Origin of the sequence: Plantactinospora sp. WMMC1484 (assembly GCF_049315195.1) — a bacterium.
Lineage (GTDB): Bacteria > Actinomycetota > Actinomycetes > Mycobacteriales > Micromonosporaceae > Plantactinospora.
The window spans coordinates 6,694,987-6,750,539 of sequence record NZ_CP186055.1; the positions used below are offsets into that span (position 1 = coordinate 6,694,987).

Sequence of the window (55,553 nt, forward strand, 5' to 3'; positions counted from 1 at the left end):
GAGGAGAGCCTGGAGTTGTGAGCACTCTCGACGGCCGCGAGACGACGCTGCCCCGACGAGTACCCGAGCCCGGGGCGGACCAGGTCACGGAGCTCCCGCCGGAGCAGGCCGGCACGACCGGGCAGCCTTCGGCACCCGACTTCCCACACCGGCCCGAACGGGTTCCGCACATCGCCATCGACGCCGTCCTCTCCGAGCTGCGCCTGCTGATTCCCGGTGTGCTCGGCTGCGTCCTGGGCGGCGTCGACGGCATGCTGATCACCCACAACCTGCCCGACGACGCGGACCCCTGGGATCTGGCAGCGCTCGCCGCGACCACCTTCGGGGTCGGCCGGCAGGTCGGGCTCCGGCTCCGCCAGGGCGCGTTCCGGGAATCGACCGTACGCAACCAGGACGGCTACCTCAGCGTCTACGCCGCCGGCCCGAGCGCCCTGCTCGGGGTCGTCGGCACCGACGCCATCAACGTGGCCCGGCTGCACCTGCACGCGCCGACGGCCGCCGAACGGCTCGCCGCCCTCCTCGCCAGCACCGCCCGGCAGTAGCCGTCCGGCCGGTGACAGGGGCCGATGCCGGCCCGGCCCACATCACGGCGGCAGGGGCTCGTCGGCGGTGAAGGTGCGGGACCGGGTCAGCTGTTCTGGTGTCCGGACCGGCACGATGGGTTGTTGGCCGTCGTGGTGCCAGGCGGCAACCATGTGTCATGGCGCGTGGACCTTGCGATTGGGCAGTCGTCGCGCGTTGACGAAATTCCCGTCGTTCAGGGTCCCGGTGATTTCTACGGTGTCGTCGTGACTGTCGCCGGAGAGCAGGATCAGCAGCGTGAATCGGTTGCCGGGGTCGAGATCTTCCGCGGGAAGGACGACCCGTTGTTCAGTGGCCGTCACGTGCCGCGCGATCGCTTGGGCCAGCTCGGAGGGGTGTCCCTCGGTTACGTTGACTGCTTCGACCCGGCGGCCGGTGAAGCCGATTTCGATGGGGACTTCGTAGTCCTGCCTCTTGACACTCTCGACGCCGAGGTTTCCGATCTGCAGGATGACTATCGACGGTGTCGCTATAGGCGCCTGGTCATGGTCGTGGAATCGGACGCTCGCCCGCTGCCAGGCTGGGTTGGCGCTGATTCGATAGTTGAGCAGCAGATCACAGGAGAGTATTTTCCGACCACGTCGTCGCACTGTTCTCACCCCGCGTTCCCGACCGCGTACGGAGGGGGTGGGGGCGGCGTGGGTATGGCCGCGGTGGGCGGTCGGCCCCGCCATCGCTGGTTGCTCGGCCGGAGGGCTAGGCCCTGTCGGCGGGCTGGAGGAAGTGAGGTCCGGGCAGGAGTTGCCGGATGGGGTCCAGCTGGGCGGGGACCAGGGAGTACCACGCCCAACTGCCCCGCTTGTCGCGGCGGAGCAGCTTGGCGTCGGCGAGGATCTTGAGGTGGTGGCTGATGGCGGGCTGGGTCATGTCGAACGCTTCGGTGAGGTCGCAGACGCATGCCTCGCCGGCGGGGGACGCCTCGATGATCGACAGTATCTGTAGCCGGGTGGGGTCGGAGAGGGCCTTGAGAAGTCGGGCGATCTGCTCGGCGTCCGTGCGCCGCAGTGGCGGCCGGATCGGGCCGGGGGCGCAGGCGGGTGGTGGAGCCGGGTGCGGCGCGAGCATGGTCCGAGTCTAGGAAGCGGCCGGTCGGGCGTGAATGACTGGATGGTGAACAGACTGTGACGGCGATCATCGGTTGGACCGCCGCAGGGGTGGGTCGAGGCGATAACCGATTCCGCGGACGGAGACGATGATCGTGGGGTCTTTCGGGTCATCGCCGAGGCGGGTGCGGAGGCGGCGGATGTGGACGTTGAGGGTGTTGGAGGTTTCGCCGTCGCGGCTCCAGACGAGTTGGTAGATCTGGGTTCGGGTGACGACGCGGCCGGCGTGGAGCATGAGCAGGTGCAGGAGTTGGAATTCCCGCAGCGGTAGTTCGACGCGTTGGCCGTGGAGGCGGACGTCGAAGGCTGCCGGGTCGAGGCGGAGTGCTCCGGCTTCGATGGCGACCCGGAAGTCGGCTTTCGTGTCGGGGGAGATGGAGCGCAGGATGTGCAGGATCTCGGCGACCCGGTACGGGCGGGCGACGCAGGCGGTGGCGCCGCGGGCGAGGGCGAGGCTCGCTTCCGCCCCGTCGTGTTCGCCGACGCCGACGATGGTGGGGATGGATGCGCGTTCGTGCAGGGCACGGGCGATGACGGAGCCGCGTAGTGGTGGTACGTCGGCGGCGGTGAGGACGGCGTCGGGCAGGAGCGCGCCGGCCTGGAGCATGGCGTCGGCGGGGTCGTCGGTGCAGACCACGTCGATCTGGCGGTCCTGCAGCGCGGCGACGAACACGGCGGTGCTGGCGGGATCGGGATCGACGATGAGCAGCAGGAATCGGGCGCGGACAGTGCGTTGGCTGAGCGTGTGGCCGGCCGGCGTGGTGGCGGCGGCGCTGGCGGTGTCGGCGTACATGCGGGCGTCTCCGTCGTCGGTGCCTCTGGTCATCAGCCGAAGCGCCCGCTGATGTAGTCCTCGGTGCGCTTTTCCCGCGGATTGGTGAAGATCTTGTTGGTGTCGTCGTATTCGACGAGGCGGCCGTGGCGGACTCCGGCTTCGTCGACCTCGGCGGTGAAGAACGCGGTGCGGTGCGAGACGCGGGCGGCCTGCTGCATGTTGTGGGTGACGATGACGATGGTGTATTCGAACGAGAGTTCGTACATCAGGTCTTCGATTTTGCCGGTGGCGATCGGGTCGAGGGCCGAGCAGGGTTCGTCCATGAGGATGATGTCGGGTTGGACGGCGATGGTACGGGCGATGCAGAGTCGCTGTTGCTGGCCGCCGGAGAGTGCGAGTGCGGATTGGTTGAGTTTGTCTTTGACCTCGTCCCAGAGTGCGGCGCGCTGTAGTGACTGTTCGACAAGCGCGTCCATGTCGGGTACGCGCATCCGGGTGACCCTGGGTCCGTAGGCGATGTTGTCGTAGATCGACTTGGGGAACGGGTTGGGTTTCTGGAAGACCATCCCGATGCGGCGGCGGACCTCGATCGGGTCGACGTCGGGGGCGTAGAGGTCCTCGTCGTGGTAGGTGATGCGGCCGGCGACGCGGGCGCCGGGGATGAGGTCGTTCATCCGGTTGAGGGAGCGCAGCACGGTCGACTTGCCGCAACCGGAGGGGCCGATCAGGGCGGTGATGCGGTTCTCGCCGATGGTCATGTCGACGCCTCGGACGGCCTGGTAGTCGCCGTAGAAGACGCTGACGTCCGCCAGACGCAGAATGGGCCGCTCGTCGCCGGATCCGTGGTCGGGCCGGCCGGCGCCGGGGGTGGCAAGGGCGACGGTCGGGTGCTCCGGTCGGGGGCGGTGAAACGTATCGGTCACCGTGCTGTCCTTCGTGGCGTGGGATAAGAGGGTGGTCGCGTTACCAGCGCTTGTGAAAGCGGTTGCGGATCAGGATCGCGGCAGAGTTCATCAGCAGCAGGATGCCCAGCAGGAGCACGATCGCCGCGGCGGCCAGTTCCTGGAACTCGGCCTGGGGTTCCTTGATGAGGTTGTAGATCTGGATGGGCAGTGTGGTGTAGCTGGAGAGCAGGCTGTCGGGGTTGAAGCGGATGAAGGTGACCGCGCCGAGCAGGATCAGTGGTGCGGCTTCGCCGAGTGCGCGGGACAGGGCGAGGATGGATCCAGTGGCCATGCCGGGGATCCCGGCGGGCAGCACCTGGCGCCAGGTGGTCTGCCACCGGGTGGCGCCCAGGGCGTAGGAGGCGTGCCGGATGGACTGGGGCACGGCCCGCAGCGCTTCCCGGCTGGCGATGATCACCACGGGGAGCACGAGCAGGGAGAGGACGATCGCCGCGGTGATGACGGTGAAACCGAGGCCGATGATCCGGGCGATGAGGCCGAGGCCGAGGATGCCGAAGACGATCGAGGGTACGCCGGCGAGGTTCTGGATGTTGAGTTCCAGCAACCGGTTGTACCAGCGGTTGTTGTCGGCGTACTCCTCGAGATAGATCGCGGAGGCGATGCCGATGGGCAGGCAGATCGCCGCTGTCAGCCCGATCACCCACAGGGTGCCGGTGATCGCGGACTGCACGCCGGCGCGGGCGACCCGGGACGCGGTGCCGGCGGGCATCTCCTGCCAGAGGCGGGCGTCGAGGCGATTCCAGCCCTTGTAGACGGCGAAGGTGATCAGGGCGACGAGGAACGCGAACGCCACCAGCAGGCAGAACTGCAACGCGAGTTTGAATGCCAGCTCGCCGGGGCGGGCGCGGCGCCGGCTGCGGAGGCTCGGCCGGGTGGTGGCCGGCCGGGCGGGCCGACCGCCGCTCGCGGTGGTGGTCGTCATTCGTACACCTCGCGGAATCGGCGGACCATGCGGATGGAGAGGGCGTTGAGGGCGAAGGTGAAGGCGAACAGGGTGGTGCCGACGGCGAAGATGGTCAGGTAGTCCAGGGAGTCGACCGGCAGGTCGCCCTGGCCGGCTCCGGCGATGTAGCCGGTCATGGTGGCGGCGCCGTCTACCGGTGACCAGGGAATGCCGGCGGTCTTCAGACCGGCGGCGATGGTGACGATCATCGTCTCGCCCAGCGCCCGGGACACCCCAAGGACGATCGCGGCGACGATCCCGGAAAGCGCGGCGGGCACGACGACGCGGGTGGCGACCTGCATCTTCGTCGAGGCGAGGGCGTAGGCGCCTTCGCGCAGGCTGTGCGGGACGGCACTCATCGCGTCCTCGGACAGGCTCGCCACGGTGGGCACGATCATGATGCCCATGGCGATGCCGGCGACCAGGAGGTTCTGGAACTCGGGCTTGTCGCCGGTGGGCCACAGGTCGATCAGGATCGGGTTGAGGAAGGTCAGGGCGAAGAATCCGTAGACCACGGTGGGGATGCCGGCGAGGATCTCCAGAATCGGTTTGAGCAGCTTGCGGGTGCCGGCCCGGGCGTACTCGGAGAGGTAGATCGCGGCCCCGATGCCCAGCGGCACCGCGATGACGATGGCGATCAGGGTGACCCAGAGAGTCGCCACCAGCAGGGGCAGCACGCCATAGTGCTTGTCGGCGAAGAGCGGCGTCCACTGGGTGTCGGTGAGGAAGTCGCCGATGCTGACCTCACGGAAAAACTCCAGGGTCGGGAAGAGCAGCGACGCGATGATGCCGGCGGTAGTCGCGACCGACACCACGGCGGCGATGACCAGGAACGTCTCGATGAGCCGCTCTGCGGTGCGGGGGCGTCCCCGCCGCACGGAGGCGGCGGGGACGCGGGAGGAGGAAACGGCGGGCACGTCTCAGGCCTTCGGCAGCGAGTCGTACTCGGACTTCAGCGTGGTCTTCTGCGCGTCGGTCAGCGGCACGTACTTGGCCTCGGTGACCACCTCGTCGATGTTGGCGATGTAGAAGTCGACGAAGCTCTTCACCTGCGGCTTGGCGACACCCTTGTCGGAGACGTAGATGAACAGCGGCCGCGACAGCGGCTTGTACGAACCGTCCTGGGCGGTGGCCACGCTCGGCTCGACGCAGCCGGAACCGCCGTCCACCTTGACGATCTTCAGCTTGTCGGTGTTCTCCTCGTAGTAGGTGAACCCGAAGTACCCGAGCCCACCCTTGGAGCCGCTGACGCCTTGGACGATGACGTTGTCGTCCTCGGACGGGGTGTAGTCGGTGCGGTGTGCGCCCTCTTCGCCGTTGATCGCGGCGGTCCAGTAGTCGAACGTGCCGGAGTCCGTGCCCGCCCCGAAGAGCTTCAGCGGCTCGTCGGGGAACGCCGGGTCCACCTGGTTCCAGTTGTTGACCTTCGAGCCGGGCTCCCAGATCTTCTTGAGTTGCTCCACCGTGAGGCAGTCGGCCCAGGTGTTCTCCTTGGACACCACCGCCGACAGGGCGTCGTTGGCCACGATCAGCTCGACGTACTTGACGCCGTTCTTCTCACACTCGGCCTTCTCCTCGTCCTTGATGGGACGGGAGGCGTCGGAGATGTCGGTCTCCCCGTTGCAGAACTTCTTGAACCCGCCGCCGGTGCCGGAGATCCCCACCGTCACGTTCACCTTCGGCTGCTCGTCAGCGAACAGCTCGGCGGCGGCCTTGCTCAGCGGCCCGACAGTGCTCGAACCGTCGATCTTCACCTCGCCGGTCAGCTCCGCCGCATCCGCGCCGCTGCCGCCTCCGTCGTTGTCGCCGCCACACGCGGCCAACCCCACAGCCAGGACCAGCGCGGCTGACGCAACGCCCAGTCCACGCACCGTCTTGTTCACAATCCATCCTCTATGGACAGGCCGGCGACATGTTCGCCGGCGCTCTTCGGATGTCGACGCGTTCACCCGTCGACACCGCCCATAAGAATCTGTTTATGTGACCCATCTTCAGCGACAACATGAACTGCAGATGAACATAAACACCTGCTTATTAGACCAGGTCACCGGCAGTCTGGTTCACCTGCAGAAATTCTCGCTTCATTTTTCGTTCATTTTACTCGTACCTTGCGCCAGGGCGGGAACGACCTCGTCGGACATTGATCGCCACTACACGTTCCTCCCGGCTAGGCGGCGTCGGCCGTCCTGTGTGGTCTTTCGGTGACCCGCTCGTCAGCCGGCGACGGGGATGTCGAGTTGGTCGAGGAGGTGACGGACGCGGCGTTCGATGTCGTCGCGGATGGGGCGGATCTGTTCGACGGTGAGGCCGGCCGGGTCCTCGACGGTCCAGTCCTCGTAGCGTTTGCCGGGGAAGATCGGGCAGGCGTCGCCGCAGCCCATGCTGACGACGACATCGGCGGCGCGGACGACCTCGTCGGTCCAGGGTTTGGGGTATTCGGTGGAGATGTCGATGCCCCGCTCGGCCATGGTGGTGACGGCGGCGGGGTTGATCTCGACGCCTGGTTCGGAACCGCCGGACCAGGCGATGGCGTCGTCGCCGGCGAGGTGTTGGAAGAAGCCGAGCGCCATCTGGCTGCGGCCGGCGTTCTGCACGCAGAGGAAGAGCACGACAGGGCGGCCGTCGGTGTGCCGGCCCTCCACTCTGGCCAGGGCGGTCAGTCGTTGCCGGGCGAAGCGTTCGGCGAGCAGCGGCAGGAAGTGCGGCACGGTGCTGGCGCTGGCGAACTGGTCGTAGCTGGTGCGCAGGAACCGTTCGATGGTTTCGGTGCCGTAGACGCCGGCGAACTCGTCGGAGAGCCGGACGGCGGCGGTGTGCAGGGCGAGTTGCTGGTCGATGGGGATCTGCTGCCGTTGCCGGGCGAGGTCGGTCATGGGGTGTCCCTGGGGGTGAGTGCGGGGGCGAGGCGGTCGATCCGGTCGGAGATCTCGGTGAGGGCGGCTTCGAATGCCTCGTCGGTGTCGGCCCGGGCCGGGTCCGGCACCGACCAGTGCAGCCGGGGTCGCGCCTGGTCGGGCAGGTGTTCGTGGGCGTTGTCGCAGACGGCGATGACCAGATCGCCGGTGCGGAGGACGTCGCGGACGTGTGCGGTGTGCGCGGGGTCCAGCCGCAGGCCGTGCCGGCCGGCGACACGTACCGCCCGGGGGTGGACCCGGTCGGCCGGCTCGGTGCCGGCCGAGTCGGCCGGGATGCGGCTGCGCCGCGCCCAGAGCGCGGCGGCCAACTGGGAGCGGGCGGAGTTGTGGGTGCAGACGAAGACCACCCGGTCGGCAGGGGGCAGCGCCGGGAACGCGATGGCGGCCAGGGCATCGGGTACGAGGCGCAGGTAGGTGCGGCGCCGGTCGCCCTCCGATCGGGTACGCACGACCAGTCCGGTCGCCTCCAGCACCTTGACGTGGTGCGCGACCAGGTTGGTGGCCAGGCCCAGCGCCTGGGCGATCTCTCCCGGGGCCGCGTCACCCAGGCGCAGCGTGTCGACGATCGCCAACCGGGCCGGGTCGCCCAGCGCGGCATGCGTCCGGGCGCGCAGCTCAAGAGAATTAGACTCAGTAATCATTGAGTCAATGATTACTGAGCTAATTTCCGATGTCAAGCGTGGGTTCGCCAGCGGTCCGGCGGTCCGTTGCCGCGATGGCGGCGTCGCGGTGCCCGACGAGCGGCACGCCGAGCAGTCGCCGGGTGCGCGTACCGGCGAACAGCAGCCGGGTCATCCCGCCGGCCGCTCCGCGGCCAGTTCGGCCAGTAGCTTCTCGACCCGGGTCCGGATCTCGTCGCGGATCGGTCGGACGGCCTCGACGCCCTTGCCGGCCGGGTCGTCGAGCTGCCAGTCCTCGTACCGCTTGCCGGGGAAGACCGGGCAGGCGTCGCCGCAGCCCATGGTGACGATGACGTCGGAGCTTTCCGCGGTCTCCCACTCCAGCTTCCTGGGAGTCTGGTCGGTGATGTCGATGCCGACCTCGCGCATCGCCTCGACGGCGGCGGGATTGATCTGGTCGGCGGGCGCGGAGCCGGCGGAGCGGACCTCGACGGCACCGCCGGCGAGGTGGCGTAGCCAACCGGCGGCCATCTGCGAGCGGCCGGCGTTGTGTACGCAGACGAACAGGACGGTGGGCGTGTCAGACATGATCGGTTTCTCCACGGTGACGTCGTGCGGCTCGGTTCTGGCGCTGGTCGCGCCGAGCGGTACTGGAACGTGCGATGTACGGCCCGTTGAGGTAGCGACTGATCGGAGCCGGACGAGCGCTCGGCGGGAGACCCGCGCCGACGGCCGGCCCCGCAGCCGTAACGGCGTCGTCGCCGCAACCGGCCCCCGGTGTGTCGGTCACGACCGACCCGCCGGCACCGCGGGGTCGGTCGGGAAGAGACGCCGACGTAGCGCAAGGCTGACGTAGACCAGCGCGACCAGGACAGGGACCTCGATCAGTGGGCCGACGACCCCGGCCAGGGCCTGCCCGCTGGTGACCCCGAAGGTGCCGATCGCCACCGCGATGGCGAGCTCGAAGTTGTTGCCGGCGGCGGTGAACGCCAGGGTGGTGGTGCGCTCGTAGCTGAGCCCGAGCGCCTGCCCGAGGGCGTACGAGCCGGCCCACATGACCGCGAAGTACACCAGCAGCGGTACGGCGATCAGCGCGACGTCCCACGGTCGGCTGGTGATCGCCTCGCCCTGCAGGGCGAACAGGATGACGATGGTGAACAGCAGTCCGTACAGGGCGACGGGGCCGATCTTCGGCAGGAACGTCTGCTCGTACCAGGTGCGTCCCTTCGTCCGCTCGCCGAAGCGGCGGGTGAGGTAGCCGGCGAGCAGCGGGATGCCGAGGAAGATCAGCACGTTGCGTGCGATGTCCCAGCCGGACACCTGCAACGCTTCGCCGGACAGCCCCAGCCAGTCCGGGAGCACGGACAGGTAGAACCAGCCGAGCACGCCGAAGGCGAGGACCTGGAAGATCGAGTTGAGCGCGACGAGGACGGCGGCCGCCTCCCGGTCGCCGCAGGCGAGGTCGTTCCAGATGATCACCATGGCGATGCACCGTGCCAGGCCGACAATGATCAGGCCGGTGCGGTACTCGGCGTGGTCGGCGAGAAAGATCCAGGCCAGCGTGAACATGACCGCCGGGCCGATCAGCCAGTTCAACACCAGGGAGGAGATCAGCAGTCGACGGTCACCGGTGACGGTGTCGAGCCGGTCGTAGCGGACCTTCGCCAGCACCGGATACATCATGACCAGCAGGCCGACGGCGATCGGCAGGGATATTTCGCTGATCTTGACCGCTTCCAGGGCGGTGTCGAGTCCCGGGACGAGTCGGCCGAGCAGCAGGCCGACGACCATCGCCAGGCCGATCCAGAGCGGCAGGAACCGGTCCAGGCGGGACAACCGGCCGACGACCCCGGGGGCCTCGCCAGCGGTGGGGGCGGTGGTGGTCATCAGCACTCCCGGCGGGATTCGGTGTTGGACCGGGCCTGGGCGGCAAGGTCGGTGAGCTTCGCGGCGGCGGCTTCCAGGGCGTCGGGCAGCAGCCGGTAATAGGTGAACCGGCCGCGTGGTTCGGTGACGACCAGGCCGGCGTCGCGCAGTTGTCGCAGGTGCCCGGAGACGTTCGGCTGCTTCGCCCCGGTGTCGGCCACGAGGTGACAGGTGCAGGCCGGCCCCTGGGCCAGCAGGTCGACGATCTGCGCCCGCAGTGGGTCGGCCAGCAACCTGATCACATCAGCCGCTTCTGATATCAGCACACCCTGATGCAACCATTCGCTGTTCTCACCCGTCCGGCCAGCGGGTGAACATCAGATGTACGGCCGGCCGACGTCCTCAACATGTCGGCCGCGCCGGCCGCCGCACCGCACCGGCACGCGGCGCGGCGCGGCGCGGCCGTGGGCCGGATTACGCGCTCACCGGAACCCCGACTTCGAGCAAACCGGCGAGCTGCCGCATGATCCCTGGTCGGGCCCGGTAATAGACCCAGGTGCCTCGACGCTCGGCATCGACGAGGCCCGCTTCACGCAGGGTCTTGAGGTGGTGGGAGATCGTCGGCCCGGACAGGTCGAACGCCGGGGTGAGGTCACAGACGCAGATCTCGCCGGCGGGCGCCGAGGCGATCATCGACATCAACTGCAGCCGCACCGGATCACCGAGCGCCTTGAAGGCCGGAGCGAGCACGGCGGCGGTTTCCGCCGGGATCCGCTGTTCACTTATCGGCGCACAGCACGGCGTCGCGGCATTGAGACCGCTCAGGGCGAGCGCCACCTTCTGCTTCGACATGCTTCTAGGTTGACAGATCTCGAAACAGTGTGCAAACCTCTGATTCGAGAAACGTCGAGACAGTGTCGAGGTGACCGGATCATGTGGGACCGTCTGGAAGATCTGCCCGTCGTCGTGATCGGCGCGGGCCCGGTGGGCCTGTCCGCCGCCGCTCAGCTCCACCAGCGGGGACTGCCGTTCATCGTCCTGGAGGCCGGTGAGGGTCCTGCCGCGGCCGTCGGCCGGTGGGGGCACGTGCGGCTGTTCTCGCCGTGGCGGTACAACGTCGACCAGGCCGCCGCCCGGCTGCTGCGCGACGCCGGCTGGGTCGAGCCCGACCCTGACGTCCTGCCCACCGGTGGCGAACTCGTCGCGGACTACCTGCGACCGCTGGCCGACCTGCCGGCGTTGAAGCCGCACATCCGGTACGGGGCGCGAGTGGTCGCCGTGACCCGCTTCGGACTGGACCGGCTCCGCACCACCGGGCGAGAAACCACCCCGTTCCTGCTACGACTCGCCTCCGGTGCGGACCTGCTGGCCCGAGCGGTCGTCGACGCGTCCGGCACCTGGAACACACCGAACGTCCTCGGCGCCGCCGGCATCCCCGCCCACGGAGAAGCCGCCGCCGCCCGGAACATCGAACACGCGCTACCCGACGTGCTCGGCAGCGACCGGGACCGGTTCGCCGGCAAGCGGGTCCTGGTCGTCGGCGCCGGCCACTCCGCCGCGAACACCCTCCTCGCCCTGGCCGCCCTCGCCGAGCAGGCACCCGGCACGACGGTCGGTTGGGCGATCCGAGCCGCCAACCCGGCCCGCACCTACGGCGGCGAGACCGCCGACGCCCTACCCGCCCGCGGCGCTCTCGGCACCCGGCTGCGGGGACACGTCGACGCCGGCCGCATCGGCCTGGTCACCGGCTTCTCCGTACACCGGATCGCCCCGGCGGCCGACGGCGCGGTGACGGTGTCCGACGGGACCCGGACCCTCACCGCGGACCGGATCGTGTCGGCGACCGGCTTCCGACCCGACCACACCATCGCCACCGAACTCCGTCTCGACCTGGACCCGATCATGGGCTCGACCCGGGCCCTCGCCCCGCTGATCGATCCGAACCAGCACTCCTGCGGTACCGTCCCACCCCACGGTGTCGACGAACTCACCCACCCCGAACCCGGCTACCACGCCATCGGGGTCAAGAGCTACGGCCGTGCCCCGACGTTCTTGATGGCCACCGGCTACGAACAGGCCCGCTCCGTCGTCGCCGCCCTCGCCGGAGACTGGGCCGCGGCCCGCGACGTCCGGCTCGACCTGCCCGAGACCGGGGTCTGCAACAGCAACCCGATCCTCGACGACACCACCATCACCGACAGCGGTGGTGGCTGCTGTGGTGCCCCGGCCGCCGGCACGACCGCGACCAGCGGGGGCGGGCGTGGACTGGCCACCGGCGTCTCCGGCGGTCTCCTCGCCACGCCGCTGCCCCTCGTCGACGTATCCGGCACGGCCGGCCCGGACTCCGCCGGCGGCTGCTGACCGGTGCCGATCGCCGAACCGGTGGCCACCCGACGAGCCGGTGGCCGCCGGCCCCGGTGCCCCGGCTGGCCGATCGTCGCCGCGTTCGCGGTCACCCAGACCGTCGGCTACGGCACCCTCTACTACTCCTTTGCGGTCCTGCTCCCACCGATGACGGCCGACCTGCACGCGTCGGCCACCCGGGTCACCGGCGCGTTCACCGCCGCGATCCTCGCCATCGGCGGCACCTGCGGCATCGCCGCTGTCGGCATCCTCGCCAAGGCCGCAAGCGCCTCGCCGATGACCGGCGGGTGAGGAACGTCGGCGCCAAGGAGTTCAGCTTCCGCCATGGCCACCGCGAAGCCTCAACGGGCCAGCCGTCCGAGGACGTAGCCGGCGTCCCTGCCCACCCCCCGGATCGTCGCGGAGGCGAAGCTGCGCTGATGTTCCAGGCCGACGTACCCCAACCCAGGCACCGTGGTCGACACACCCCGCTCGTGCAGCGGCCGGTCCCGCCCGTCCACCGCCGCCGTGTCCGTCAGGTATGCCACGTCGGGTCGGAACCCGGTCGCCAGGATCAGCACATCCACCCGCTCCCGCCGCCCGTCGGCCCACACCACACCGTCGCCGTCGACGCGGGTGAACACCGGCCGGTGATCCGGTCGGCCGGCCCGCACCGCCGCCCGGTACCGGCCGTCGTCGATCACCGGCACCGTCCCCTTCACCAGTCGCGGCCCCCACCGAGAGGAGTCCAACCCGGTACGGGTCAGCCACCAGTGGAAATCCCCGCCAAGGATGCGTTGCGGCTGCCACCGCAACGGTCCCCGCGTCGTCAGGCTCACCCGTGCCACCCGGGCGAGTTCCACCCCGATCTGCACCGCCGAGTTTCCACCGCCGACCACCACCACCCGGGCCCCGGCGAACGGCGACGGCTCCCGATACTCCGCCGAGTGCAGCACCCGACCCGCGAACGTCTCCAGGCCCGGCAACGACGGCCGGTACGGGCGGCCGAACCCGCCGCTGGCGGCCACCACCAACCGCGCCCGCAGCACACCGCCCCGCACCGTGATCACCTCGAACCCGTCCCGGACCCGGACGACATGATCCACCCGCACACCCCAGCGCACATCCGCGTCCACCCGGCCGGCATAGCCGCTCAGGTAGGCGATCACCTCGTCGCGCACCGGATACCGGCCGGGGTCGCCCGGAAACGGCGCCCCTGGGAGCGACGAGAACCGGGCCGGGGAGAACAGCGTCAAACTGTCGTAGTACCGCGGCCACGACCCACCGGGTCCCGGCGACGCGTCCAACACCACCGGCGACAGGCCACGGCTCACCGCCACCTGGGCGGTCGCCAGACCCGCCTGACCGCCCCCGACCACCAGCACCTCGACAACATCCACCACCTCAAGATATCGTCATATTCCGAAGCTACGAAATGAAGTGGTACCCGACACTGGAACGCGATGAACACACCAGCCGCCCTCGACGGGCCGACGCAGGACTTCCTCAAGGCCCTCGCCAGCGAAACCCGCCAACAGATCATGATGCTGTTCGCCGGCGGACAGCAGCTCACCGTCGGCGAAGTCGCCGACCGCTGCGGCCTCGGCCAATCCACCGCGTCCGAACAGCTCGCCCTGCTCCGCCGCGGCGGACTGCTCTCCTCCAGCCGTCAGGGCAAGCTCGTCCGCTACCGGGCCGACGCCCCCGGCATCACCGCCCGGCTCACAAACCTGCAGAACTACCTCGGACGCTGCTGCCCGGCATCCGAGACGGGCGCGGACGACGAACCGCCGACCGCTCCCAACCGGGGGTCGGCCGTTGCCGGATAATGCGCCTTCCCGAGCAAGCAATCGACTACTTTGAGCAGTCAGGTGGTGCGGCCGTGGTCGGTGTGAAGGATGACCAGACCGGGCGAGCCGGGTCCCGTGTCTCTCGTCGCACCACAACAACTTCCGGCGGGTCGCCACGCTGGCCGCGGCCACGGCCGTCACACACCGTCAGACACCGCCGCATGGCATGGCTCGCCGACCGTCGCGTCGGCGGCCCATTGGTACGGATCTTGCTGACGGGCGCCTGATTCCCGCGAACTGCCGTCCGTCGCCGAGAGCTGTCGTGGTCAGCGACGGTACAGGCCGGTGAGGAGCAGGTTGAGATAGCGCAGGCCGTTGGCGGCTCGTTCGGTCGGGCCGAGGCCGCCGTGAAGGTTCGCGGCGTAGACGATGCCGCACATCAGAGGGGTCATGTCCGCCTCGGTGACGCTGGAATCGATGACCTCCGCCGCGTGCGCGCGGGTCAGGAGCTCGGCGAAGGCGCTGGCGAGCCCGCGTTTGAGGTCGCCGGTGTGCTCCAAGCTGTTGGTGGTGGCGGCGAACACCGGCGGAACGGCCGGGTCAGCCAGCAAGGCTTCGATCGCAGCGGCGAGGAAATCACGCAACGCTGTCCACGGGTCGGCCTCGGTCAACGCCTGCTCGGCTCGCCGGACCAGCTTCTCGATGGCAGGGAGCGCGACGGTCTCCAGCAGCGCTTCCGGCGTGGGAAAGTGCCGGTAGACGGTCGCCACGCCGATGGATGCGGTCCGCGCCACATCGTTGAGCTGCAGGGGCCTGCCGTCATCGACATACCGCCGGGCGATCTCGACGATGCGGTGCCTGTTCTGGGCGGCGTCCCTGCGCAACGGCGGAGTGCTCATGCCCCCACAATAACCAGATGGTGTATCCGGTTGTGCTACGCTGAAACGGATGACCCATCCGCTTATGGCTGGGTCCGGTACGAGGAGACACCGATGCCTTTCACCGCGGACGCCGTCCCGCACCTTCCCGCCGGATTCGGCGACACCTTCACCAGCCGCACCGTTGACGTCAACGGCGTCGAACTGCACGCTGTGGTCGGCGGGACCGGCCCGGCACTGCTGCTGTTGCCGGCGTGGCCGCAGTTCTGGTACGGCTGGCGGCTGGTGATGCCCGCTCTCGCCGAGCACTTCACTGTCGTGGCCGCCGACCTGCGTGGTGTCGGCGCCAGCAGCAAGCCGGCCACCGGGTACGACGCAGTCACCCTGGCCGACGACATGGTCGGGCTGATGACGTCCCTGGGCCACGAAAGGTTTCATGTCGCGGGCTACGACATCGGGATGATGGTCGGCTACGTGCTCGCCGCACGCCACCGCGACCGGGTGACCAAGCTCGCGCTGGCCGAGGCCGTCCTCGCCGGCTTCACTCCGATGCCCCCGCTGCTCATGCCTCCTGAGGTCAACGAGCTGGCCTGGCACTTCGTCTTCAACCGTCTGGCCGAGATCAACGAGCGCATGGTGTCCGGCCGCGAGGACCTCTACTTCGGGCACCAGTTCGCCACCAAAGCCGCCACTCCGGACGCCATCCCACAGGCCGCGGTCGAGGTCTACGTCGACGCCCTGCGCGACCCCGCCGCCCTGCACGCGAGCTTCCAGTTCTACCGCGCGGGAGAGTCCGGTGACCAGGTAGTCGCGCTGGCCGCCGAGGGGCCGCTGGATATTCCGGTTCTGGCCATCGGGGGCGAGCACGGCATGCGCGATGGCGTCGAGCAGGCCGTACGGCAGGTTGCCTCACACACCACCGGCGCAATCGCACCCGGCGCGGCACACTTCCTGCCCGAGGAAGCCCCCGGATGGACGGCCCACACCTTGATCGACTTCTTTGCCTGAACCGAGGAAACAGCATGCCCAGCACCCTCACAGCTACCCGCGGCAGTGTCACCGTCGCCGGGACCACCCGCACCTTCACTCTTGTCGGCACCACGGCGCCGGGCGAGGCCAAGCCACTGGTTCTTGTGTTCCACGGTTCCGGCCAGACCGGCGACAAGCATCGCGCCTTCACCGGCGGCGTCTTCGACGCGCTCGCCGCCCGCGGTGCGCTGGTCGCCTACCTCGACGGCTATCGCGGCAACTGGAACGACGCCCGCCGCGAAAGCCGCTTTCCTGCCCGCCGAGCCGACATCGACGATGTCGGCTTCGCCCGCGCGGTCATCGCCACGTACGCCTCGGATCGGCGCATCGACCCCAGCCGTGTCTATGCGGTCGGTTACTCCAACGGCGGCCAGATGGTCATCCGTCTCGCCCACGAAACCCCCGGCCTGCTGGCGGGAGTGACGGTGATCGCCGCCACCATGCCCGCACCGGAGAACTTCCTCGCCAGTCAGGCACCCCGGGCGCCCTTGCCGGTCTTGTTGATCCACGGCACCAAGGACCCCATCGTCTCCTACCAGGGCGGCACCATGAACTGGGCCCTACGCACCATTTTCAAGGTAGGTGGCTCGAGCTGGCCGGCCACCCGCACGGCCCGGTACTTCGCCGAGCGCAACGGGATCACCACCGAACCCACGACCACACGCCTGCCGAAGAAAACCACGGCCGACCCCACCGAGGTCGAACGCACAACCTATGAGGCAGAAGGTGTCCCCCCGGTCGTCCTCTACACCGTCCACGGCGGCGGCCACACAGTTCCCGGCGCCTCGTCCGCCCCGGCACTCATCGGCAAGACCAGCTACCAGCTCAACACAGCAGACATCATCACCCAGTTCTTCGACCTCTGAAGCTTCGTCCGGGGCTTCGGGCGGCCAAAACCGACCAGCCCGAAGCTTGGGACGAATATGAACCACCTGCGGCGGATTCCGCGAGGAGTCGAAGAACAGCATGAGCAACAGCTGACAAGGCATGGACAGCTACGACAGAGGGCACGCCATGGCTCAACAAACTATCATCATCACCGGCGCCAGCGACGGTATTGGTGCTGCCGCCGCACACCAGCTCGCCGAGAACGGCCATAAAGTCGTTGTCGTCGGCCGTTCACCGCAGAAGACCGCAGCAGTCGCGGAAAACATCGGCGCCCCATTTCATGTCGCCGACTTCACTGACCTGGCCCAGGTGTGGTCTCTCGCCAGAGAGCTAACGGCCGCATATCCCCGCATCGACGTGCTCGCCAACAACGCCGGCGGCATATTCGGCGACCGCGAGGCGACCACCGACGGATACGAGAAGACCTTCCAGATCAATCATCTCGCACCGTTCCTGTTGACCAACCTCCTCATGTCCACCCTGATCAAGTCGAACGCCAAGGTCATCCAGACGTCCAGTATCGGCGCACGAATCTTTGGCAATCTCGACATCGATGACCTGCAGAACGAGAAGAAGTACTCACCGGAGAAGGCGTACGGCGACGCCAAGCTCGGAAACGTTCTGTTCACCAAGGAGCTTCACCGCCGCTACGCCGACCAAGGCATCACTGCGGTCGCCTTCCACCCCGGGAACATAGCCAGCAACTTCGCCAATCAGTCCAAGGGGCTTTTCCGGTTCGTATACAACAACCCTATGACGAGGCTGATGCTCAGCCGCACAGAGAAGGGCGGCGCAGCCCTCACGTGGCTTGCCGAAGGAACCCCCGGCGTTACCTGGCTGCCTGGAGAGTATTACGAGAAAAACAAGATCACGAAGACCAACCCCCAAGCAAGCGACGTCGCACTGGCGCTGCAACTGTGGGACCGCAGCGCGGCTCTCACAGGTCTCCGAACGGCGCGACCACGCGGCCATGAGGCATCACCGTCGTGATAGCTCTGCCGCGACGATGCGTCGTCGAGCGAACTTGGACCACTCAGCTCCCAGCGATCCGGCACCGCAGGAACTCGGTGAGGTGCTCTGGTACCGGGGCGGCGAGGGCCGCGCCGCAACGCCAAGCACACGGACGGCCGACGGGCGGTGAGCGACACGCCGGAGATCGGGGTGGTACACCGGCTGGATGGCTTCGCCCGTAAGGATGAGCGGTCGGGCCGGCTGGTCCGCTGGGCCGAGAGAAGGCACGACGACAGGCAAGGAGCGACCGGTGCCCCTCACACAGCTTCGCCGGGTCCGCTGGGCCGTACGCGCCACCCTGACCCTCGGGGTCGCCGCCTCGGTGGTGGCCAACATCCTGCACGCCCGGGACAACCCGATCAGCCAGGCCATCGCCGCCTGGCCCCCGCTGGCGTTGCTGCTCACCGTCGAGCTGATCTCGCGGGTGCCGGTGCACCGCCGCTCGTTGGCGTTCGCCCGGCTGGCGGCCACCGCCATCATCGCCGGGATCGCCGCCTGGGTGTCGTACTGGCACATGGTCGGGGTGGCCGCCCGGTACGGCGAGACGGGCGCCTCGCCGTACCTGCTTCCGCTGTCGGTCGACGGCCTGATAGTCGTAGCCAGCATCTGCCTGGTCGAGCTGGGCGGACGGATCTCCGCCACCCAGGCCGCGGCCAGCTCTGCCCAGGACACGACCGCTGCGGGCCAGGACACGCCGGCCTCCGAGACAGCCCCGGCCCGCGACAGGGCCACATCTGCCGTCCCCGCAGGCGTGCTCTCCGTGGCGGCACGGCCCACACCGGCAGTGCCGCGTCCGCCGGTGCCACAGGCCGTCCAACCGGCGCACCCCGCCCTGGCCGGTGTGGTCGAGCCGATCGGGCCGATCGGGCCGGTCAGCCGGATCGGCGAGCAGGTCGTCGCCGTCGCGTCCCCAGCGGTGAAACCGGTCGCGGCGGCGAAGCCCCGGAGGACGTCGGGAGCCTCCCGGAAGCCGGCCTCACCCGGCCGCGCCGGGAAGGCCGGCACGTCGGGTCGGCCCCGGCGCCCGATCGCCGAGACCGCCGCGCTGGCCGCCGCGATCCAGGCGGAGCGGCCGGAGGCCACCGACGCCGACGTGGCACAGGAACTCGGCATCACCACCGCCCGGCTGCGGGCGATCCGCCGCGAGGTACGCGACCTCGATCTGGCCGCCTGAGGGTCGGGTTACCGCCCGGGGCCCGTCATCGGCCGGTCACGGGGATACGCCGGCCGGCGGCCCCGTCCGGCGTTGCCGTCGGCGTTACGTGCACGCCCCGGTCGGCCATCGGTCAGTCGCGCGCCGCGTCGCCGCCGGGCCCGGACTCCGGCAGGTCCCGGCGGATCCCTCCCGGCGTCTCCGGCTGCGCCCCCGGCACGGGTGCACCGGCCGGAGCGGCCCGGGCGGCCGTCGACCCGAGCGGCACCGTGCTGGCGTTACTGCTCGGCGCGGACACGCCCGCCGGACCGCTCGGCGCGGACACGCCCGCCGGACCGCTCGGCGCGGACACGCCCGCCGGACCGGCCGGCAGTGTCACGCCCGCCGGACCGGCCGGCGACGGGGCCGGGTTCGCGGTCGAGGGCCGGACCGGCGCCGCGCCCGGAACCCCGCCGACCACGGCCGACGCGGCCACCACCGGGGTGGTGTCGGCGGCCGGAAGCGTCACGGTCACCTCCAGCCCGCCGCCGGGCTGGGCGACCGCGCTGACCGTGCCGCCGTGCGCGTCGCAGACCGCCCGGACGATCGAGAGCCCCAACCCGGAACCCCGGGCCCCGGTCCGCTCCCGGCCGCCCCGCCGGAACGCCTCGAAGAGCCCCGGTACGTCCGCCTGCTCCACCTCGAAGCCGGTGTTGCCGACCACCAGCCACGCCTGCTCGGGATCCGACCCGGTCCGCACCCACATCCGGCCGTGCAGGTGGTTGTAGCGGACCGCGTTCTCGATCAGGTTGCCGGCCAGCCGTTCCAGCAGGCCGGGGTCGCCGACCACCGGTGCCGGGGCCAGTGCCGTGGAGACCTGGAGCTTGAGGCGGCCGGTCTCGGCCCGGACGGCCGAGAGAGCCGCGCTGGCGCCGGTGGCGAGATCGGTCGGCGCCTTCCGGGCCAGCCGGCGGCCCGCCTGCGCCTCGCTGCGCGCCAGCACCAACAGCGCGTCGACCAGGTTGTTGGCCCGCTCGGAGGCGTCCCGGACCACTGTCGCCATCCGCCGGTACTCGGCCACGTCCGCCTCGTCGTCGGCGAGCGTCACGTCGATCTCGGTACGCATCACCGCCAGCGGCGTACGCAGTTCGTGCGAGGCGTTGGCGACGAAACGCTTCTGCGCCTCGAACGCCTCCCCGATCCGGTCCAGCATCGCGTCGAAGGTGCCGGCCAGCTCGGCCACCTCGTCGTCCGCGCCGGAGTAGCGGATCCGCTGGTCGAGCGTTGCCTCGCCGAGCCGGCGGGCGGTCGAGGTGACCTGGTGCAGCGGGCGCAGCGCCCGGCCCGCCACCGCGTACGCCCCGGCGACCCCGACGACACTGATCGCCAGCAGCGCCACCAGACCCTTGACCAGCAGCTCCCGGGACGCGCTCTGCGCCATCTCCCGCTGCCACTCGCTCGCCTGGACCAGCCTGCCGTCGGAGAGTTCGAGCATCGGATCCGATGTGAGCTGGGTGGCCGGGGTCAGCGCGTCGCCGACCAGCAGCCAGGCGAGCAGCACGAGGATCGCACCGGCCCCGATCAGCAGGATGCCGTTGAGCAGGGTCAGCCGGAGCCGCAGGGTGGGCCGCAACCGTGGCCGGCGCCGGGTCAGATAGACCGTCATGCGCTCACCTGCCCCGGCACGTACGGATCCGGCACCCGGTAGCCGGCGCCGACGACCGTCTCGATCAACGGTGGGTCGCCGAGCTTCTTCCGCAGCGTCATCACGGTCACCCGGACGGTCGTCGTGAACGGGTCGGTGTTGGCGTCCCAGACCCGTTCCAGGAGTTCCTCGCTGGACACCACCGCCCCGCGCGCCTTCAGCAACTCCTCCAGCACGCCGAACTCCTTGCGGGTCAGGTCCACCGCCGCCCCGCCCCGGGTCGCCACCCGCCGGGCCGGATCGACCACCAGGTCGGCCACGGTCAGCACCGGCGGGGTGACCGGGGTGGCCCGGCGGCCCAGCGCCTGCACCCGGGCCACCAGCTCGTCGAAGGCGAACGGCTTCGGCAGGTAGTCGTCGGCGCCGAGCTGGAGCCCCTCCACGCGGTCGGCGACGGTGCCGCTCGCGGTCAGCATCAGCACCCGGGTGAGCGCCTCCGAGCTGACCAGGTCGGCACAGATCTGGTCACCGTGCACGCCCGGCAGGTCCCGGTCGAGCACCACCACGTCGTACCGGGTGACGAACGCCATCTCGTGTCCGACCGAGCCGTCGTAGGCGACGTCCACCGCCATGCCCTTGCGGCGCAGTCCCCGGACGATCGCGTCGGCCAGGTTGCGCTCGTCCTCCACCACCAGTACCCGCACCAGGACCTCCCGGATTAGCTGTCGGGGACAACCTATCCGTGCCGGACAAGCAACGGCCCGCGGCCGAACCTACCGGGGCAGCCGCCACACCCCGACCGACGCGTCCAGGCGGCGGCAGTGCAGCACCGTGGCGGTCAACCCGCAGTCGCCGGAGACCTCCGGCAGCAGCGCCAGCACGTGGCGTCGCCAGGTCGCCGGATCGAACTCCGCCACCAGGGCCCGCCGGTCCGTGCCGTAGCGGACGCCGACGAGGCGCCCGTCGTGCGGCGTGAACACCGCCCAGGGACCGAGCTCGGCGAGGACCCGCCCGGTGGCCGGGTCGACGACGGCAAGCTCCTCGGTCTCGCCGGTCCCCACCCGCGCGGCGATCAGCACGTCACCGACCGGACGCAGGCCGGCCCAGCGGTCGTCGGTCCAGCGGGTGTCCCCCGTCGCCGCGTCCCAGACCCGCGCCCCGCCCCCGTGGCGGAGGCTGCAGAGGTAGCCGGTCCCGCAGGCGTACGGCCCCTGCTCGGCCGCCTGGTCGTCCGGGACCGACCAGCGACGGTCCAGCCCGGGCAGCCCGTACGCGGTCACCACCCGCTCCTCGTGCACCAGGAACTGGTCACCCACCACCTCCCCCCACCAGCGCAGCTGCCCCCCGGAGCGCGGCGGTGCCAGGAGACCGGCCCGGAGCAGGGCCCCGGTGCCGAGGTCGCGCACCTCGACCCGTCCCGAGGGCAGGGGAAGGACCAGCATCGTCGCCCGGACGGGTCCCGCCGGCTCGGGCGCAGAGGTGTCGAACGAGGGTCGCGCGCCTACCGGTACCGGTAGCGACCAGCGCACGGCGCCGGAGGCCGGATCCACCACCTCCAGCGTCGCCGGCCGGTTCTCCGGAGTTTCCGCCTCCGGCGGCTGGCTCTCCGGTGTTTCCGCCTCCGGCGGCCGGTCCGGGGACGGCACCCAGAGCACGGCGTCGCCGGTGTCGGCGACCACCAGCAGGCTGGCCGGGCGGCTCCAGGAGACGGTGCCGGCCGGGACGTCCACGGCGGTCAGCCGACCCGCCCCGCCCAGCCGTTCCGAATAGGTGGCGAGCAGCAGCGTGTCGCCGAGCAGCCATGGACTCCCGAGGTCGCTGGTCGGCAGGGTCGCCCGCCAGCGCGGCCCACCACCGGGCAGCCGGTACGCGGTCAGTTCCGCTCCGCCCCCGCCCGTCGGCGCCGGTGCGGCGACGAACATCCAGTCCCGCTCGGCGAAGACGGTGGAGCCGAGCCGGGCCGGCACGGTGGTCTCCGGCCACGGTCGCGGCACCGGCTCCCCGGCCGCCACCGGGCCGAGCAGCCCGACCAGCACCGCCGCGAGCCAGACCGGCCGTACGGTCCGGTGCCGGCGCGGCGGTGCGGTCGCGGCCGGAGCCGGGCGGGACGCACCCGTGCGGGCTTCACCGCCCAACTCGCCCAACTCGATGGTGGGCATGTCCCTCCTTCCCCGGCCATCCGGGCCGGCCGGACCTTTCGTGCAGGCCGGGCAGACTCGGGATATCCAAGACGGGTACCCCGCATTTCGGACGCGAGGTCACCTGTACGATGGCGCCTCGTGGCACTTCCGGTGGTGGACAATTCTTCGGATGCCGAAGCCGGCTCGACCGAGGCCCGGCAGTCCCGACGGTGGCGGCCCTTCCGGGCACCCACGCGGGCCGACCTGCTGGCCATCGGAGCGTACGTCCTGCTCGGCGTCTTCGTCTGCGCCAACTACTGGGTGGACGTCAACCACCGGGTCTCGTCGCACCTGCCCACCGACCACAGTTGGTTCGAGTGGCTGTTCGCGCATGGCGCGTACTCGGTCCGGCACCTGGAGAACCCGCTCTTCTCCGCCCGGCAGAACGCCCCGGACGGCGTCAACCTGATGGCCAACACGTCGCTGCTGGGCGTCACCCTGCCGCTGGCGCCGCTCACCTGGGCGTTCGGCCCGCAGGTGACGTACGCGCTCTATCTCGGCGGCGCGCTCGCCGCGACGGCCGCGACCTCCTACTGGATGCTCTCCCGGCACCTGGTCTCCTCCCGGGGCGCGGCCTTCGTCGGCGGCGCGTTCCTCGGCTTCGCGCCCGGCATCATCCACCACGCCAACGGGCAGCCGAACTTCGTCTCCAACTTCCTCCTCCCACTCATCGTCGTCCGGGTGCTCCGGCTCGGCGAGCCGGGGCGCTGGCTGCGCAACGGGGTGGTGCTGGGCCTGCTGGTGGCGTACCAGATCTTCATAAACGAGGAGATGCTGCTGCTCACCGCGCTGGCCTGCGCGGTCGTCGTGCCGCTGCACGTGGCGTTCCGCTGGTCGCTGATGCGGGCACGGCTCTGGACCTACCTCCGCGCCCTCGGCGTCGGCGGCCTGCTGGCGCTGCTGCTGGCCGGCTACCCCATCTGGTACCAGTTCAACGGCCCGCAGTCCTACCGGGGCCTGCAGGGCGGCGTCTTCCACAACTGGGGCGAGGACCTGCGGGCCTTCGTCACCTACTCCCGGGACACCATCGCCGGCTCGCCGGAGGTGGAGAAGACCATCGGGATCACCGAGCAGAACACCTGGCTCGGCTGGCCGCTCGTCGGGCTGGCCGTGCTGCTCGCGGTGCTGCTCTGGCGGAGCTCGGTCGCCGCCCGGATCGCCGGGCTGCTGGGTGCCGGGTTCGCGCTCGCCTCGCTCGGCCGGCAGGTTCGCGTCGACGGCGAACTGACCGACCACGAGGGGCCGTGGCACCTGCTGCCGGAGGACCTGCCGCTGGTCGAGATGATGATGCCGACCCGGCTGAGCCTGGTCACGGTGGCCGCCGTCGGCGTCCTGGTCGCGCTCGGCTGGAACGAGGTCGCGAAGAGCCGGGGCGGGGCGCCGGCCCGGGTGCGGATCCTGGGGTACGCCGCGATCGCGCTCGCGCTGCTGCCGATCGTCCCGCGCCCGCTGCCGGCCATGCACGTCGACCCGCCGCCGCACTTCATCACCTCCGGAGCCTGGCGCCCCTACGTGCCGGCGGGCCGGACCCTGGTGCCGGTGCCCATCCCCAGCAACGTGCACGGCCTCAGCACGCTGCGCTGGAGCGCCGTGACCCAGCACGCCTTCCCGATCCCGGCCGGCTACTTCATCGGGCCGGACGCGGAGGGCAACGGGGTCTTCGGCGCGCCGTCCCGGCCGACCAGCCTGCTGATCTACGGCACCATGGACCGGGGCGCCGCGCCGGTGGTCACCGAGGAGAACCGGCGCCAGGCGGTCGAGGACCTGCGGTTCTGGAACGCCTCGGTGGTGGTGCTCGGCGACCACCCGTCCGCGCCCGCCCTGCACGTCCTGCTCGCCGGGCTGCTCGGTCCCGGGCAGCGGGTGGACGACGTCTGGCTCTGGGACGTCCGCCCCCTCGTCGGCTGACCACGACCCCCGCTCGCCGGTCGGTCAGCCGACCCGGTCGCGTACGTCCCACACCCAGGCGCCGGAGATGTCCCGCCCCGGCCCGAGCAGTTGGTCGATGGTCTCCTTGACCGGGACGCCCCGGTGCAGGCCGCCCTGCACCACGATCGCGGCCCGCCAGTGCCGGAGGTCCTCGATCGCCTGCCGCCGTTCGGTTTCGCCGATCGGCGGCACCTCGCCGGTGGCGGCCACCCGGTCCAGCAGCACCGCCGTCGGCCGGTCCGGCGCACCCCAGCGCCCCTGTGGGTCGTCCGGACCGGTGGGCCCGATGAAGTACCCGCCGGGTGCGGTGAAGGCCAGCCCGGTCCGGGCCGACCAGTACATCCCGGCGATCGCCTCGGTGCCCCTGGTCGGCGGCACCGGCACGAGGGTGCGCCCCGGCGGCACGTACGCCCGCCACTCGCCGCTGGCGACGAACTCCGGCACCGGCCAGACCGGCCTGGTGTGCAGCGGGGTCGGCGCCACCGGCAGCAGGACGGCGGCGACCGCGCCGGTCCAGAGCAGCCGGACCGGCACCCGTCCGCCGGCCGTTCCCGTCGCGGTCATCGTCCCGGTTCCCGGCGCCGGATTCCCCGCCGCACGGCGGGGAATCCGGTCGAAGGAGATCGCCAGCAGGATGGCCAGGGCCGGTACGCAGATCAGCGGGAACCTCGCCGGCACCGCCAGGTCGACAAGTGGCAGCCAGGAGACCAGCCGGTAGGGGCCGGGCAGCTCCAGCACCTCCCCGCCGACCCGCAGCTGTCCGCCGAGCGAGAGCGCGGCGAAGACCACCGCGCAGAGGACGAGCGCCCTGACCAGCGGCCGCCGCCACTGCCAGAGCGCGATGACCGCGCAGAGCACGATCAGCGGCAGGCCGAAGAAGGAGTTCTCCTCGGTGAGGTTGGGCGAGAGCTTTCCGGGCACCGACTCGTGACCGGCGATCGACTGCCGGGAGGCGGCGGTGAACGACTCCAGGTCCAGCGGGTACGCCGCCGGGTCGAACGGCAGCCCGCGGTAGTGCCCCGGCCCGAGGAACTGGAACCAGAGCGGGTACGCCAGCAGCACCACCGCGACCAGCGCGCCGACGCCGAGCCGGCCGACGAACGGCGGCGCCAGCCGGCGGGCGGTGCGGGGGGCCGCCACGACGAGGCCGACGGTGAAGACCCCGCAGGCCAGCACCAGGAAGACGAGCACCTCCTCGCCGAGGAAGACCTGGTAGCAGACGAGCAGTCCGAGCAGGACGCCCCGCCGGAGCACCCGGTCGGTGCGCGGGTCGAAGACCACCGCGAGGATCGCCGGCACCAGGAACTGCGCGATCATGTGCAGGTGACCGGTGGCCTGGGAGATCATCCCCGGGGCGAAACCGCAGAAGAGGCCGGCGACGGCGGCGCCGAGGCGGGAGCCGACGAGCCGACGGGAGAGGAAGAGGTACCAGGCGGTGGCCGTACCGGCCAGGGAGAGCACGACCGCGGTCAGGTAGGTCGTCTGCGAGCCGAAGAGCAGGGTCACCGGCGTCAGCGGGACACCCAGGCCGAGCACCGAGGTGTTCGCCATCAGGTTGATCCCGTCCGGCGCGTTCAGTGCGGTGCTGTACAGCGGGTTCTCCAGGTGGGTCACCGCCCGGGCGGCGCGGGCCAGCATCCACTCGAAGAGCATCATGTCGTTGCTGGCGTAGGTCATCCGGTCGCGGTGCCACCAGAGCCCGGAGGTGACGTAGCCGGCCACGGCCAGGTAGCAGAGCACGACGGCCGTGTCGACCAACGGGCCGCGACGCCGGGCCGACCAGGCACGCAGCGCGGTGAGCCGGTCGGCGGCGGCGCGCCGCAGCGCCGCCCGGCGCCCGGGTGCGGTCCCGTCGGCCGCCGACGGCACGGCCGACGGGACCGCGACGTCAGGCGCGGTCTGCGGTCGACTCGGGCCGCTCACCCCGCCGAGCGGTTGGTCAGGGCGCGGACGTCCCACACCCACACGTCGGCGGTACGTTGGGCCGGCCCGGCGAGCTGGTCGACGGTGGTACGCAGCGCCTCGGCGTGTTCCTGCCGCACCGGCAGGACCAGGATCGCCGCCCGCCAGTGCCGGAGTTCGTCCAGGGCCCGCCGGCGCTGCCGGTCGTTCAGGGTCGCCGGCTGCCCGTTCGTGGCCACCTGGTCGAGCACGGCGCTCAGCCCGCTGGGCCGGCCGCCGAAGCGTCCCGCGTCGCCGGTGTTGCCGTTGCGGGGGGCCAGGAAATAGCCGCCCGGGATCTTGAAGTCGAGGTTGGTGGCGGCGGCCCAGCGCATCCCGTTGGTGTGCCCCATCGCCGGAATCGGCACCGGCACCAGCGTCTGGTCGGGGCCGACGAACGGCCGCCACTGGCCGGAGGTGACGAAGTGCGGCACGGGCGGCCGACTGACCTCGCGCAGCGGCAGCGGCAGGATCGGCACGAGCGCGATCGCCAGCGCCGTCACCACGACCGCGCGCAGCGCCCGCGGTTCGGCGAACCGCATCGTCCAGGCCCGGTCGGTGGCGAGGGCGAGGATCAGCCCGATCACCACGGTGGTGATCAGGCCGAACCGGGTCGGCACCACCGCGTCCAGCAGCGGCGCCCTGACCAGGATGTCCCACGGCCCCCACAACGCGCCCCGGTTCCACCAGGAGATCCGCTCGCCGAGCGAGAGGATCGCGAAGAGCAGGGCGGTCGCGGCGAGTGCCCGGATCACCACCTCGCGGCGGAGCCAGACCACGATCGCCACGGTCAGCAGTGCGAGACTCCAGCCGAAGAAGGCGTTCTCCTCCGAATAGTTCGGAGCCAGGTCGGCATTGGCCTCCTGGTTGCCGCCGAGCGTGGTGGAGCCGGGCACGAAGAACGCGGCCAGGTCGTTGCCGTAGTCCCGTACCGCGTCGCTGAGCCCGTGGTACGCCTGCCGCCCGGCGAACTGCACGATCAGCGGGTACGCCAGCAGCGCCCCGGCGAGCAGGGCGCAGACCGCCAACCCGGCGCCGAGCGGGCGCCACGTCGCCCGCCACCGGCCCGGCTGCTGCACCAGCACGGCGAGGAGGAAGACCCCGCACGCCATCGCGGTGAAGAGCAGGATCTCCTCGTTGATGAACGCCTGGTAGGTGACGAGCAGCGCGAGGATCACCCCGTCCCGGACCGGCCGGGTGGAGCGGGTCAGCACGAGGACCCGCCAGACGATGAACGGGAGCAGGAACTGCGAGATGATGTTGGGGTGCCAGTTGGCGTGTGACAGCAGCGCCGGGGAGAAGCCGCAGAACCAGCCGCCGGCGATGGCCGCGATCGGGGCGCTGACCAGGTGCCGGGAGAGCACGTAGTACCAGGCGGAGGCGGTGCCGGCCAGGCCGAGGGTCACCAGCACCACGAAGGAGACCGCCGGTCCGAAGAGCAGCGTCACCGGCACCATCGGGATGCCGAGCCCCAGGATCGCCGTGTTGGCCATCAGGTTGACACCGTCCGGATAGTTCAACCGGTCGGTGAAGAACGGGTACTCGCCGTGCAGCACCACGCGTACGGAGTGGGCGAGGAAGTACTGCACCTGCGCCGGGTCACTGCTGTAGAGGGCGGCGACCCGGCCGGCCGGGTCGAGCCAGATCTGGCTGGTCACCCAGAAGCCGGCGACCAGGAAGAAGGCGTAGACGGCGAGGTCGCGCCGCCAGGTCGGCCAGCGGCCCGGCCGGGTGTTCGGGGCACCGGTGGGCCGGTCCGGGGTGCCGGGGTCCTCCTGCGGGCCGCCGGACCGTGGGCCCGGCTCGCGCTCGGTGTGCCCGCCCGCCGACCCGTTCTGCGAGCCCTTCTCGGCACCACTGCCCGGACCGGCCGGTCCGGGCACGCCGCCATCGACCCCGGTCGCCGTTCGGCTACCTGACTCGGGGCCCTCCTGGTCGGGCGTGTTGTGCAGACGTGGCTCGGCAAGCGTCACAGTCGGCGGAGTCTACAGGAGTACCCCATTGGTCCCAGTTGCCTGGGCCGCGGGTTACCGCAGGGCGAGCGGTCCCACCCGGCCGGCCGTCCCCGATCGGTCGGGCTTTCCCGGGTCCCGCCCGGGGGGCGTCCGAGATCTCGTAGGATGTGGCTTCCGTCAACGACTGAGGCGAATCGGGAGCACAGCGGTGGGTCCACTCGCTCGTACCGGGATCGTCGGCGCGGCCCTCACGCTGGCCCTCCTCGCGAGTGGATGCGGCAGCATCCCGAAGGAACCCCCGGCGGCGCTGCGGGTCGGCTACGACACGCTGGACGGCACGCTCCAGGTCTGGCCGTCCCGGGGCTCGCTCTCCGGCGACGAACAGGCCACGGCGGCGGTGGCCCGGGCCGTCGACGAGTGGCGCTCGCCGGTCGAGGACCGGGTCCATTTCCCGACCTCCGGCATCCTCTGGCTCGGCGAGGTCGACGGCGTCCGGCTGGCGCTCGTCGCCGCCGACGTGCCGGGCGAGGCGGCGTCCTGGCTGCTGCAGTTGACCGGCGACGGCCCGGACTTCACCGTCGACCGGGCGGTCGAATACACCGACCCGGGCTACCTGGTCTATTCCGACGTCCTGCCCGTGCAGTTGCCCACCGGCCGGCGCTACCTCGTCTCGGCCCGGGTGGAACGCCTCCTCGGACCGGACCGCCGGCCACTGACCATCACGGGCGGCCTGACCGGGCCGGTCGCGCTGCCGGCCTGCGCGGCGAGCACCGTCACCGCCCGGCTGCGCCCCAGCGAGTCGCTGCCGACCGGCAAGTCCGCCGAGCGGACGATCGATCTCGGCACCGGCATCGAGGCGCCGCGCTATCCGCTGGTCGGTGACGACACCGGCAGCGGCGCCCGGGTCCTGGACGGCCTGGACACCTGCGTGCTCGCCGCCGAGACCGGGCCGTTCGGCAGCATCCCGCACCGGGTGCACGGCGAGGCCCAGCCCGACTCGGTGCCGGTCTCCTGGCCGATCGACCAACTCTCCACCAAGTCGCTGGCCGACGATGTCGAGCTGGACGGCAGCGGGGAGCCGAGGAAGCTGGAACAGCTCAACTGGCGGACCGACGAGGGGATGATGTCGGCCGTCCTGTTCCGGCCCGCCGCCGGGCCGCCGGTGGTGTCGGCCGCCGACCGGCTCGAGCCACTCCAGACGTACGTCCTGCCGCTGGCCCGCCCCGTCGCGGTGCTGGTCTGGCAGCCGGGCCGGGACGCCAGTCTCGCGGTGCCGCCCGACACCACCCGCCTGGTCGACCGTCCGGGGCTGATGGTGGTGGCGAAACCCGCGACCCGGCAGACCTTCAGCCTGATCACCCCGGGGAAGACCACCGACCGCTCGGTCGGCGGCGACGACGACTGAAACGGCGGGGCGGGCGACAAGCACCGCCCCGCCGCCCCGCCGCGGGCATCAGCCCCGGGCGTTACGTCCCTTCGCCGACCGGTCGCCGTTGGCGGCGGTCACCCGTACCCGGGCGATCGGCTCGTCGTCGAGCTGCGAGACCCAGCCGGTGACGTCCCGGGCCACGTCCTGTGCGGTCAGCCCCAGATCGGCGAGGATCTGTGCCCGGGTGCCGTGCGGCTGCCAGACCGCTGGTACGCCGAGGTCGCGCACCGGGATCCGGAGGTCGGCGTCGCGCAGCGCCTTGGCCAGCGCGTCACCGACCCCGCCGGCCCGTACGCCGTCCTCCACGGTGACCACCAGCCGGTGGCTGCCGGCCAGCGTGACCAGCTCCGGCGGGATCGGCCGGACCCAGCGCGGGTCGACCACCGTGACGCCGTAGCCCTGCTCGGCGACCCGGGCGGCCACCTCCACGCCGAGCTGGCCGAAGGCGCCGACCGCGACCAGCAGCACGTCGGTCCGGGCGGACTCGGCGAGCACGTCGACCCCGCCGGAGACCGAGCCGGTGGCGGTGACCCGGCGCAGTGCCGGCAGGTCGGCGGCGACGGTGCCGGTCGGGAAGCGCAGGATGGTCGGCCCGTCCTCGACGGCGACCGCCTCGCGCAGCTCCGCCCGCAGGGTCGCGGCGTCCCGGGGCGCGGCGATCCGCAGGCCGGGCACCACCCCGAAGACGGACATGTCCCAGATGCCGTAGTGGCTCGGCCCGTCCGGGCCGGTGATCCCGGCCCGGTCCAGCACGAACGTCACCGGCAGTTTGTGCATCGCCACGTCGAGCAGCACCTGGTCGAAAGCGCGGTTGAGGAAGGTCGCGTAGACGGCCACCACCGGATGCAGGCCGCCCAGGGCGAGGCCGGCGGCGGAGGTGGCCGCGTGCTGCTCGGCGATGCCGACGTCGTAGACCCGCTCCGGATACTTCCGGGCCAGCGCGGCGATGCCGGTCGGCTCGGCCATCGCGGCGGTGATGCCGACCACGTCCGGCCGCTCGTCGGCGATCGCGACCAGCTCGTCGGCGAAGACGTGCGTCCACTTCACCGAGGGTGCGGCCAGCGACTTGCCATTCTCGACGTCGAAGGCGCTCGGACTGTGCAGGCAGTCGGCGTCGTCCTCCTCCGCCGGGCGGTAGCCGAGGCCCTTGCGGGTGACCGCGTGCACGATGACCGGCCCGCCGAAGCCCTTGGCGCGACGCAGCGCCGACTCCATCGCGGCGATGTCGTGCCCGTCGACCGGGCCGAAGTATTTGATGCCGAGGTCCTCGAACATCGCCTGGGGCGCGACGGCGTCCTTGATGCCCTTCTTGACCGCGTGCAGCACCTCGTACATCGGCTTGCCGACCATCGGGGTGGAACCGAGCGCCTCCTTGACGGCGTCCAGCACCTTCTCGTAGCCGGGGTTGAGCCGCAGCGTGGCCAGGTGGTCGGCGAGGCCGCCGATCGTCGGCGCGTACGACCGGCCGTTGTCGTTGACCACGATGACCAGCGGGTTGCGGGCGGCGGCGATATTGTTCAGCGCCTCCCAGCACATACCGCCGGTCAGCGCGCCGTCGCCGACCACCGCGACGACGCTGCGCGACTCGCCACGCAGCGCGTACGCCTTGGCGAGCCCGTCGGCGTAGGAGAGCGCGGTCGAGGCGTGCGAGTTCTCGATCAGGTCGTGCTCGCTCTCGGCCTGGCTCGGATAGCCCGAGAGGCCACCGCGCTGGCGGAGCTGGTCGAAGCCCTCCTGCCGCCCGGTGAGCATCTTGTGCACATATGCCTGGTGGCCGGTGTCGAAGAGGAAGCGGTCCCGGGGCGAGTCGAAGACCCGGTGCATGGCGACGGTCAGCTCGACCACGCCGAGGTTCGGGCCGAGATGCCCGCCGGTGCGGGAGACCTTGGCGACCAGGAAGTCCCGGATCTCGGCGGCGAGCAGCGCGAGATCCTCGGCGGGCATCCGCTTGACGTCCTGCGGCCCGCGGATCGCGCCCAACAGCCGCCCGACGGGAGTTTCCGACTCCTCCACGCTCATTCCGTCACCTCGCCGCGCTCGGCAGCGGTATCGGGCCGCACGGCGCCGGGCTGGCTGATTCGCTCCCTAGACAGGCTCATAGCCGCAGAGTCTATCGGGGCCGGGCCGCGCCGCAGCCCGGCCGGCGAAGCCGGTGGGCCGACCGGTACCGCCGGGGCGGCCGGCGATCGGTAGAGTCCCGTTGACCGGACGGGCGACGGTCGCGGACAGTCGACGACCCCGCACCGCGAGTGGCGGGGAGCAGTTCCGCCGAACGAACGAAAAATCGGGCAGATCCCGCAAACGGCCGTAGCATGGCCGGTAACCCGACCCTTCCCTAAAGGTCTCGACATGCCGCCTGCTGACTCCCGCCCCGGCCGGAATTCCGACCACGTCCGCAGCACGCCGACCTCCGGCCGGTACGCCGCCGGTCAGGTCCTCGCGGTCGGCATCGTGCTGCTGATCGCGCTGCCGCTGCTTCCGTTGATTCTGCTGATCGTCGCCTGGATCCGGCTCCGCGACCGGGCCGCCGCCCGGTCCGCCCGCCGGGATACGGAGGCGGTCCCCCAGCCCACCCTGCACGCCATTGTCTGAACCGATCCAGAACGTCGCCACACCACCTGCTACGGCGCCCGCCTCAGCGCCCCGCGGCAGTTGCCGGCCGTGCGGCGTGAGGCGAACGGGCTGCCGGCCCGGTGAGGCTGCTCAGGTTCGCCGCCGGGTAGTGCGTCCCGGGCAAACGGGTCGCGTGGTGGACGCCCTAGAAGCACAACAGCCCCGGACCCTACCGCCAGGTAGGGCCGGGGCTTTTCGTCGTTGTGGCCCGCAGCGCGGACCCGCGTCAGCCGTGGCGCCTCGCCAGGGTGACGAACGCTCGCCAGCTCGCCGGGTCGAACGCGAGGGTTCCGCCGTCCCGGTCCTTGCTGTCCCGGACCAGAACCCGGCCGGGAAGGTTGTCGGCAACCTCAACGCACCCGGAGCTGTCACTGTGCGTCGACTTGTGCCACCGAGGGATGCCGCCTACGTCCATTCTTCCGCCGCCCTCACGATCAGGTCGAGGCTCTGCTGTACGGGCAGAGCGTACCCCCGGGTACTTTCCCAGATCCCCTCAAGGTCCGATGTAGCGTCCGGGTTCTCGATCACTCGTCCCTTGAGGTGGCCTTCAAGGTAGCCGATTGGGCGACCATCGACGCTCGCCAACGTGAACGGTCCGTCAAGTCCCGGGTACGCTCCGACATCGGCCGGGACCACTTGCACCGCAACGGTTGGACTGTCACAGGCCGTAACGATCGCCTTCAACTGATCGCGCATCAGATCAGGTGACCCGATCCGGCGGCGCAACACCGATTCGTCGAGCACCGCGACGAACTGACAGGGGTCGGGCTCGCGCTGCAAGATGTCCTGCCGATGAAGTCGAGTGAGCAGGGCGGCCTCCATGCTCTCCCCACGGTGCCCATGCCCGAGCAGTACCGCACGCGCGTACGCCTCCGTCTGGAGTAGCCCGGGAATGACGATCGTTTGGAAGGTTCGGACCAGGCTGGCGCGTGCCTCGTACTCGATGAACGGCCTCAGCCAGACCGGCGCGGCCTCGCCGACGATGAACTCTCGATAGAAGTCAAGGAAGGCCGTGCCGAACGCCCGATCTACGGACTCCAGGTAGCGCGGGTGCGCGGCCCGCGTTCCGCGCTCGATCGAGCTGACGTGCTGTGCGGAGAACTTGATCCGCTGTCCCCACGCCTCTTGAGTGAGGCCGAAGGCTTCGCGGACGCGCCGCAATTCCTTGATCAGGTATTCACTTCCGGCCACAAAGTCCTCACATTCTCCATGTCTCTCCAGACGGGGCGGTCATTTTTCCGGCTTAGCCTTCCCCCGCCATGACTTCCGTACATCTTCCGTTACCGCGCTGTCACGGTCCAGGGTGGATCGCAAGACGGAAGCGTTCAAAGCGGCTCCTGCCAATCGCCGGGGAGTGGCCGCAAAGATTCGCCCCGATGGCGGATCCATCTTCCGTCGGACGGGGGCGGTGTGTGGGGTAAGTCAGAGGGACCTCCGGCGGCACCGCCCCCGTCCCCAATTTGCCGACGGGAGGCAACACATGAGACAGACCCGCAACCCCCGCCATCGTCGCGCGTGGTGGCACCTCTGGCTGTACTGCCGGTGCGGCCACCGCTGGACCTGTCCCGGCTCGATCGAGCGGGTACCGGTGCCGCATGGACCAAGGGTGCGCCCTATCGGCCGGCACGCCTTCCGGGCAGCGGTACGGGCCGCCACGGTTGACGCCAGGATCGCCAGGGAGGCGCGGGCCGCTGGCGCAGCCGCGTCCCCACCACCCCCACCCTCGCCACCGCCGAGCACTCGGCACGACGGATGGAACGGCGTCACCTGGGCCTATCCGGAGGTGCGTACCGGGAGCGCGGGCAACCTGACGCCGGCTCAGCGCCACCGGGCCAGGCACGCCGAGCGGGTGTAGACCGGTGATCGGGCCGTGGGTGCGATGGGAGCGGCACGCCGCACGGCGACGGCTGGCGGCGGTCCGCTCGGGGCAGCACCTCCCCGGGGACCGGTACGCCTGCCTGGTGTGCGAGCACGACTGGCCCTGTCAGGACGCCCGCCTGGCCCTGCTGGCCAGCTTCAAGGGCAACCGGATCGGGCTGGTGATGTACCTCGCCGCGCATCTCACCCGCGCCCTGCAAGCGCTACCCGACCAGCACCCCGGCATGGTCGTCGGCCAGATCCTCTACTGGATTCCCCGACGCCGCTGACGCCGGTTCGGCACCCCCAAGAACGTCGGCACCGGCCTTCGGCCCCTTCCCCCGCATCACCCAGGGCCGGAGCCGACAAGGGAAGCGCCCCGGGGTCGTTCGTTCTCCCCTTCGGATCGGCCCCGGGGTGCGACCCGAGTCCATCCCTCCCCCCGTACGGATTGGAGTTCACCCGTGATCAATCCGACCGCACCCGCGAACAGAGCCGGAGTAGCCGTCCGAAGGGCGGCGGCTGCCGTCGCCCTGGTGCTGCACATCAACACTCAATATTGAGGGGACAGGCAGAAGATGAAGCGATCACGGATTACCCGGCTTGCGATAGGGGCTGTATGCGCCGCGCTGCTCGCGATTACCACAACCGCATGTGCGGGACAGTCGGACCCGCAGACTACGCCGGCCGGAGCCGTCACGTCGGCTCGTGTCGGAGACAGCCTGGATGCACATCGCGCTGACGTCGTTGCCGCTCTCAAGTTCTTCGCGTTGGGCCCGGCAGCGATCCCTGCCGAGTACTACGATAGTCTTTCCGATGGCGTGAAAGGGGCGGGGGCCGTCGTGGTGGCGGAGGTTGCCGACGTCAAGGTGACCCGCACATTTCGGGGTGAACATCCGGAGGACGTCTTCCAGATGATCGGCGTGACACTCAACGTCCGCGATGTCGTACGTGGTCAACTTCCGGCAGAATTCGCCGACCGGCTGACCGTCGAGTTCATGGGCCGCGCCACCGACGAGCAAATCGAATCGCTCAAGTCGAAGCTGTCGGAATCAGAGGCTTTGTGGCTGGTTCGGCGGAAGGGCGACCCCCGACCGGGGAGCGAGCCGATCCCGGTCTCTGCCGAGGAGCGGCAATACTTCCTCACCATCTCCCCGCAGGGTCTCTTCGTCCAGGGCGCAGACCACGTTGAGACGCCGCTCGCGGAGACCGTAACCGGTGACATGGCGGCAGAGGGCAGACGCTACGCCCGGATGAGCGAACTCGTCTCCGCCGTGCGCAACGTCGCATAGGGCGAACGCGGAAGCGCTTCGGCCGGCAGCCAAGGGTCTGTCAGTGTCGCCTCAGCGGTCCGGCCGGGGCCGGTCGGCGGGTAGCAGCAGCGCCACCAGCTCCACGTGCCGGGTCATCGGGAAGAGGTCGTAACCACGCAACGCGGCGAGCCGCCAGCCCGCCTCCCGGAACGTGCGCGCGTCCCGGGCGAAGGCGGCCGGGTCGCAGGCCACGTAGGCCACAGCGCGGCCGGTGGCGGCGGCGACCGCCCGGACGACCTCGGCACCGGCGCCGGAGCGCGGCGGATCCAGCACCACCAGGTCGACGGGCCCGACGATCCGGCGCCGGCGCAGCGCCGGACCGACCGACGCCCGGACCACCTCGACGCCGGGCAGGTCTCGCAGGTTGTCCCGGGCGGCCTCGACCGCCGGCTGGGCCGCCTCCACCAGGGTGATCCGGCCGGCCGGACCGACCCGCTCGGCCAGGGCCGCCGCGAAGAGTCCGGCGCCGCCGTACAGGTCCCAGGCGGACTCGCCGACCTCCGGCGCCAGCAGGTCGAGCACGGCCGCCGCCAGCGTGTCCGCGGCGGCCGGGTGCACCTGCCAGAACGCCTCCGGCGGCAGGTGCCACGTCCGGCCCACCGCCAGCTCCCGGACCCGTTCCTCCGCCGTCTCCCGTTCCTCCGCCGTCTCCCGTTCCTCCGCCGTCTCCCGGAGCCCGCCGTCCCTGGCTGCCGCGCCGCCGCCATCGCCCTCCCTGGCTGCCGCGCCGCCGACGTCGCCCTCCCCGGCTGCCGCGCCGCCGACGTCGCCGTCTCCGGTTACCGCGCCGCCGACAGCCGTTCCGGTGGCCCGACGGCCGCGTACCGTGACGTCGCCGCCGGAGGAGGCGACCACCTCCACCACGTCGGCGTCGGGCCAGCGCCGGCCGCCGGGCGCCAGCAGCGGCAGCTCCTGGATCGCCGGGCGGGCGATCCGGCAGCGGTCGATCGGGACGACCTCGTGTGAACGGTGCTTGAGCAGGCCGGCCCGGCCGGCGGCGTCGACGGCGTACCGGACCCGGGACCGCCAGCCCAGCGGGCCGCCGGGCAGCTCCTCGACGCGTACGTCCAGCGCCGCGATCTCCTCCGGCGCCAGCCCGGCCAGCCGGCGTAGCTGCTCGACGACCACCTCGGTTTTCCAGTGCCGCTGCGCGGCGGGCGCCACGTGCTGGAGGTCGCAGCCGCCGCACCGGTCCGGCCCCGCCCACGGGCAGGGCGGCACGACCCGGTCCGGCGAGGCGTCGAGTACGGTCACCGCGTCCGCCCGGAGGAAGTCGCGGCGTACCTCGGTGATCTCGGCGACCACCCGCTCCCCCGGCAGCGCGTGCCGGACGAAGACCACCTGCCCGTCCAGCCGGGCCACGCAGTGCCCGCCGTGCGCCACCGCGCCGACGGTCAGCTCGACCCGCTCCGCCTCACCCGGACCGGTCGGGGTTTCCCGGACCCGCTCGCCGGCGCTCATCGGGGACCGGCGGCGTCCCGCCCCGGGCCGGGCGGGGGCTCTTCGAGGTCGGTGCCGGCCAGCGGCGGCGCGGGTGGCGGCGCGGCGGCGGTGTTCGACGGCGGGGGTGGCCCGAGCATGCCGCCGACGGTGCCGCCGCGCGGCCCCCGGGCCGGTCCACGGCTCAGCGTCGCGTCGAACCGGTCGAGGTTCTTCCGGGCGGTGGAGGCGAGCTGCCACGGCACGCTGGTCACCATCACCCCGGGCTCGAAGAGCAGCCGACCCTTGATCCGCAGCGCGCTCTGGTTGTGCAGCAGGTTCTCCCACCAGTGCCCGACGACGTACTCCGGGATGAAGACCGTGACCACGTCGCGCGGCGACTCCCGGCGGGCCGAGGCGACGAAGTCCAGGATGGGCCGGGTGATCTCCCGGTACGGCGAGTCGATCACGGTCAGCGGCACCGGCACGTCGTGCCGTTCCCACTCGGCCTGCACCGCCCGGGTGTCCGCCTCGTCCACGTTGACCGTCAGCGCGGTCAGGGTGTCCGGCCGGGTCGCCTGGGCGTACGCGATCGCCCGCAGCGTCGGCTGGTGCACCTTGCTGACCAGCACGATGGCGTGGTTACGGGCCGGCAGCACCGGGCGCCCCTCGGCCGGGGTCAGTTCGGCGGAGACCCGGTCGTAGTGCCGACGGATGCCGAGCATCGTCGCGTAGATGACCGCCATCGCGGCGATCGCGATCCACGCCCCGAGCAGGAACTTCGTGACCAGTACGACCACCAGAACCGCCCCGGTCAGCCCCATCCCGAAGGCGTTGATCCGCCGGGACCGGACCATCCGGCGCCGCACCAGCGGATCCCGCTCGGTGCGCAGCATCCGGTTCCAGTGCCGGATCATCCCGGCCTGGGAGAGGGTGAACGAGACGAAGACACCGACGATGTAGAGCTGGATCAGCCGGGTGACCTCGGCCTCGAAGGCGACGATCAGCAGGATGGCGGTGACGGCGAGGAAGACGATGCCGTTGCTGAACGCCAGCCGGTCGCCCCGGGTGTGCAGTTGCCGGGGCAGGTAACGGTCCTGCGCCAGGATCGAGCCGAGCACCGGGAAGCCGTTGAACGCGGTGTTGGCGGCCAGGAACAGGATCAGCGCGGTCGCGCCGGCCACCACGAAGAGCAGGATCCCGCCGCCGAAGATGGCCTCGCCGAGCTGGACCGTCACGGTCTGCTGCACGTAGCCGGCGGGACCGCCTTCGAGCTGGATCGCCGGATTCTCCATGAACTGGAGGCCGGTCAGCCGGGAGAGCCAGATGATCCCGAGAATCATCGTGATCGCCACCAGGCCGAGCATCAGCAGCGTGGTGGCAGCGTTGCGGCTCTTCGGCGGCTTGAACGCCGGTACGCCGTTGGAGATCGCCTCCACCCCGGTGAGCGCGGCGCAGCCGGAGGAGAAGGAGCGCAGCAGCAGGAACGCCATGGCGAAGGCGGTCATGTCGGCGTGCTCGGCGCTGACCACCAGGTCGGCGCTGGGTGCCCGGAGGTCGTGGCCGAGGACGAAGATCCGGACCAGGCCGGTGAGGATCATTCCGAGGATCACGATCATGAAGCCGTAGGTCGGGATCGCGAAGGCGGTGCCGGACTCCCGCAGCCCGCGCAGGTTGATCGCGGTCAGCACGGCGACCGCGGTGACCGCGATCCCCACCCGGTGCTCGGCGACGAACGGCAGCACCGAGCCGAGGTTGGCCACTCCCGAGGAGACCGAGACGGCGACGGTCAGCACGTAGTCGACCAGCAGCGCGCTCGCCACCCCGACGCCGAACTTCGGGCCGAGGTTGACCGTCGCCACCTCGTAGTCGCCGCCGCCGGACGGGTAGGCGTGCACGTTCTGTCGGTAGCTGGCCACCACGGTGAGCATCACCACCACGACGGCCAGGGCGACCCACGGCGAGAAGAGGTACGCCGAGGTGCCGGCGATCGAGAGGGTCAGCAGGATCTCGTCCGGGGCGTACGCCACGCTGGAGAGGGCGTCGGAGGCGAACACCGGCAGCGCGATGCGCTTCGGCAGCAGCGTGTGCTGCAACCTGTCGGACCGGAACGGTCGGCCCAGCAGCAGCCGCTTCAGCAACGAGGTGGGTCTGGCCACAACCGCTAAGGGTACGGCCGCCGGATTCGCCCGGACGGCCGGTGCGGCCGATCTTCGCCAGGGCGACGGTCAGCAGCTCACGGCGGGTGCGGTCAGCAGGTCACGGCGGGTGCGGTCAGCAGATCACGGCGGGTGCGGACAACGGCTCAGGAAGGGGTTTCGAGCGGGTGGATGCCGGGGAGGTCGGGCGGCACCGGCACAGGGCCGGATGACTACGCTCATGGTGACACCACCCACCGCACGGGGTCGGGCCCGCGGTGACCCGGGAGGACTACCTTGCACGTCGTGATCATGGGCTGCGGCCGGGTCGGGTCGACCCTCGCGCACAACCTGGAGTCGCGCGGCCATTCGGTGGCCGTCATCGACCAGGACGCCGACGCGTTCCGCCGGCTCGGCCCGGACTTCGGCGGGATCACCGTCACCGGCGCCGGCTTCGACGGCGACGTGCTCCGCCAGGCCGGCGTCGAGCGGGCCGACGGCTTCGCCGCCGTCTCCAGCGGCGACAACTCCAACATCATCTCGGCCCGGTTGGCCCGCGAGACGTACGGCGTCTCCCGGGTGGTGGCCCGGATCTACGACTCCAAGCGGGCCCAGGTCTACGAGCGGCTCGGCATCCCGACCGTGGCCACGGTGCGGTGGACCGCCGACCGGATCGTCCGGCACCTGGTGCCCGAGGGGCACGTGGAGATCTTCCGCGACCCGACCAGCACCGTGTCGATCATCGAGGTGCCGGTGCACGACGCCTGGATCGGCCGGCCGATCCGCGCCCTGGAGGAGGCGACCGGTGCCCGGGTCGGCTACCTGACCCGGTTCGGCATCGCCGCCCTGCCCACCTCCTCCAGCGTGCTCCAGGAGGGCGACCAGGTCTCCATGCTGGTCACCGACGACATCGCCGACCAGGTGACGACGGTGGCGGGTTCGCCGCCGGAAGGAGGGCGCTGACATGCGGGTCGCCATCGCCGGAGCCGGCAACGTGGGCCGCTCGATCGCCCAGGAGCTGATCGAGAACGGGCACCAGGTGATGCTGATCGAGCGGAAGCCGAAGATGCTCCGGCCGGAACGCGTACCGGCCGCCGAGTGGGTGCTGGCCGACGCCTGCGAGCTGGCCAGCCTGGAGGAGGCCGACCTCGCGAGCTGCGACGTGGTGGTCGCCGCCACCGGCGACGACAAGGTCAACCTGGTGCTCTCGCTGCTGGCCAAGACGGAGTTCGCGGTGCCCCGGGTGGTCGCCCGGATCAACCGGGCCGAGAACGAGTGGCTCTTCACCGACCAGTGGGGCGTCGACGTGGCGGTCAGCAAGCCACGGGTGATGGCGGCACTGGTCGAGGAGGCGGTCACCGTCGGCGACCTGGTCCGGCTGATGACGTTCCGGCAGGGCGAGGCGAACCTGGTCGAGATCACCCTGCCACCGACCGCGCCGTACGTCGGTCACCCGATCCACGCCGTGCCGCTCCCCCGTGACTCGGCACTGGTCGCCATCCTGCGCGGCAAGCGGGTGCTGGTGCCCAGCCCGGACGACCCGCTGGAGGCCGGCGACGAGTTGATCTTCGTCTGCACGGCCGAGGTCGAGGACCAGGTCCGCAAGGTGATCCTCGGCCCGGACAGCGTCGAACGGACCCGCGGCACCACCGCCTGAACGGGCCCGCCGGGCGTCGGGGCGGCCCGGCCGGCCGGTGCTCAGTTGCCGACCGCTGCCGCCGGTACGCCCGGCACCCGGTTCGCCCTGCGGACCGCCCAGATGGTGATCACCAGCAGCAGCGCGTAGGGCGGATAGCCCAGCAGCAGCCGGGCGATGCCCAGCGCGGTGTCCATGTCGGCCAGGTAGAGCCCGGCCTGCACGCCCACCTTGGCCAGCCAGACGACGCCCCAGAGCACGGTGAGTCGGGTAAAGGTGCGGACCAGCCGGGGATCCTGCCGCCACTCCGAGCGCCCGCCGGCCGCGATGATCGACCAGATCCAGCCGACCAGCGGCTGCCGGATCAGCGCCGAGCCGAGCAGCACCAGCCCGTAGACGATGCCGTAGAGGATGCCGGGCAGATAGAAGTCGCGCTCGTCACCGGTGCGCCAGGCGATCATCGCGCCGATGCCGATGCCGACCAGGCCGTTGACCGCGTGCCGGACCGGCCGCCGCTGGGCCAGCCGGACGGCCGCGATCAGCACCGCGACCGCCACCGAGGCGATCACCGCGGGGCGCAGCTCGGTGATGATGTTGACCACGACGAAGACGACCACCGGGATGCTGGACTCGACCATCCCCCGCCAGCCGCCGAGCTGCTCGGCCATCTGCTCGGTCAGGCTCGGCAGTTGTTCGTCCTCCCCGGCCCGACCGCCCGTCGGGTCGCCGCCCGTCGGGTCGCCGCCCGTCGGGTCGCTGCCCATGCTGTCGGTGCGAGGTTGTCCAGCGGTCATCTGTGCCGTCTTCCGGTCGCGGCCGTCGCCGCCGGTGCCCATGCTCACCTCGGCGGCTCCAGCTCGTAGTACGGGTTGTAGATGACTTTACGGTCATCCCGTACCGCCATGCGACCGCGCGCGGTCAATTGCCGTCCCGGCTCGATCCCGGCGATGTGCCGGCGCCCCAACCAGACCAGGGTCACGACGTCGCTGCCGTCGTAGAGATCCGCCTCCAGGGTCGGCAGGTTCGTCCGGGGGGTGTAGACCACGGTGCGGAGCCGGCCAGAGACGGAGACCACCTGGCCCCGCATGCACTGCCCGGCCGGGGTGCTGCCGCACTCGGCGCTCTCCCGGCGCAACTCCTCCGCCTCGATCTCGGCCTCGCTCGCCGTCAGCCGTTGCAGGAAGCCCCGCCACGAGACTCGGCCCTGGTCGGTCGCCATGACCCGGTGTCACCCTCCTCGACGCGCCGCGCCCGGCGCGTCCTCGACACGACCCCGGCAGCCGCGCGCCGGACCGGCAGCCGCCGTGCCAGGGCTGCCCTCAAGAGTACGCCCGATCAGGAACCCTCCCGGCGGCGCGGCGACGGTTCGGAGCGGTGCGGCGTCTGGTGACCCGAGACCACCCCGTTGACCGGTGCACCGGTCTGTCCGTCGCCCCGCGCCCCGTCCGGTCCCGGCGTCCCGTCCGATGCCTGGTCGGCGCCGGCCGCCGCATCCCGGGGCAGCCGCAGCGGCAGCGGCTCGCGGACCGGCTTGGCCTCCTGACCGCGGTCGACCACGAGCCCGTTCAGGCACTCCGCGAGCGGTCCCGCCACGGCCGGATCGGTCGCGGCCCGCCCCTGGAATACGCCCTGGATCATCCAGCGCGGCCCGTCCACGCCAACGAAGCGCAGGTCGGCGACGCCGCCGTCCGGGGTACGGACCCGGGCCCGCAGCTCGGTGCCGTGCTCACCCGTCACCTCATCGGCCACCACCCCGTCGGACGCCAGCGAGGTGCGGATCTCCTCCCGCCACTCCGCCCAGATCCCCTCGGTGCGCGGGGCCGCGAACACCCCGAGCTGGAGGGCGCTCTCGCCGTGCACCAGGACGACCTGCTGGATCACCCCGTCCGGATTGGCCTGGACGCGCACCTCCACACCGGCGATGGCGGGGATGTGCAGGCTGCCCAGGTCGATCCGCTGCACGCCGGCCGGTGCCTCGTTGATGTCGTACGGCCCGCGGGTGGGCACGTCGGGCTCGGCCGCGGCGGCGAGATCCTGGGTGTCGGCGGGCTGCCGACCGGAGCGCTCGTCGCGGGAGTGCCGCCCACCGCGTCCTCGGGAGAAGATCATCGTGCTTACCTGCTACCTTCCGTTTCCAGCTGCCGGGTGGCGGATCTGACTCGCACCCTCGGTCACGTCGTCGGCTCCGAATCGCGTCGTCGGGCCGGCTCGCATTGTCCGGCACGGCGCGCGGCTCGCATTGTCCGGCACGGCGCGCCGCGGCGACCGCCCCGGGGCGGTCCCGGCCACGTCACCGGGGGCCCACCTCCTCGATGGCGGAGAGGTTGGCATGCCCGCCGGTCGAGCCGTGCCCGCCCACGCCGCGCGCGGAGTCGGGCAGCTCCCCGACGGGCAGGAACTCTGCCCGCTCCACCCGCTGCACCAGAAGCTGTGCGATCCGGTCGCCCCGGGAGATCTTCGCCGGAGATACCCGGTCGTGGTTTATCAGATTGACCAGGATCTCGCCCCGGTAACCGGCGTCGACCGTACCGGGAGCGTTGAGCACCGTCACGCCGAGCCGGGCCGCCAGCCCGGACCGCGGGTGGACCAGCCCGACGTAGCCGGCCGGAAGGGCCAGCGCGATGCCCGTGCGGACCAGCCGCCACTGGCCGGGCGGGATCTCGACCTCCTCGGCGGCGACCAGGTCGGCTCCGGCGTCGCCGGGATGGGCGTACGCCGGCAGCGGCAGGTCGGGATCAAGTCGCCGGACGGGTACGGGCAGCAGGTGCGTCACGCTCTCTCACTCTCCTGGCAGTTCGCGGCTCCACCGGTGCTGCCCCCATCCTGCCGGGTCGACCGGCCGCACCGGGTCGTACCCTTCCAGCGTGGCCCCGACGAGTTCCGATCCCGCCGCCGTTGCGGCCCGCCCGGGGTACGCCGAGCGGCTGACCCTGCCCTGGTGGCTCTGGCTCGCCGGGCTGGCCGCCGCCGGACTGCTCGCCACCGAGCTCTGGCTCGGCTCCACCGGGCTGCGGGCCTGGCTGCCGTACGCGGTCCTGCTGCCGCTGACCGCCATCGGTCTCGGCTGGCTCGGCCGGATCCGCATCGCCGTACGCGACCGCGAGCTGCTGGTCGACGACGCTTGCCTGCCGATCCGGTACGTCGCCGACGCGATCCCGCTCGACGCCGAGGGGCGGCGGGAGGTGCTCGGGGTCGGCGCCGACCCGCTGGCCTTCGTGGTGCAGCGCCCGTGGGTCTCCGGAGCGGTGCAGGTGGTCCTCGACGACCCGGCCGATCCGACGCCCTACTGGGTGGTCAGCTCCCGCCATCCGGTACGGCTCGCCGAGGCGATCCTGGCGGCCCGCGACGGCGCCTGACCACCGTCGCTCGCTCGGCGGGCCGGCTCGGGCTTCCTGCTCAGCTTCCGAGCGCCGGTGGGCCGTTGCGAAGGTCCTCCCGGATGCGCTCGCCGAGCCCTTTCGTCGCCCGGCCGTTCAGGAACCCGGCCACCGCCGCGCCGGTCAGGAACGGTCCGAGAGTGGTCAGGTTGCGGCCGAACCGGCGCAGTAGCCGCTCCCGCAACTCCTTGCGGGCCGCCGTGCCCAACACCGCCCCCACACCGACGCCCGGCAGCAGCGGGTTGATCCCGCGTTGGGCCGCCCAGGACCGGACCAGGGTGACCGCGCGCTGGCTGGTGCTGCCCGGTAGCCGCACGCCGTACGCCTCGTGCAGCTCGCCGATCAGCTTCAGCTCGATGGCGACGACGGCGACGGTCTCCGCGGCGAGCAGCACCGGCGCCGAGAGCAGGGTCGGGGTGACCACCCACTCCACCGCCGCCACTCCACCACCGGCCGCACCCACCCCGGCCGTTGCCCGTACGGCATTACGGATCAGCCGGTCGGCCAGTGCGTCACCGTCGAGACCGTCGAAGTGCCGGAGCAGGGTCTCCCGGTCGCGCACCGGGACGTGCGGCGAGATCTCGGCCACGGTGTCGGTCAGCCAGCGGATCGCCGTCCTCGGCTTGAACAGGTTGCCGGGCCTCCTGCCCCGCACCTGGTCGACCAGCCGGCCCAGCAGCCGCCGCCGACGCGACTGGTCGAGTTCGTCTGCGGTCAAAGCGGCGACGGTCGAACCCAGGTCGTCGCGGACCACGACGTCGCTCCCCGCGGGGGTGGTCGGCCCGCCCTGCCGCCCGGCCTCCACCCGCCCGGTCTCCACGTGGTCGGTCCCCACCCGCCCGGTCTCCACCTGGTCGGTCTGGTCCGTCGGTACCTGGTCGGTCTCTACGTGGTCGGTCGGCGCCGGCGCGGTCGGCGCCGGCGCGGTCGGCGCCTGGTCGGGCGATGCCGGCCCGGGCGATGCCGGCCCGGTCGATGCCGGCCCGGTCGATGCCGGTGCGGAAGGCTCGGACGTCCGGTCGGAACGGCTCATCATGACCTCCAGCGCGCGTAGTCGTCGGGGCGCGGTCACGCGCATCGAGTCAAGCAGTTACCCGCCGGCTTCCGTGCCGAATCACGCGCGGCGACCTCCACCGGTGGAGGTCGCCGCTTCCCCGGCGGGCTCATCCCTGCACGGCGGGCCGGCTCCGCCGCGCCGGAGGAACCGCCCGGCCGCGGAGGGTCAGGCGCACTCGCGGCAGATCAGCTCACCGTTGCGCTCCACCGCGAGCTGGCTGCGGTGGTGCACCAGGAAGCAGCGCGCGCAGCGGAACTCGTCCGACTGCATCGGCAGCACCTTGACGGTGAGCTCCTCGTCGGCCAGATCGGCACCGGGCAGCTCGAAGCTCTCGGCGACCTCGGCCTCGTCGACGTCCACTGCGGCCGACTGTGAGTCGACCCGCCGAGCCTTGAGCTCTTCCAGGCTGTCCTCGCCGAGGTCGACCTCGTCGCGACGCGGGGCGTCGTAGTCGGTGGCCATCGGTTCACTCTCCCATATCGATATAGTCGCTTCCGGTTGTAACGCCGGAGGACGCTGTTTCGGTTCCCGCTGGCCGGCCATCATTTTCCGGTCGCCCCGACCCGGCGCGCGTTCCGGGTCGCGGCCGCCGGGCGGAACTCCCCCGGCGAGCGGGGTACCTTACCCCCCTTCGGGCGAGGCATGTATACCGTCCCTGCGGCATGCATGTACGTCCGAGCGCGCGGAGTTGTTCCCAATGTGACTCAGGCGACACGAAGATAGGGGTAGTGGTCGGCCGATCGTCGTCGGCGCGCCGACAAATCCGGCGGATTCAACACCCGGTCGGACAACGGCTGGCGGCACCGGCATACTCGATAGCCACGGCGGCCCATGCGGTCGACCGGCCGGCGGCCGTCCCACACCACCTTCGCAGGAGCCAACCAGATGAGTTTCGCGCGCGTCCGAGCCCTCCTCGTCGTCGGCGTGCTCGCGGTGATCGCCGTGGTGTTCGTCGCCGTCACCCTGGTGCGCGACACGCAGGCGGGCAAGCAGGCCGCCAGCGACTGCAACGAGGGCGACAAGCTGGCCGACACGCGGTTGCGGCTCCCGAAGGACATCAAAATCAACGTCTACAACGGGACCGACAGCGTCGGCCTGGCCAACACGGTGAAGACCGATTTCCAGAACCGGCAGTTCAAGGTTCTCAAGGCCGGCGACGAGCCTAACCGCAAGGGCATCGACGACGCCGTGGCGGTGCTGCGGTACGGGCCGAGGGGCGTCGGCTCGTACCACGTCCTCAAGGCGTACTTCCTGAACGAGGCGGAGCCGGAGTTCCAGCTCGACCGCGAGGACGACGTGGTCGACGTGGTCATCGGCGGGGAGTTCAAGCAGTTGGCGACCATCACCGAGGTCCACCAGGCACTCGCCCAGGGCAGCGGCGGCCCGCAGTTGCCGCCGCAGACGTGCGTGGACCCCGACCTGACCTGAGAGCGCCGGGCCGGCCGACCGGCGCCGCACGCGCCGACCCCTGACCGAATCTCACCCGCCGCCCCCTGACCGGGCCACGGGCCGGCCCGGATTCAGGGACCGCCGGCCGCGTCGAGCCGGGCCAGGTGGTCGTGCAGCGGGCCGAAGAGGGCCGGCGGTGCCGCGATCACCAGCTCCGGCCCCGGGCCGGCCCCGTTCAGCCCGCCGACCCGGAGCCCCGCCTCGGCGGCGACCAGCCCGCCGGCCGCGTGGTCCCAGAGGTTCAGGCCCTTCTCGTAGTAGCCGTCGACCATCCCCTCGGCGGCCAGGCACAGGTCGATCGAGGCGACCCCGAACCGGCGGATGTCCCGGACGTGGGGCAGGAGCTGGTGCAGCACGCCGGCCTGGTGCGCCCGACGCGCCGGGTCGTAACCGAACCCGGTGGCCACCAGCGCCTGGCCGAGGTCGGTCTCGACCGAGCCACCCAGCCGCCGGCCCGCCCGGTAGGCTCCCCCGCCCCGGACGGCGGTCCACTCGTCGCCGGTGGCCGCGTTCCGGACCACCCCGGCGACCACCTCGCCGTCGACCTCGGCGGCGAGCGAGACGGCGTAGTGCGGCAGCCCGTAGAGGTAGTTCACCGTCCCGTCGATCGGATCGAGGATCCACCGTACGCCGCTGCCGCCGCCCGGCCCGGGACCGTCGGCGTCGCCGTACTCCTCGCCGAGGACGGCGTCGGTGGGGCGGGCCGCCCGCAGCGCCGCGACCGCCTGCCGCTCGACCGCCCGGTCCGCCGCGGTCACCACGTCGGTCACCGTGCTCTTGGTGGCGACCGCGGAGACTCCCTCGGCCCGCATCCGGTACGCGATCCCCGCCGCCTCCCGGGCAACCTCGACCGCAATCTTGAGCAGCTCCTCCGGAGCCGGTTCCGTGCCCTGCATGACGTCCCCTTCCCGCACGCCTGTGACGTGCCGCCCCAGGCGCGAGTATCATCCTTACAAAGTCAAAACGCCCATCGAGTCGGTGGCCCCGGACCACCTCTCCGGCGTGCGGCGCGGGATGATCGCCGCAGACGGCGTTACAATTCACGCCTGCCCACGCGCCACGGACCGCCGAGCAACGGACGGCCCGGACACGGGGGTCCCTCAACCACATCGGCCCGACACAACGCATAGCGGTGCGCCGGCCGATCCCGGCCGTGCTCGCTCATCGCCTCCGGAAGGTCATTCGTGACAGAACCCCGCCACATCGGCGCCGACGTACGCTCGCTCACCGACACCCTGATCGCCCACGCGCAGAACGCCGGCGGCCAGCTCACGTCGGCCGAGCTGGCGCGCACGGTCGAGTCTGCTGAGGTGACTCCGGCCCAGGCCAAGAAGATCCTGCGTGCGCTCTCCGACGCGGGGGTGACCGTCGTGGTGGACGGCTCGGCGAGTACCCGCCGCCGCGTCGCCGCCGCGCGCTCCGCCACCCCCGCGTCGCGGGCCACCACCGCCAAGGCGACCAAGAAGTCGGCTCCGCCGGCGCAGAAGCAGGCGCCCGCCGGCGACGAGACGGCCGGCGCGACGCGCAAGGCGGCGTCCCGCAAGCCGGCGCTCTCGGCCGAGGGCCCGGCGCCGGCCGGTGCCGCCGGCAAGCCGGCCGCGAAGGCGGCCGCGCCCGCCAAGGCTCCGGCGAAGGCCGGCCGCGGTGCCGCCAAGGCGGCGCCCGGCGCCGGCCCGGCCAAGGCCGCCAAGGCTGGCTCCCCGACCAAGGGTGCCGATCCGGAGGGTCCCGGCGAGGAGATCGATCCGGAGGAGCTTGCCGCCGAGATCGAGGACGTGGTGGTCGAGGAGCCGGCCGAGCTGGCCAAGGCCGCCGCGGCTGACGCCGCCGACGCCGCGACCGACAACGACTTCGAGTGGGACGACGAGGAGTCCGAGGCGCTCAAGCAGGCGCGCCGGGACGCCGAGCTGACCGCCTCGGCGGACTCGGTCCGGGCCTACCTCAAGCAGATCGGCAAGGTCCCGCTGCTCAACGCCGAGCAGGAGGTCGAGCTGGCCAAGCGGATCGAGGCCGGCCTCTACGCCGCCGAGCGGCTGCGCGCCGCCGACGAGGGCGAGGAGAAGCTGGTCCGCGAGATGCAGCGCGACCTGATGTGGATCTCCCGGGACGGCGAGCGGGCCAAGAACCACCTGCTGGAGGCGAACCTGCGGCTGGTGGTCTCGCTGGCCAAGCGGTACACCGGGCGCGGCATGGCCTTCCTCGACCTGATCCAGGAGGGCAACCTCGGCCTGATCCGCGCCGTCGAGAAGTTCGACTACACCAAGGGCTACAAGTTCTCCACCTACGCCACCTGGTGGATCCGGCAGGCCATCACCCGGGCCATGGCCGACCAGGCCCGCACCATCCGCATCCCGGTGCACATGGTCGAGGTGATCAACAAGCTGGGCCGGATCCAGCGCGAGCTGCTCCAGGACCTGGGCCGCGAGCCCACCCCGGAGGAGCTGGCGAAGGAGATGGACATCACACCGGAAAAGGTGCTGGAGATCCAGCAGTACGCCCGGGAGCCGATCTCGCTCGACCAGACCATCGGCGACGAGGGCGACAGCCAGCTCGGCGACTTCATCGAGGACTCCGAGGCGGTCGTCGCGGTCGACGCGGTCTCCTTCTCGCTCCTGCAGGACCAGCTGCAGCAGGTGTTGCAGACCCTCTCCGAGCGGGAGGCCGGCGTGGTGCGGCTGCGCTTCGGGCTGACCGACGGACAGCCGCGTACCCTGGACGAGATCGGCCAGGTTTACGGCGTGACCCGCGAGCGGATCCGGCAGATCGAGTCGAAGACGATGTCGAAGCTGCGCCATCCGTCCCGTTCGCAGGTGCTTCGCGATTATCTTGACTGACCCCAAAAGTCAACCAGTCGTGTCCATCTGATCACCACACGTACAACGGGCGTACGGTGATCGGGTGTTCCCCACTTGTGATCGTTGACGTGGCACCCTGGTGGCACGGCACACTGTCTCTACCACGTGTGACATCGGTCCCCCGGGGGCACACTGGGAAGGCCACACCCCACAAGGGTGTTGCACGATAGGTGAGCAATGACCGACGAGAGTGTTCATCGGTGACGACCGCAGGAGGAAGGCGATGACCCCAACCCTCACGCCGCCGCCCGAGACGGTGGCTCCCCCAGCCGCCGATGAACGGTGCGACCGCTGTAACGCCGCCGGCAAGCTCCGGATCACCCTCGCGGGTGGGAGCGAGCTGGTGTTCTGTGGGCATCACGCGAACAAGTACGCCGAGGATCTGGTCAAGATCACGGTGCGGTACGCGGTTGACCCCGAGTTCAGCTGGCGAGGCGCCGAATTAATGGCAAACTGACCCAACAACGACATAGCTGACCGGAGGTGCCCGTCGGGCGCCTCCGGTCGTCTATGTCCCGCTCGGTGTGGTGTGTCCGGCGCTCAGAGCGTCTGGACGGTGGCGATGCGCTCCTCCAGTTGCTCGATGGTGGCCTGCGCGCTGGGCGGACCGCCGCAGCGACGGCGCAGTTCGGCATGGATCTTGCCGTGCGGCAGCCCGGTCCTGTGGTGGTGCGCCGCGACCAGCGCGTTGAGCTGGCGACGCAGGCCGACCCGGCGCTCCGCCGCGCTCAGCGGCCGGCTCTCCGGCCTGGGCGCCGGCACCGGCTCGGCCTCGCCGGCCTTCCGGCGGCGCTGCGCCGCCAACTGCTCGGCCTGGCGCTTGTTCAGCAGCACCGCGACCTGGTCGGCGGTGAGCAACCCCGGCAGGCCGAGATATTCCTCCTCCTCCGGCGTACCGGCGTGGGCGCCGGTGCCGAAGGAGGCGCCATCGAAGATCACCTGATCCAGCTCGGCCGTGGCCGAGAGCGCCTCGAACCGCTTTTCCAGCTCGCCGCCGGCCTGCTCGGTGCGCTGCGCCCGCTCCAGCAGGTCGTCGTCCAGCCCGTCGCGCTGCTTCGGCTCGCCGAGCACGTGGTCCCGCTGTGTCTCCATCTCACTGGCCAACCCCAGCAGGTGCGGCACGCTGGGCAGGAAGACCGACGCGGTCTCCCCGGGACGGCGAGCCCGGACGAACCGGCCGATCGCCTGGGCGAAGAAGAGCGGCGTCGAGGCGCTGGTGGCGTAGACGCCGACGGCGAGCCGGGGGATGTCGACGCCCTCGGAGACCATCCGGACCGCCACCATCCAGCGCTGCTCGGAGGCGGTGAACGCCGCGATCCGCTCGGAGGCGCCCTGGTCGTCGGAGAGCACCACCACCGCCCGCTCGCCGGTGAGCCGCTCGATCAGCCGGGCGTACGAGCGGGCGGACTGCTGGTCGCTGGCGATCACCAGCCCGGCGGCGTCGGAGAGGCCACCGGCCCGGAGCACCTGTAGCCGGGCGTCAGCGGCCCGGAGCACCTGCGGCATCCAGTCGCCGGCCGGATCCAACGCGGTACGCCAGGCCTGGGCGACCAGGTCCTGGGTCATCGGCTCGCCCAGCCGGGCGGCCAACTCGTCACCGGCGCTGGTCCGCCATCGCGTCTCCCCCGAGTACGCCAGGAAAATCACCGGACGGACCACGCCGTCGGCGAGCGCGTCGGCATAGCCGTAGACGGAGTCGGCCCGGGAGCGCTGGAGGCCGTCAGCGCCCCGCTCGTAGCTGACGAAGGGGATCGGGTTGTCGTCCGAGCGGAACGGCGTACCGGTGAGCATCAGCCGGCGTACGGCGGGCTCGAAGGCAGCCTTGACCCCGTCGCCCCAGGAGCGGGAGTCGCCGGCGTGGTGGATCTCGTCGAGGACCACCAGGGTGCGCCGGGTCATGGTGCGGCGGCGGTGCACCTGCGGGGCGATGCCGACCTGGGCGTAGGTGACGACCGCACCGTGGAAGTCCGCCGACGAGTGCAGGTCGGCGTTGCGGAACGCGGCGTCGAGCTGGATGCCGACCCGGGCGGCGGCCACGGCCCACTGGGTCTTCAGGTGCTCGGTCGGGGCGACCACGGTGACCGCCTCGACGGTGCCGTCGGCGAGCAGTTCGGCGGCGATGCGCAGGGCGAAGGTGGTCTTGCCGGCCCCGGGCGTGGCGACGGCGAGGAAGTCGTCGGAGCGGCGTCGCAGGTACTCCACCAGCGCCTTGCGCTGCCACGCCCGCAGCGGCGGGAACGACTCGATGACCGGCAGTCGGGCTCCCACGCAGCACACTCCCCTCCGACGGCCAGAAACCGACCACGACGGTCAGAAATCGACCACACGAAAACGCCCCCGCGGCCGGACCGAGCGCGAAGGCCGTACCAGCATAACCAGCTCGCCCCACCAGCACCTCCGACACCGTGGGCCACAGCCGACACAAGTCATCCGGCTGAGTTCGGCCAGCTGAGCTCAGCCGGCCGACCGGTCGCCGACCTTCGGATCGGTCGGGACCGGGGCCGACCAGTGCCGGAGCAGGGCGATCAGCCTGACCACGAAGACGAAGAGCGCTGCCGCCATCAACGCCCCCGGCCCGGCCAGGCCGGCCCGGTCCAGTCCGACCACCGCGACCGCGCCGGCCAGCGCCGCGACCGCGTAGATCTCCCGGCGCAGTACCACCGGAATCTCCCCGGTGAGCAGGTCCCGCCCCAACCCGCCGCCGATGCCGGTGAGCATGCCGATCATGCAGGCGCCGACCGGCGGCAGCCCGGCAGCGAGCGCGGTGAGGGTGCCGGTCACGGTGAAGAGGCCGAGCCCGGCCGCGTCGAGCACCAGCACGGCGGTACGCAGCCGGGCGAGCTGGGGGTGCAGCCAGAAGACGGCGGCGGCGGTGGCCGCCGCGGTGACCGCGTACCGCCAGTCGGTGAAGGCGAGCGGCGATCCCTCGTCGATCACCAGGTCGCGGACAATGCCGCCGCCGAGTGCGGCGACGACGCCGACGAAGACCACCCCGAAGAGGTCGAGCCGCTTGACCACCGCGGCCGACGCACCGGAGGCGGCGAAGATCGCCACACCGGTCAGGTCGGCGAGGAGCAGGGCGGCAGCGGCGGTCACCGCCGGATGTTACGCCGGGGCGGGCGGCATCGGCAGCGGCTCAGTCCCGCATCGAGTCGTAGATCTCCTTGCACCGGGGGCAGACCGGCGACCCCGGCTTGGCGGCCTTGGTGACCGGAAACGTCTCGCCGCAGAGCGCGATCACGAAGGTCCCCATGACCGCACTCTCGGCGATCTTGTCTTTCCGGACGTAGTGGAACATCTCCGGCCCGGTATCCGCGTCCTTCAGCTCCGGACGCTCGAGAACCTCAGTGCTCACGGCAGTGATTCCTCCCTCAGTGACCCCGCCAACGGTCAAGTCTGGCAGGTCACTGCCGACCGGTCCACCGGAAGACCGGCCGGATCCGGCCCGTACGGTGGTCAGCCGTGAGCGATTTCCAGATCCGGTACGGCGCCGAGGTGGCCGAGGCCCTGCGCGCCGGACGCCCCGTCGTCGCCTGCGAGAGCACCATCGTGTCGCATGGTCTCCCCCGCCCCGACAACCTCCGGGTGGCCCGCGAGATCGAGGCGGCCGTACGGGCGGGCGGGGCGGTGCCGGCCACCATCGGCATGGTCGGCGGCGCCCTCGTGGTCGGCCTCGACGACGCCCAGCTCGCCCGGCTGGCCACCTCGGACGGGGTGGCCAAGCTCTCCGTACGCGACCTGGCGGTGGCCGCCGCGACCGGCGCGGACGGCGCGACCACGGTGGCCGCGACCAGTGCGGTGGCGGCGGCGGCCGGGATCCGGGTCTTCGCCACCGGTGGGCTGGGCGGGGTGCACCGGGAGGCGGCGCAGACCTTCGACGAGTCGGCCGACCTGACCGCGCTCTCCCGCACCCCGATCGCGGTGGTCTGCGCCGGAGTGAAGTCCATCCTCGACGTCGGCGCGACACTCGAGCGGCTGGAGACGCTGGGCGTCGCGGTGGTCGGCTACCGCAGCCGGCGCTTTCCCGGCTTCTTCGTCACCGACGGCGGCTTCGACCTGGACTGGTCGGTCGACTCGCCGGAGCAGGCGGCGGCGGTGCTGGCGGCCCGGGCGGCGCATGGGGTCCAGCCCGGTGCGCTGATCGTGGCGAACCCGCTCCCCGCCGACGAGCAGCTCGACCCCGACCTGCACGATCGCACCCTCGCCGAGGGACTGGCCCGGCTGGCCGCCGAGCGGGTGACCGGCAAGGCGGTCACCCCGTTCCTGCTGGCCCACTTCCACTCCGCCACCGAGGGCGCCAGCCTGGCGGTCAACGTCAGGATCATCCTGCGCAACGCGGCCCTCGCCGCCCGGATCGCCGTGGCCGCCGCCACCGCCGGGTGACGAGCGGACCCGACCCGGTCCGGGCAGACGCGGACGAAGCACCGCCGCTCCGGGCAGACGCGGACGAAGCACCGCCGCTCCGGGCAGACGCAGACGAAGCACCGCCGCTCCGGGCAGACGCAGACGGAGCACCGCCGGTGCGGGCCGGCGTGGATGGACCGTCGCCGGGTCCGTCGGGTGCGGACGGAGGGTCGTCACCGGCCCGGATCGTCGTGGTCGGCGACATCGTCACCGACGTACTCGCCGTGCTGGCCGGGCCGGTGGCGCCCGGCTCGGACACCTCGGCCGAGATCCGGGTCACCGGTGGAGGGCAGGCCGCCAACACCGCCGCCTGGCTGGCCTGGCGAGGCTGCCCGGTGACCCTGATCGGCGCGGTCGGCGCCGACGACGCCGGCCGGTCCCGGGTCGCCGAGCTGACCGCGCTGGGTGTGCGGTGCGCGGTGCGCCGCCATCCGGGTACGCCGACCGGCACGGTGATCGTGCTGGCCGGGCAGGGGGAGCGGACGATGCTCACCCAACGCGGCGCGAACCTGCGGCTCACCCCGGCGGAGGTGACGGCCACGCTGGGTGGGACTCCGGACGCGGCCCACCTGCACCTGTCGGCGTACACCCTGTTGGACGCCGGGTCGCGGGAGGCCGGCCGGCGGGCGCTGGTCGCCGCGCGCGGACGCGGCCTCACCACCAGCGTCGACGCGGCCTCCGCGGAGCCGCTGCGCCGGGTCGGCCCGGCGGCCTTCCTGGAGTGGGTACGCGATGCCGACCTACTGCTCGCCAACGCGGACGAGGCGGCAGTGCTGGCCGGACCGGGTACCCCGGCCGAGCAGGCGCATGCCCTGGCCACGGTGACCCGGCACGCGGTCGTGAAGGCCGGCGCGGCCGGTGCCGTCTGGGCGGCTCCGGGCGGGGCGGTAATCTCCACGCCGGCCCGACGGGTGCGGGTGCGGGACGTGACCGGGGCGGGGGACGCCTTCGCGGCCGGTCTGCTGGCCGCCTGGGTCGCCGGGGCGGGGCCCACCGAGGCGCTGGACCGGGCGGCCGAGCTTGGCACGGAGGCGGTCGGGGTGGTCGGCGCCCGGCCGCCGGCCGATGAACCCCGCTGACCCGTCAGCCCCGACCGGTACGGCTGACAGCCCGACGCCTGGGCCCACAGCCCGACGCCTGCGGCTCACAGCCCGACGCCTGCGGCCCTCGATCCGACGCCTGCGGCTCACAGCTCGGCGTCGATCACCCGGTGCGGTCGATCCTCGGCGGAGAGCGCCCGGGGCGGAGTCTCGTCGAGGTGCGAGCGCCGCAGCCGGGCACCGATCCGGTGCGCCTCCTTCGGCGGGCGGTCGTTGGCGAGCAGCACCGCGAGCCACGGGATCAGCACCATGCCCACCACACAGAGCGGCAGCCAGAGCCAGAGCAGGGGCGCGTTGGCGCCGACCAGGATCGCACCGGCGACGACACAGAGCGCCCGGATGGACATCATCACGATGTAGCGGCGCTGGCGGGTGCGGAGCTGGTCGTCCTGGCTGCGCGAGGCGTCGGTGATCAG

The 55,553-nt window shown here is 71.5% G+C and carries 59 protein-coding genes and 1 pseudogene (2 of these 60 only partly in view); 23 read left to right on the forward strand and 37 right to left on the reverse strand.

Annotated elements, in window-relative coordinates:
* On the forward strand, positions 1–21 hold the 3' end of the coding sequence (locus tag ACN28C_RS28700) for a hypothetical protein (RefSeq protein WP_422770631.1). The gene continues 351 nt to the left of window position 1, outside the view; only the last 21 of its 372 coding nucleotides appear in the window; its start codon lies off the left edge, out of view; it ends in the stop codon at positions 19–21.
* Complete coding sequence (locus ACN28C_RS28705) at positions 18–542, forward strand: roadblock/LC7 domain-containing protein (RefSeq protein ID WP_422770632.1); 525 nt, start codon at positions 18–20, stop codon at positions 540–542. Before ACN28C_RS28700 ends, ACN28C_RS28705 begins: the two co-directional genes overlap by 4 nt.
* Positions 543–698: 156 nt before the next feature.
* On the opposite strand, the gene ACN28C_RS28710 is transcribed toward ACN28C_RS28705, so the two are convergent.
* The 14 genes from ACN28C_RS28710 to ACN28C_RS28775 all read right to left on the reverse strand — a co-directional run bounded on the left by ACN28C_RS28710 (position 699) and on the right by ACN28C_RS28775 (position 10,621).
* Positions 699–1,172 carry a hypothetical protein gene (locus ACN28C_RS28710; protein WP_422770633.1) on the reverse strand — a complete coding sequence of 158 codons (474 nt, stop codon included), beginning with the start codon at positions 1,170–1,172 and terminating at the stop codon, positions 699–701.
* 106 nt (positions 1,173–1,278) lie between these two features.
* Complete coding sequence (locus ACN28C_RS28715; protein WP_422770634.1) at positions 1,279–1,647, reverse strand: ArsR/SmtB family transcription factor; 369 nt, start codon at positions 1,645–1,647, stop codon at positions 1,279–1,281.
* Positions 1,648–1,713: 66 nt separating this feature from the next.
* Positions 1,714–2,511 (reverse strand): winged helix-turn-helix transcriptional regulator, encoded by a 798-nt coding sequence (locus ACN28C_RS28720; protein WP_422770635.1) that lies wholly within the window; start codon positions 2,509–2,511, stop codon positions 1,714–1,716.
* Positions 2,511–3,383 (reverse strand): phosphate ABC transporter ATP-binding protein PstB, encoded by an 873-nt coding sequence (pstB, locus tag ACN28C_RS28725; RefSeq protein WP_422770636.1) that lies wholly within the window; start codon positions 3,381–3,383, stop codon positions 2,511–2,513. The genes ACN28C_RS28720 and pstB overlap by 1 nt, the downstream gene beginning before the upstream one ends.
* A 40-nt stretch (positions 3,384–3,423) precedes the next feature.
* Positions 3,424–4,347: a phosphate ABC transporter permease PstA gene (gene pstA, locus ACN28C_RS28730; RefSeq protein WP_422770637.1), complete on the reverse strand. Its 924-nt coding sequence runs from the start codon at positions 4,345–4,347 to the stop codon at positions 3,424–3,426.
* Positions 4,344–5,285, reverse strand: a complete 942-nt coding sequence (pstC, locus tag ACN28C_RS28735) for a phosphate ABC transporter permease subunit PstC (RefSeq protein ID WP_422770638.1) — start codon at positions 5,283–5,285, stop codon at positions 4,344–4,346. The genes pstA and pstC overlap by 4 nt, the downstream gene beginning before the upstream one ends.
* 3 nt (positions 5,286–5,288) lie before the next feature.
* Positions 5,289–6,251, reverse strand: a complete 963-nt coding sequence (locus tag ACN28C_RS28740; RefSeq protein WP_422770639.1) for a PstS family phosphate ABC transporter substrate-binding protein — start codon at positions 6,249–6,251, stop codon at positions 5,289–5,291.
* Positions 6,252–6,581: 330 nt separating this feature from the next.
* Positions 6,582–7,241 (reverse strand): arsenate reductase ArsC, encoded by a 660-nt coding sequence (locus tag ACN28C_RS28745; protein ID WP_422770640.1) that lies wholly within the window; start codon positions 7,239–7,241, stop codon positions 6,582–6,584.
* Positions 7,238–7,924 carry a MarR family transcriptional regulator gene (locus ACN28C_RS28750; protein WP_422770641.1) on the reverse strand — a complete coding sequence of 229 codons (687 nt, stop codon included), beginning with the start codon at positions 7,922–7,924 and terminating at the stop codon, positions 7,238–7,240. Before ACN28C_RS28750 ends, ACN28C_RS28745 begins: the two co-directional genes overlap by 4 nt.
* Before the next feature lie 19 nt (positions 7,925–7,943).
* Entirely contained in the window at positions 7,944–8,078 is a 135-nt protein-coding gene (locus tag ACN28C_RS28755) for a hypothetical protein (protein WP_422770642.1), read from the reverse strand.
* The gene (locus ACN28C_RS28760) at positions 8,075–8,491 is read right to left on the reverse strand and encodes an arsenate reductase ArsC (protein WP_422770643.1); all 417 of its coding nucleotides are present in this window, start codon (positions 8,489–8,491) and stop codon (positions 8,075–8,077) included. The genes ACN28C_RS28755 and ACN28C_RS28760 overlap by 4 nt, the downstream gene beginning before the upstream one ends.
* A gap of 198 nt (positions 8,492–8,689) precedes the next feature.
* Positions 8,690–9,790 carry an ACR3 family arsenite efflux transporter gene (gene arsB, locus ACN28C_RS28765; RefSeq protein ID WP_422770644.1) on the reverse strand — a complete coding sequence of 367 codons (1,101 nt, stop codon included), beginning with the start codon at positions 9,788–9,790 and terminating at the stop codon, positions 8,690–8,692.
* Complete coding sequence (locus ACN28C_RS28770; RefSeq protein ID WP_422770645.1) at positions 9,790–10,095, reverse strand: ArsR/SmtB family transcription factor; 306 nt, start codon at positions 10,093–10,095, stop codon at positions 9,790–9,792. Before ACN28C_RS28770 ends, arsB begins: the two co-directional genes overlap by 1 nt.
* A gap of 148 nt (positions 10,096–10,243) precedes the next feature.
* Positions 10,244–10,621, reverse strand: a complete 378-nt coding sequence (locus ACN28C_RS28775; protein ID WP_422770646.1) for an ArsR/SmtB family transcription factor — start codon at positions 10,619–10,621, stop codon at positions 10,244–10,246.
* An 81-nt stretch (positions 10,622–10,702) separates the two neighbouring features.
* Here ACN28C_RS28775 and ACN28C_RS28780 point away from each other — a divergent pair, with 81 nt between their 5' ends.
* Both ACN28C_RS28780 and ACN28C_RS28785 read left to right on the forward strand, forming a co-directional pair.
* Complete coding sequence (locus ACN28C_RS28780; RefSeq protein WP_422770647.1) at positions 10,703–12,130, forward strand: FAD-dependent oxidoreductase; 1,428 nt, start codon at positions 10,703–10,705, stop codon at positions 12,128–12,130.
* Between the two features lie 21 nt (positions 12,131–12,151).
* Positions 12,152–12,424 (forward strand): hypothetical protein, encoded by a 273-nt coding sequence (locus ACN28C_RS28785; RefSeq protein WP_422770648.1) that lies wholly within the window; start codon positions 12,152–12,154, stop codon positions 12,422–12,424.
* Positions 12,425–12,474: 50 nt separating this feature from the next.
* Here ACN28C_RS28785 and ACN28C_RS28790 read toward each other — a convergent pair whose 3' ends face one another.
* Positions 12,475–13,512 (reverse strand): flavin-containing monooxygenase, encoded by a 1,038-nt coding sequence (locus tag ACN28C_RS28790; protein WP_422770649.1) that lies wholly within the window; start codon positions 13,510–13,512, stop codon positions 12,475–12,477.
* Between the two features lie 63 nt (positions 13,513–13,575).
* On the opposite strand from ACN28C_RS28790, the gene ACN28C_RS28795 reads away from it, so the two are divergent.
* Positions 13,576–13,941 (forward strand): ArsR/SmtB family transcription factor, encoded by a 366-nt coding sequence (locus tag ACN28C_RS28795; protein WP_422770650.1) that lies wholly within the window; start codon positions 13,576–13,578, stop codon positions 13,939–13,941.
* A gap of 287 nt (positions 13,942–14,228) precedes the next feature.
* On the opposite strand, the gene ACN28C_RS28800 is transcribed toward ACN28C_RS28795, so the two are convergent.
* A complete protein-coding gene (locus ACN28C_RS28800) occupies positions 14,229–14,801 on the reverse strand; it encodes a TetR/AcrR family transcriptional regulator (protein ID WP_422770651.1) in 573 nt (190 codons plus the stop codon).
* 93 nt (positions 14,802–14,894) lie between these two features.
* Here ACN28C_RS28800 and ACN28C_RS28805 point away from each other — a divergent pair, with 93 nt between their 5' ends.
* From ACN28C_RS28805 to ACN28C_RS28820, 4 genes are all read left to right on the forward strand, one after another.
* On the forward strand, positions 14,895–15,788 hold the full coding sequence (locus ACN28C_RS28805; RefSeq protein ID WP_422770652.1) for an alpha/beta fold hydrolase: 894 nt from the start codon (positions 14,895–14,897) through the stop codon (positions 15,786–15,788).
* 14 nt (positions 15,789–15,802) lie between these two features.
* Positions 15,803–16,675 carry an alpha/beta hydrolase family esterase gene (locus ACN28C_RS28810; protein ID WP_422770653.1) on the forward strand — a complete coding sequence of 291 codons (873 nt, stop codon included), beginning with the start codon at positions 15,803–15,805 and terminating at the stop codon, positions 16,673–16,675.
* A gap of 121 nt (positions 16,676–16,796) precedes the next feature.
* Positions 16,797–17,687, forward strand: coding sequence for an SDR family NAD(P)-dependent oxidoreductase (locus tag ACN28C_RS28815; protein WP_422770654.1), 891 nt, complete (start codon positions 16,797–16,799; stop codon positions 17,685–17,687).
* A gap of 271 nt (positions 17,688–17,958) precedes the next feature.
* Positions 17,959–18,882 (forward strand): DUF2637 domain-containing protein, encoded by a 924-nt coding sequence (locus tag ACN28C_RS28820; protein WP_422770655.1) that lies wholly within the window; start codon positions 17,959–17,961, stop codon positions 18,880–18,882.
* 466 nt (positions 18,883–19,348) lie between these two features.
* Here ACN28C_RS28820 and ACN28C_RS28825 read toward each other — a convergent pair.
* The 3 genes and pseudogenes from ACN28C_RS28825 to ACN28C_RS28835 form a co-directional block, all read right to left on the reverse strand.
* Positions 19,349–20,506: pseudogene (locus ACN28C_RS28825) on the reverse strand (sensor histidine kinase); the annotation flags it as partial.
* Positions 20,503–21,189, reverse strand: a complete 687-nt coding sequence (locus tag ACN28C_RS28830; protein WP_422770656.1) for a response regulator transcription factor — start codon at positions 21,187–21,189, stop codon at positions 20,503–20,505. The pseudogene ACN28C_RS28825 and the gene ACN28C_RS28830, both read right to left, overlap by 4 nt.
* A 69-nt stretch (positions 21,190–21,258) precedes the next feature.
* On the reverse strand, positions 21,259–22,644 hold the full coding sequence (locus ACN28C_RS28835; protein WP_422770657.1) for a PQQ-binding-like beta-propeller repeat protein: 1,386 nt from the start codon (positions 22,642–22,644) through the stop codon (positions 21,259–21,261).
* A gap of 132 nt (positions 22,645–22,776) precedes the next feature.
* Between ACN28C_RS28835 and ACN28C_RS28840 the strand changes: the two genes are divergently transcribed.
* Positions 22,777–24,573, forward strand: coding sequence for a hypothetical protein (locus ACN28C_RS28840; RefSeq protein WP_422774842.1), 1,797 nt, complete (start codon positions 22,777–22,779; stop codon positions 24,571–24,573).
* A 24-nt stretch (positions 24,574–24,597) separates the two neighbouring features.
* On the opposite strand, the gene ACN28C_RS28845 is transcribed toward ACN28C_RS28840, so the two are convergent.
* Together ACN28C_RS28845 and ACN28C_RS28850 are read right to left on the reverse strand one after the other, a co-directional pair.
* The gene (locus ACN28C_RS28845) at positions 24,598–26,517 is read right to left on the reverse strand and encodes a hypothetical protein (RefSeq protein ID WP_422770658.1); all 1,920 of its coding nucleotides are present in this window, start codon (positions 26,515–26,517) and stop codon (positions 24,598–24,600) included.
* The gene (locus ACN28C_RS28850) at positions 26,514–28,418 is read right to left on the reverse strand and encodes a hypothetical protein (RefSeq protein WP_422770659.1); all 1,905 of its coding nucleotides are present in this window, start codon (positions 28,416–28,418) and stop codon (positions 26,514–26,516) included. Before ACN28C_RS28850 ends, ACN28C_RS28845 begins: the two co-directional genes overlap by 4 nt.
* Before the next feature lie 280 nt (positions 28,419–28,698).
* Here ACN28C_RS28850 and ACN28C_RS28855 point away from each other — a divergent pair, with 280 nt between their 5' ends.
* Positions 28,699–29,895, forward strand: coding sequence for a hypothetical protein (locus ACN28C_RS28855; protein ID WP_422770660.1), 1,197 nt, complete (start codon positions 28,699–28,701; stop codon positions 29,893–29,895).
* Between the two features lie 48 nt (positions 29,896–29,943).
* Here the strand turns inward: ACN28C_RS28855 and dxs are convergent, their stop codons facing one another.
* Positions 29,944–31,938: a 1-deoxy-D-xylulose-5-phosphate synthase gene (dxs, locus tag ACN28C_RS28860; RefSeq protein ID WP_422770661.1), complete on the reverse strand. Its 1,995-nt coding sequence runs from the start codon at positions 31,936–31,938 to the stop codon at positions 29,944–29,946.
* Between the two features lie 330 nt (positions 31,939–32,268).
* Here dxs and ACN28C_RS28865 point away from each other — a divergent pair, with 330 nt between their 5' ends.
* The gene (locus tag ACN28C_RS28865) at positions 32,269–32,511 is read left to right on the forward strand and encodes a hypothetical protein (RefSeq protein ID WP_422770662.1); all 243 of its coding nucleotides are present in this window, start codon (positions 32,269–32,271) and stop codon (positions 32,509–32,511) included.
* 247 nt (positions 32,512–32,758) lie between these two features.
* Here the strand turns inward: ACN28C_RS28865 and ACN28C_RS28870 are convergent, their stop codons facing one another.
* Together ACN28C_RS28870 and ACN28C_RS28875 are read right to left on the reverse strand one after the other, a co-directional pair.
* Positions 32,759–32,947 (reverse strand): DUF397 domain-containing protein, encoded by a 189-nt coding sequence (locus ACN28C_RS28870; protein ID WP_422770663.1) that lies wholly within the window; start codon positions 32,945–32,947, stop codon positions 32,759–32,761.
* On the reverse strand, positions 32,938–33,723 hold the full coding sequence (locus ACN28C_RS28875; protein ID WP_422770664.1) for a helix-turn-helix domain-containing protein: 786 nt from the start codon (positions 33,721–33,723) through the stop codon (positions 32,938–32,940). The genes ACN28C_RS28870 and ACN28C_RS28875 overlap by 10 nt, the downstream gene beginning before the upstream one ends.
* A 415-nt stretch (positions 33,724–34,138) precedes the next feature.
* Between ACN28C_RS28875 and ACN28C_RS28880 the strand changes: the two genes are divergently transcribed.
* The 3 genes from ACN28C_RS28880 to ACN28C_RS28890 all read left to right on the forward strand — a co-directional run bounded on the left by ACN28C_RS28880 (position 34,139) and on the right by ACN28C_RS28890 (position 35,681).
* Positions 34,139–34,387 (forward strand): hypothetical protein, encoded by a 249-nt coding sequence (locus ACN28C_RS28880; RefSeq protein WP_422770665.1) that lies wholly within the window; start codon positions 34,139–34,141, stop codon positions 34,385–34,387.
* Positions 34,388–34,391: 4 nt separating this feature from the next.
* On the forward strand, positions 34,392–34,679 hold the full coding sequence (locus ACN28C_RS28885; RefSeq protein WP_422770666.1) for a hypothetical protein: 288 nt from the start codon (positions 34,392–34,394) through the stop codon (positions 34,677–34,679).
* Positions 34,680–34,967: 288 nt separating this feature from the next.
* On the forward strand, positions 34,968–35,681 hold the full coding sequence (locus ACN28C_RS28890; RefSeq protein WP_422770667.1) for a hypothetical protein: 714 nt from the start codon (positions 34,968–34,970) through the stop codon (positions 35,679–35,681).
* Positions 35,682–35,732: 51 nt separating this feature from the next.
* Here ACN28C_RS28890 and ACN28C_RS28895 read toward each other — a convergent pair whose 3' ends face one another.
* The gene (locus ACN28C_RS28895; protein ID WP_422770668.1) at positions 35,733–37,163 is read right to left on the reverse strand and encodes a class I SAM-dependent RNA methyltransferase; all 1,431 of its coding nucleotides are present in this window, start codon (positions 37,161–37,163) and stop codon (positions 35,733–35,735) included.
* The gene (locus ACN28C_RS28900; protein WP_422770669.1) at positions 37,160–39,280 is read right to left on the reverse strand and encodes an APC family permease; all 2,121 of its coding nucleotides are present in this window, start codon (positions 39,278–39,280) and stop codon (positions 37,160–37,162) included. Before ACN28C_RS28900 ends, ACN28C_RS28895 begins: the two co-directional genes overlap by 4 nt.
* Positions 39,281–39,556: 276 nt before the next feature.
* On the opposite strand from ACN28C_RS28900, the gene ACN28C_RS28905 reads away from it, so the two are divergent.
* A complete protein-coding gene (locus ACN28C_RS28905; RefSeq protein ID WP_422770670.1) occupies positions 39,557–40,222 on the forward strand; it encodes a potassium channel family protein in 666 nt (221 codons plus the stop codon).
* A gap of 1 nt (position 40,223) precedes the next feature.
* The gene (locus ACN28C_RS28910) at positions 40,224–40,916 is read left to right on the forward strand and encodes a potassium channel family protein (protein ID WP_422770671.1); all 693 of its coding nucleotides are present in this window, start codon (positions 40,224–40,226) and stop codon (positions 40,914–40,916) included.
* 41 nt (positions 40,917–40,957) lie between these two features.
* Here ACN28C_RS28910 and ACN28C_RS28915 read toward each other — a convergent pair whose 3' ends face one another.
* The 4 genes from ACN28C_RS28915 to dut all read right to left on the reverse strand — a co-directional run bounded on the left by ACN28C_RS28915 (position 40,958) and on the right by dut (position 43,668).
* Complete coding sequence (locus tag ACN28C_RS28915) at positions 40,958–41,659, reverse strand: DUF3159 domain-containing protein (RefSeq protein ID WP_422774843.1); 702 nt, start codon at positions 41,657–41,659, stop codon at positions 40,958–40,960.
* Between the two features lie 74 nt (positions 41,660–41,733).
* A complete protein-coding gene (locus ACN28C_RS28920) occupies positions 41,734–42,114 on the reverse strand; it encodes an OB-fold nucleic acid binding domain-containing protein (RefSeq protein ID WP_422770672.1) in 381 nt (126 codons plus the stop codon).
* A gap of 116 nt (positions 42,115–42,230) precedes the next feature.
* On the reverse strand, positions 42,231–43,004 hold the full coding sequence (locus ACN28C_RS28925; protein ID WP_422770673.1) for a DUF3710 domain-containing protein: 774 nt from the start codon (positions 43,002–43,004) through the stop codon (positions 42,231–42,233).
* Between the two features lie 181 nt (positions 43,005–43,185).
* Positions 43,186–43,668 carry a dUTP diphosphatase gene (gene dut, locus ACN28C_RS28930; protein WP_422770674.1) on the reverse strand — a complete coding sequence of 161 codons (483 nt, stop codon included), beginning with the start codon at positions 43,666–43,668 and terminating at the stop codon, positions 43,186–43,188.
* A 91-nt stretch (positions 43,669–43,759) separates the two neighbouring features.
* Between dut and ACN28C_RS28935 the strand changes: the two genes are divergently transcribed.
* A complete protein-coding gene (locus tag ACN28C_RS28935) occupies positions 43,760–44,251 on the forward strand; it encodes a DUF3093 domain-containing protein (RefSeq protein ID WP_422770675.1) in 492 nt (163 codons plus the stop codon).
* A gap of 40 nt (positions 44,252–44,291) precedes the next feature.
* Here ACN28C_RS28935 and ACN28C_RS28940 read toward each other — a convergent pair whose 3' ends face one another.
* Both ACN28C_RS28940 and ACN28C_RS28945 read right to left on the reverse strand, forming a co-directional pair.
* The gene (locus tag ACN28C_RS28940) at positions 44,292–45,026 is read right to left on the reverse strand and encodes a hypothetical protein (RefSeq protein WP_422774844.1); all 735 of its coding nucleotides are present in this window, start codon (positions 45,024–45,026) and stop codon (positions 44,292–44,294) included.
* 468 nt (positions 45,027–45,494) lie between these two features.
* The gene (locus ACN28C_RS28945; protein ID WP_203861001.1) at positions 45,495–45,791 is read right to left on the reverse strand and encodes a DUF4193 domain-containing protein; all 297 of its coding nucleotides are present in this window, start codon (positions 45,789–45,791) and stop codon (positions 45,495–45,497) included.
* Positions 45,792–46,214: 423 nt separating this feature from the next.
* On the opposite strand from ACN28C_RS28945, the gene ACN28C_RS28950 reads away from it, so the two are divergent.
* Complete coding sequence (locus ACN28C_RS28950) at positions 46,215–46,757, forward strand: LytR C-terminal domain-containing protein (RefSeq protein WP_422770676.1); 543 nt, start codon at positions 46,215–46,217, stop codon at positions 46,755–46,757.
* Between the two features lie 92 nt (positions 46,758–46,849).
* Here ACN28C_RS28950 and ACN28C_RS28955 read toward each other — a convergent pair whose 3' ends face one another.
* Positions 46,850–47,674: an inositol monophosphatase family protein gene (locus tag ACN28C_RS28955; protein ID WP_422770677.1), complete on the reverse strand. Its 825-nt coding sequence runs from the start codon at positions 47,672–47,674 to the stop codon at positions 46,850–46,852.
* Positions 47,675–47,962: 288 nt separating this feature from the next.
* On the opposite strand from ACN28C_RS28955, the gene ACN28C_RS28960 reads away from it, so the two are divergent.
* Both ACN28C_RS28960 and ACN28C_RS28965 read left to right on the forward strand, forming a co-directional pair.
* Positions 47,963–49,612, forward strand: a complete 1,650-nt coding sequence (locus tag ACN28C_RS28960; protein WP_422770678.1) for an RNA polymerase sigma factor — start codon at positions 47,963–47,965, stop codon at positions 49,610–49,612.
* Positions 49,613–49,856: 244 nt separating this feature from the next.
* On the forward strand, positions 49,857–50,090 hold the full coding sequence (locus tag ACN28C_RS28965) for a DUF7455 domain-containing protein (protein WP_203860997.1): 234 nt from the start codon (positions 49,857–49,859) through the stop codon (positions 50,088–50,090).
* An 83-nt stretch (positions 50,091–50,173) separates the two neighbouring features.
* On the opposite strand, the gene ACN28C_RS28970 is transcribed toward ACN28C_RS28965, so the two are convergent.
* The 3 genes from ACN28C_RS28970 to ACN28C_RS28980 all read right to left on the reverse strand — a co-directional run bounded on the left by ACN28C_RS28970 (position 50,174) and on the right by ACN28C_RS28980 (position 52,988).
* Positions 50,174–51,901, reverse strand: a complete 1,728-nt coding sequence (locus tag ACN28C_RS28970; protein ID WP_422770679.1) for a DEAD/DEAH box helicase — start codon at positions 51,899–51,901, stop codon at positions 50,174–50,176.
* Positions 51,902–52,087: 186 nt separating this feature from the next.
* A complete protein-coding gene (locus ACN28C_RS28975) occupies positions 52,088–52,729 on the reverse strand; it encodes a trimeric intracellular cation channel family protein (RefSeq protein ID WP_422770680.1) in 642 nt (213 codons plus the stop codon).
* Positions 52,730–52,769: 40 nt separating this feature from the next.
* Entirely contained in the window at positions 52,770–52,988 is a 219-nt protein-coding gene (locus ACN28C_RS28980; RefSeq protein WP_421491634.1) for a DUF3039 domain-containing protein, read from the reverse strand.
* A gap of 83 nt (positions 52,989–53,071) precedes the next feature.
* On the opposite strand from ACN28C_RS28980, the gene ACN28C_RS28985 reads away from it, so the two are divergent.
* Together ACN28C_RS28985 and ACN28C_RS28990 are read left to right on the forward strand one after the other, a co-directional pair.
* On the forward strand, positions 53,072–54,016 hold the full coding sequence (locus ACN28C_RS28985) for a pseudouridine-5'-phosphate glycosidase (protein ID WP_422774845.1): 945 nt from the start codon (positions 53,072–53,074) through the stop codon (positions 54,014–54,016).
* A gap of 149 nt (positions 54,017–54,165) precedes the next feature.
* Positions 54,166–55,116, forward strand: coding sequence for a carbohydrate kinase family protein (locus ACN28C_RS28990; protein WP_422770681.1), 951 nt, complete (start codon positions 54,166–54,168; stop codon positions 55,114–55,116).
* A 107-nt stretch (positions 55,117–55,223) separates the two neighbouring features.
* Here ACN28C_RS28990 and ACN28C_RS28995 read toward each other — a convergent pair whose 3' ends face one another.
* A protein-coding gene (locus ACN28C_RS28995) for a DUF3099 domain-containing protein (protein WP_422770682.1) crosses the window boundary here: on the reverse strand, positions 55,224–55,553 show its 3' portion. It continues 27 nt past the right edge of the window; 330 of the gene's 357 nt are visible here — the last part of the coding sequence; the start codon falls outside the window, past its right edge; the stop codon is at positions 55,224–55,226.

Bases quoted from the DNA above. Each gene is read 5' to 3' on its own strand.
- ACN28C_RS28715 (WP_422770634.1), bottom strand. From the start codon at position 1,647: ATGCTCGCGCCGCACCCGGCTCCACCACCCGCCTGCGCCCCCGGCCCG.
- ACN28C_RS28720 (WP_422770635.1), bottom strand. From the start codon at position 2,511: ATGACCAGAGGCACCGACGACGGAGACGCCCGCATGTACGCCGACACC.
- pstA (WP_422770637.1), bottom strand. From the start codon at position 4,347: ATGACGACCACCACCGCGAGCGGCGGTCGGCCCGCCCGGCCGGCCACC.
- ACN28C_RS28745 (WP_422770640.1), bottom strand. From the start codon at position 7,241: ATGACCGACCTCGCCCGGCAACGGCAGCAGATCCCCATCGACCAGCAA.
- ACN28C_RS28750 (WP_422770641.1), bottom strand. From the start codon at position 7,924: ATGATTACTGAGTCTAATTCTCTTGAGCTGCGCGCCCGGACGCATGCC.
- ACN28C_RS28755 (WP_422770642.1), bottom strand. From the start codon at position 8,078: ATGACCCGGCTGCTGTTCGCCGGTACGCGCACCCGGCGACTGCTCGGC.
- ACN28C_RS28760 (WP_422770643.1), bottom strand. From the start codon at position 8,491: ATGTCTGACACGCCCACCGTCCTGTTCGTCTGCGTACACAACGCCGGC.
- arsB (WP_422770644.1), bottom strand. From the start codon at position 9,790: ATGACCACCACCGCCCCCACCGCTGGCGAGGCCCCCGGGGTCGTCGGC.
- ACN28C_RS28775 (WP_422770646.1), bottom strand. From the start codon at position 10,621: ATGTCGAAGCAGAAGGTGGCGCTCGCCCTGAGCGGTCTCAATGCCGCG.
- ACN28C_RS28780 (WP_422770647.1), top strand. From the start codon at position 10,703: ATGTGGGACCGTCTGGAAGATCTGCCCGTCGTCGTGATCGGCGCGGGC.
- ACN28C_RS28795 (WP_422770650.1), top strand. From the start codon at position 13,576: ATGAACACACCAGCCGCCCTCGACGGGCCGACGCAGGACTTCCTCAAG.
- ACN28C_RS28800 (WP_422770651.1), bottom strand. From the start codon at position 14,801: ATGAGCACTCCGCCGTTGCGCAGGGACGCCGCCCAGAACAGGCACCGC.
- ACN28C_RS28805 (WP_422770652.1), top strand. From the start codon at position 14,895: ATGCCTTTCACCGCGGACGCCGTCCCGCACCTTCCCGCCGGATTCGGC.
- ACN28C_RS28810 (WP_422770653.1), top strand. From the start codon at position 15,803: ATGCCCAGCACCCTCACAGCTACCCGCGGCAGTGTCACCGTCGCCGGG.
- ACN28C_RS28815 (WP_422770654.1), top strand. From the start codon at position 16,797: ATGGACAGCTACGACAGAGGGCACGCCATGGCTCAACAAACTATCATC.
- ACN28C_RS28835 (WP_422770657.1), bottom strand. From the start codon at position 22,644: ATGCCCACCATCGAGTTGGGCGAGTTGGGCGGTGAAGCCCGCACGGGT.
- dxs (WP_422770661.1), bottom strand. From the start codon at position 31,938: ATGAGCGTGGAGGAGTCGGAAACTCCCGTCGGGCGGCTGTTGGGCGCG.
- ACN28C_RS28865 (WP_422770662.1), top strand. From the start codon at position 32,269: ATGCCGCCTGCTGACTCCCGCCCCGGCCGGAATTCCGACCACGTCCGC.
- ACN28C_RS28870 (WP_422770663.1), bottom strand. From the start codon at position 32,947: ATGGACGTAGGCGGCATCCCTCGGTGGCACAAGTCGACGCACAGTGAC.
- ACN28C_RS28890 (WP_422770667.1), top strand. From the start codon at position 34,968: ATGAAGCGATCACGGATTACCCGGCTTGCGATAGGGGCTGTATGCGCC.
- ACN28C_RS28895 (WP_422770668.1), bottom strand. From the start codon at position 37,163: ATGAGCGCCGGCGAGCGGGTCCGGGAAACCCCGACCGGTCCGGGTGAG.
- ACN28C_RS28910 (WP_422770671.1), top strand. From the start codon at position 40,224: ATGCGGGTCGCCATCGCCGGAGCCGGCAACGTGGGCCGCTCGATCGCC.
- ACN28C_RS28915 (WP_422774843.1), bottom strand. From the start codon at position 41,659: ATGGGCAGCGACCCGACGGGCGGCGACCCGACGGGCGGCGACCCGACG.
- ACN28C_RS28920 (WP_422770672.1), bottom strand. From the start codon at position 42,114: ATGGCGACCGACCAGGGCCGAGTCTCGTGGCGGGGCTTCCTGCAACGG.
- ACN28C_RS28925 (WP_422770673.1), bottom strand. From the start codon at position 43,004: ATGATCTTCTCCCGAGGACGCGGTGGGCGGCACTCCCGCGACGAGCGC.
- ACN28C_RS28945 (WP_203861001.1), bottom strand. From the start codon at position 45,791: ATGGCCACCGACTACGACGCCCCGCGTCGCGACGAGGTCGACCTCGGC.
- ACN28C_RS28950 (WP_422770676.1), top strand. From the start codon at position 46,215: ATGAGTTTCGCGCGCGTCCGAGCCCTCCTCGTCGTCGGCGTGCTCGCG.
- ACN28C_RS28955 (WP_422770677.1), bottom strand. From the start codon at position 47,674: ATGCAGGGCACGGAACCGGCTCCGGAGGAGCTGCTCAAGATTGCGGTC.
- ACN28C_RS28965 (WP_203860997.1), top strand. From the start codon at position 49,857: ATGACCCCAACCCTCACGCCGCCGCCCGAGACGGTGGCTCCCCCAGCC.